The 56,396-nt window shown below is 64.3% G+C and carries 58 protein-coding genes (2 of these 58 running past the window's edge); 24 read left to right on the top strand and 34 right to left on the bottom strand.

The window, feature by feature from the left end; genetic code table 11:
- Positions 1-787, top strand: partial view of a DMT family transporter gene (locus HXX15_RS17940; protein WP_296517728.1) — the 3' portion only. The gene continues 125 nt to the left of window position 1, outside the view; only the last 787 of its 912 coding nucleotides appear in the window; the start codon falls outside the window, past its left edge; the stop codon is at positions 785-787.
- A gap of 143 nt (positions 788-930) precedes the next feature.
- On the opposite strand, the gene HXX15_RS17935 is transcribed toward HXX15_RS17940, so the two are convergent.
- Together HXX15_RS17935 and mbfA are read right to left on the bottom strand one after the other, a co-directional pair.
- Positions 931-2,958 carry a methyl-accepting chemotaxis protein gene (locus HXX15_RS17935; RefSeq protein ID WP_296517903.1) on the bottom strand — a complete coding sequence of 676 codons (2,028 nt, stop codon included), beginning with the start codon at positions 2,956-2,958 and terminating at the stop codon, positions 931-933.
- Between the two features lie 274 nt (positions 2,959-3,232).
- Entirely contained in the window at positions 3,233-4,204 is a 972-nt protein-coding gene (gene mbfA, locus HXX15_RS17930; RefSeq protein ID WP_296517727.1) for an iron exporter MbfA, read from the bottom strand.
- Between the two features lie 177 nt (positions 4,205-4,381).
- Here mbfA and HXX15_RS17925 point away from each other — a divergent pair, with 177 nt between their 5' ends.
- On the top strand, positions 4,382-5,737 hold the full coding sequence (locus tag HXX15_RS17925; RefSeq protein WP_296517726.1) for an esterase-like activity of phytase family protein: 1,356 nt from the start codon (positions 4,382-4,384) through the stop codon (positions 5,735-5,737).
- 91 nt (positions 5,738-5,828) lie between these two features.
- Here HXX15_RS17925 and HXX15_RS17920 read toward each other — a convergent pair whose 3' ends face one another.
- The 15 genes from HXX15_RS17920 to HXX15_RS17850 all read right to left on the bottom strand — a co-directional run bounded on the left by HXX15_RS17920 (position 5,829) and on the right by HXX15_RS17850 (position 20,981).
- Positions 5,829-7,514 (bottom strand): cache domain-containing protein, encoded by a 1,686-nt coding sequence (locus tag HXX15_RS17920; RefSeq protein ID WP_296517725.1) that lies wholly within the window; start codon positions 7,512-7,514, stop codon positions 5,829-5,831.
- A gap of 210 nt (positions 7,515-7,724) precedes the next feature.
- Positions 7,725-9,410 carry a methyl-accepting chemotaxis protein gene (locus HXX15_RS17915; protein ID WP_296517724.1) on the bottom strand — a complete coding sequence of 562 codons (1,686 nt, stop codon included), beginning with the start codon at positions 9,408-9,410 and terminating at the stop codon, positions 7,725-7,727.
- Positions 9,411-9,620: 210 nt separating this feature from the next.
- Positions 9,621-11,210, bottom strand: a complete 1,590-nt coding sequence (gene serA / locus HXX15_RS17910; protein WP_296517723.1) for a phosphoglycerate dehydrogenase — start codon at positions 11,208-11,210, stop codon at positions 9,621-9,623.
- Between the two features lie 119 nt (positions 11,211-11,329).
- Positions 11,330-12,499 (bottom strand): phosphoserine transaminase, encoded by a 1,170-nt coding sequence (locus tag HXX15_RS17905; RefSeq protein WP_296517722.1) that lies wholly within the window; start codon positions 12,497-12,499, stop codon positions 11,330-11,332.
- Positions 12,500-12,577: 78 nt separating this feature from the next.
- Complete coding sequence (locus HXX15_RS17900) at positions 12,578-12,775, bottom strand: hypothetical protein (protein ID WP_296517721.1); 198 nt, start codon at positions 12,773-12,775, stop codon at positions 12,578-12,580.
- A gap of 109 nt (positions 12,776-12,884) precedes the next feature.
- Positions 12,885-13,052 (bottom strand): hypothetical protein, encoded by a 168-nt coding sequence (locus HXX15_RS17895; protein WP_296517720.1) that lies wholly within the window; start codon positions 13,050-13,052, stop codon positions 12,885-12,887.
- Between the two features lie 65 nt (positions 13,053-13,117).
- Complete coding sequence (locus tag HXX15_RS17890; protein WP_296517719.1) at positions 13,118-13,870, bottom strand: cytochrome b/b6 domain-containing protein; 753 nt, start codon at positions 13,868-13,870, stop codon at positions 13,118-13,120.
- Between the two features lie 184 nt (positions 13,871-14,054).
- Entirely contained in the window at positions 14,055-14,306 is a 252-nt protein-coding gene (locus tag HXX15_RS17885) for a hypothetical protein (protein ID WP_296517718.1), read from the bottom strand.
- A 180-nt stretch (positions 14,307-14,486) separates the two neighbouring features.
- Positions 14,487-14,951, bottom strand: coding sequence for a GNAT family N-acetyltransferase (locus HXX15_RS17880; protein WP_296517717.1), 465 nt, complete (start codon positions 14,949-14,951; stop codon positions 14,487-14,489).
- 17 nt (positions 14,952-14,968) lie between these two features.
- A complete protein-coding gene (locus HXX15_RS17875) occupies positions 14,969-15,559 on the bottom strand; it encodes a glutathione S-transferase family protein (RefSeq protein ID WP_296517716.1) in 591 nt (196 codons plus the stop codon).
- 87 nt (positions 15,560-15,646) lie between these two features.
- On the bottom strand, positions 15,647-16,444 hold the full coding sequence (locus tag HXX15_RS17870; protein ID WP_296517715.1) for an outer membrane beta-barrel protein: 798 nt from the start codon (positions 16,442-16,444) through the stop codon (positions 15,647-15,649).
- 194 nt (positions 16,445-16,638) lie between these two features.
- Complete coding sequence (locus HXX15_RS17865; protein WP_296517714.1) at positions 16,639-17,475, bottom strand: outer membrane beta-barrel protein; 837 nt, start codon at positions 17,473-17,475, stop codon at positions 16,639-16,641.
- A 354-nt stretch (positions 17,476-17,829) separates the two neighbouring features.
- Positions 17,830-19,089, bottom strand: a complete 1,260-nt coding sequence (locus HXX15_RS17860) for an MFS transporter (RefSeq protein WP_296517713.1) — start codon at positions 19,087-19,089, stop codon at positions 17,830-17,832.
- A gap of 150 nt (positions 19,090-19,239) precedes the next feature.
- A complete protein-coding gene (gene glmM / locus HXX15_RS17855; protein ID WP_296517712.1) occupies positions 19,240-20,586 on the bottom strand; it encodes a phosphoglucosamine mutase in 1,347 nt (448 codons plus the stop codon).
- A 221-nt stretch (positions 20,587-20,807) separates the two neighbouring features.
- Positions 20,808-20,981: a hypothetical protein gene (locus HXX15_RS17850; RefSeq protein WP_296517711.1), complete on the bottom strand. Its 174-nt coding sequence runs from the start codon at positions 20,979-20,981 to the stop codon at positions 20,808-20,810.
- Positions 20,982-21,145: 164 nt separating this feature from the next.
- On the opposite strand from HXX15_RS17850, the gene HXX15_RS17845 reads away from it, so the two are divergent.
- The gene (locus HXX15_RS17845; protein ID WP_296517710.1) at positions 21,146-22,285 is read left to right on the top strand and encodes an alpha-hydroxy acid oxidase; all 1,140 of its coding nucleotides are present in this window, start codon (positions 21,146-21,148) and stop codon (positions 22,283-22,285) included.
- Between the two features lie 83 nt (positions 22,286-22,368).
- Here HXX15_RS17845 and HXX15_RS17840 read toward each other — a convergent pair whose 3' ends face one another.
- From HXX15_RS17840 to HXX15_RS17805, 8 genes are all read right to left on the bottom strand, one after another.
- The gene (locus tag HXX15_RS17840; RefSeq protein WP_296517709.1) at positions 22,369-22,725 is read right to left on the bottom strand and encodes a hypothetical protein; all 357 of its coding nucleotides are present in this window, start codon (positions 22,723-22,725) and stop codon (positions 22,369-22,371) included.
- A 120-nt stretch (positions 22,726-22,845) separates the two neighbouring features.
- Complete coding sequence (locus tag HXX15_RS17835; protein WP_296517708.1) at positions 22,846-23,472, bottom strand: hypothetical protein; 627 nt, start codon at positions 23,470-23,472, stop codon at positions 22,846-22,848.
- Between the two features lie 55 nt (positions 23,473-23,527).
- On the bottom strand, positions 23,528-24,385 hold the full coding sequence (locus tag HXX15_RS17830; protein WP_296517902.1) for a shikimate dehydrogenase: 858 nt from the start codon (positions 24,383-24,385) through the stop codon (positions 23,528-23,530).
- Between the two features lie 2 nt (positions 24,386-24,387).
- On the bottom strand, positions 24,388-24,654 hold the full coding sequence (locus HXX15_RS17825; RefSeq protein ID WP_296517707.1) for a helix-turn-helix transcriptional regulator: 267 nt from the start codon (positions 24,652-24,654) through the stop codon (positions 24,388-24,390).
- 112 nt (positions 24,655-24,766) lie between these two features.
- Positions 24,767-26,815 carry an elongation factor G gene (locus tag HXX15_RS17820; protein WP_296517706.1) on the bottom strand — a complete coding sequence of 683 codons (2,049 nt, stop codon included), beginning with the start codon at positions 26,813-26,815 and terminating at the stop codon, positions 24,767-24,769.
- A gap of 176 nt (positions 26,816-26,991) precedes the next feature.
- The gene (locus HXX15_RS17815; RefSeq protein WP_296517705.1) at positions 26,992-27,465 is read right to left on the bottom strand and encodes a DUF992 domain-containing protein; all 474 of its coding nucleotides are present in this window, start codon (positions 27,463-27,465) and stop codon (positions 26,992-26,994) included.
- A gap of 188 nt (positions 27,466-27,653) precedes the next feature.
- Complete coding sequence (locus HXX15_RS17810) at positions 27,654-28,172, bottom strand: DUF992 domain-containing protein (RefSeq protein ID WP_296517704.1); 519 nt, start codon at positions 28,170-28,172, stop codon at positions 27,654-27,656.
- A 143-nt stretch (positions 28,173-28,315) separates the two neighbouring features.
- Positions 28,316-29,518, bottom strand: a complete 1,203-nt coding sequence (locus HXX15_RS17805; protein WP_296517703.1) for a pyridoxal phosphate-dependent aminotransferase — start codon at positions 29,516-29,518, stop codon at positions 28,316-28,318.
- Between the two features lie 519 nt (positions 29,519-30,037).
- Here HXX15_RS17805 and HXX15_RS17800 point away from each other — a divergent pair.
- The 3 genes from HXX15_RS17800 to HXX15_RS17790 all read left to right on the top strand — a co-directional run bounded on the left by HXX15_RS17800 (position 30,038) and on the right by HXX15_RS17790 (position 32,258).
- Positions 30,038-30,691 (top strand): glutathione S-transferase family protein, encoded by a 654-nt coding sequence (locus HXX15_RS17800; RefSeq protein ID WP_296517702.1) that lies wholly within the window; start codon positions 30,038-30,040, stop codon positions 30,689-30,691.
- A gap of 144 nt (positions 30,692-30,835) precedes the next feature.
- Entirely contained in the window at positions 30,836-31,015 is a 180-nt protein-coding gene (locus HXX15_RS17795; protein ID WP_296517701.1) for a hypothetical protein, read from the top strand.
- A gap of 91 nt (positions 31,016-31,106) precedes the next feature.
- Complete coding sequence (locus HXX15_RS17790) at positions 31,107-32,258, top strand: PQQ-dependent sugar dehydrogenase (RefSeq protein WP_296517700.1); 1,152 nt, start codon at positions 31,107-31,109, stop codon at positions 32,256-32,258.
- Between the two features lie 177 nt (positions 32,259-32,435).
- On the opposite strand, the gene HXX15_RS17785 is transcribed toward HXX15_RS17790, so the two are convergent.
- Positions 32,436-32,792: a DMT family protein gene (locus HXX15_RS17785; protein WP_296517699.1), complete on the bottom strand. Its 357-nt coding sequence runs from the start codon at positions 32,790-32,792 to the stop codon at positions 32,436-32,438.
- Between the two features lie 255 nt (positions 32,793-33,047).
- Between HXX15_RS17785 and HXX15_RS17780 the strand changes: the two genes are divergently transcribed.
- Positions 33,048-33,884, top strand: a complete 837-nt coding sequence (locus HXX15_RS17780; RefSeq protein WP_296517698.1) for a lysophospholipid acyltransferase family protein — start codon at positions 33,048-33,050, stop codon at positions 33,882-33,884.
- A gap of 102 nt (positions 33,885-33,986) precedes the next feature.
- Positions 33,987-34,928: an aldo/keto reductase gene (locus tag HXX15_RS17775; protein ID WP_296517697.1), complete on the top strand. Its 942-nt coding sequence runs from the start codon at positions 33,987-33,989 to the stop codon at positions 34,926-34,928.
- A gap of 90 nt (positions 34,929-35,018) precedes the next feature.
- On the opposite strand, the gene HXX15_RS17770 is transcribed toward HXX15_RS17775, so the two are convergent.
- Entirely contained in the window at positions 35,019-35,339 is a 321-nt protein-coding gene (locus HXX15_RS17770; RefSeq protein ID WP_296517696.1) for a hypothetical protein, read from the bottom strand.
- A gap of 562 nt (positions 35,340-35,901) precedes the next feature.
- On the opposite strand from HXX15_RS17770, the gene HXX15_RS17765 reads away from it, so the two are divergent.
- The 8 genes from HXX15_RS17765 (at position 35,902) to HXX15_RS17730 (ending at position 40,255) form a co-directional block, all read left to right on the top strand.
- Positions 35,902-36,129: a hypothetical protein gene (locus HXX15_RS17765; RefSeq protein ID WP_296517695.1), complete on the top strand. Its 228-nt coding sequence runs from the start codon at positions 35,902-35,904 to the stop codon at positions 36,127-36,129.
- Positions 36,126-36,413 (top strand): type II toxin-antitoxin system RelE/ParE family toxin, encoded by a 288-nt coding sequence (locus HXX15_RS17760; protein WP_296517694.1) that lies wholly within the window; start codon positions 36,126-36,128, stop codon positions 36,411-36,413. Before HXX15_RS17765 ends, HXX15_RS17760 begins: the two co-directional genes overlap by 4 nt.
- A gap of 302 nt (positions 36,414-36,715) precedes the next feature.
- Complete coding sequence (locus tag HXX15_RS17755) at positions 36,716-36,904, top strand: hypothetical protein (RefSeq protein ID WP_296517693.1); 189 nt, start codon at positions 36,716-36,718, stop codon at positions 36,902-36,904.
- A 205-nt stretch (positions 36,905-37,109) separates the two neighbouring features.
- Positions 37,110-38,414, top strand: coding sequence for a nicotinate phosphoribosyltransferase (gene pncB, locus HXX15_RS17750; protein WP_296517692.1), 1,305 nt, complete (start codon positions 37,110-37,112; stop codon positions 38,412-38,414).
- Between the two features lie 328 nt (positions 38,415-38,742).
- A complete protein-coding gene (pufB, locus tag HXX15_RS17745; protein WP_296517691.1) occupies positions 38,743-38,898 on the top strand; it encodes a light-harvesting antenna LH1, beta subunit in 156 nt (51 codons plus the stop codon).
- Between the two features lie 19 nt (positions 38,899-38,917).
- Positions 38,918-39,097 (top strand): light-harvesting protein, encoded by a 180-nt coding sequence (locus HXX15_RS17740; protein ID WP_296517690.1) that lies wholly within the window; start codon positions 38,918-38,920, stop codon positions 39,095-39,097.
- Positions 39,098-39,371: 274 nt separating this feature from the next.
- Positions 39,372-39,569: a hypothetical protein gene (locus HXX15_RS17735; protein WP_296517689.1), complete on the top strand. Its 198-nt coding sequence runs from the start codon at positions 39,372-39,374 to the stop codon at positions 39,567-39,569.
- A complete protein-coding gene (locus HXX15_RS17730) occupies positions 39,566-40,255 on the top strand; it encodes an HAD family phosphatase (protein WP_296517688.1) in 690 nt (229 codons plus the stop codon). The genes HXX15_RS17735 and HXX15_RS17730 overlap by 4 nt, the downstream gene beginning before the upstream one ends.
- Positions 40,256-40,268: 13 nt before the next feature.
- Here HXX15_RS17730 and HXX15_RS17725 read toward each other — a convergent pair whose 3' ends face one another.
- The 3 genes from HXX15_RS17725 to HXX15_RS17715 all read right to left on the bottom strand — a co-directional run bounded on the left by HXX15_RS17725 (position 40,269) and on the right by HXX15_RS17715 (position 44,091).
- Positions 40,269-40,976, bottom strand: a complete 708-nt coding sequence (locus tag HXX15_RS17725; RefSeq protein WP_296517687.1) for a glutathione S-transferase family protein — start codon at positions 40,974-40,976, stop codon at positions 40,269-40,271.
- A gap of 224 nt (positions 40,977-41,200) precedes the next feature.
- Entirely contained in the window at positions 41,201-41,908 is a 708-nt protein-coding gene (locus HXX15_RS17720) for a glutathione S-transferase N-terminal domain-containing protein (RefSeq protein WP_296517686.1), read from the bottom strand.
- Between the two features lie 194 nt (positions 41,909-42,102).
- Positions 42,103-44,091, bottom strand: a complete 1,989-nt coding sequence (locus tag HXX15_RS17715; RefSeq protein ID WP_296517685.1) for an alkyl sulfatase dimerization domain-containing protein — start codon at positions 44,089-44,091, stop codon at positions 42,103-42,105.
- A 259-nt stretch (positions 44,092-44,350) separates the two neighbouring features.
- Here HXX15_RS17715 and HXX15_RS17710 point away from each other — a divergent pair, with 259 nt between their 5' ends.
- Positions 44,351-45,409 (top strand): hypothetical protein, encoded by a 1,059-nt coding sequence (locus tag HXX15_RS17710; protein ID WP_296517684.1) that lies wholly within the window; start codon positions 44,351-44,353, stop codon positions 45,407-45,409.
- Between the two features lie 34 nt (positions 45,410-45,443).
- On the opposite strand, the gene HXX15_RS17705 is transcribed toward HXX15_RS17710, so the two are convergent.
- Both HXX15_RS17705 and HXX15_RS17700 read right to left on the bottom strand, forming a co-directional pair.
- The gene (locus HXX15_RS17705) at positions 45,444-46,997 is read right to left on the bottom strand and encodes a hypothetical protein (RefSeq protein WP_296517683.1); all 1,554 of its coding nucleotides are present in this window, start codon (positions 46,995-46,997) and stop codon (positions 45,444-45,446) included.
- Positions 46,997-47,431 (bottom strand): hypothetical protein, encoded by a 435-nt coding sequence (locus HXX15_RS17700; protein WP_296517682.1) that lies wholly within the window; start codon positions 47,429-47,431, stop codon positions 46,997-46,999. Before HXX15_RS17700 ends, HXX15_RS17705 begins: the two co-directional genes overlap by 1 nt.
- Before the next feature lie 111 nt (positions 47,432-47,542).
- On the opposite strand from HXX15_RS17700, the gene uvrB reads away from it, so the two are divergent.
- From uvrB to HXX15_RS17675, 5 genes are all read left to right on the top strand, one after another.
- Positions 47,543-50,572 (top strand): excinuclease ABC subunit UvrB, encoded by a 3,030-nt coding sequence (uvrB, locus tag HXX15_RS17695; protein WP_296517681.1) that lies wholly within the window; start codon positions 47,543-47,545, stop codon positions 50,570-50,572.
- A gap of 48 nt (positions 50,573-50,620) precedes the next feature.
- Positions 50,621-50,917 carry a type II toxin-antitoxin system RelE/ParE family toxin gene (locus HXX15_RS17690; RefSeq protein ID WP_296517680.1) on the top strand — a complete coding sequence of 99 codons (297 nt, stop codon included), beginning with the start codon at positions 50,621-50,623 and terminating at the stop codon, positions 50,915-50,917.
- A gap of 2 nt (positions 50,918-50,919) precedes the next feature.
- Positions 50,920-51,207 (top strand): addiction module antidote protein, encoded by a 288-nt coding sequence (locus HXX15_RS17685; protein WP_296517679.1) that lies wholly within the window; start codon positions 50,920-50,922, stop codon positions 51,205-51,207.
- Between the two features lie 76 nt (positions 51,208-51,283).
- Positions 51,284-52,051, top strand: a complete 768-nt coding sequence (locus tag HXX15_RS17680; protein ID WP_296517678.1) for a DpnI domain-containing protein — start codon at positions 51,284-51,286, stop codon at positions 52,049-52,051.
- Positions 52,052-52,169: 118 nt separating this feature from the next.
- Positions 52,170-52,340, top strand: a complete 171-nt coding sequence (locus HXX15_RS17675) for a hypothetical protein (protein ID WP_296517677.1) — start codon at positions 52,170-52,172, stop codon at positions 52,338-52,340.
- An 80-nt stretch (positions 52,341-52,420) separates the two neighbouring features.
- On the opposite strand, the gene HXX15_RS17670 is transcribed toward HXX15_RS17675, so the two are convergent.
- Positions 52,421-53,674 (bottom strand): acetyl-CoA C-acetyltransferase, encoded by a 1,254-nt coding sequence (locus HXX15_RS17670; RefSeq protein WP_296517676.1) that lies wholly within the window; start codon positions 53,672-53,674, stop codon positions 52,421-52,423.
- 264 nt (positions 53,675-53,938) lie between these two features.
- Positions 53,939-55,390, bottom strand: coding sequence for a caspase family protein (locus tag HXX15_RS17665; RefSeq protein ID WP_296517675.1), 1,452 nt, complete (start codon positions 55,388-55,390; stop codon positions 53,939-53,941).
- 442 nt (positions 55,391-55,832) lie between these two features.
- On the opposite strand from HXX15_RS17665, the gene HXX15_RS17660 reads away from it, so the two are divergent.
- Together HXX15_RS17660 and HXX15_RS17655 are read left to right on the top strand one after the other, a co-directional pair.
- Complete coding sequence (locus HXX15_RS17660; protein ID WP_296517674.1) at positions 55,833-56,207, top strand: hypothetical protein; 375 nt, start codon at positions 55,833-55,835, stop codon at positions 56,205-56,207.
- 59 nt (positions 56,208-56,266) lie between these two features.
- On the top strand, positions 56,267-56,396 hold the start of the coding sequence (locus HXX15_RS17655) for a hypothetical protein (RefSeq protein ID WP_296517673.1). It continues 149 nt past the right edge of the window; the window shows 130 of its 279 coding nt (coding positions 1-130); its start codon is at positions 56,267-56,269; its stop codon lies beyond the right edge, outside the window.

The following is a 56,396-nucleotide window of genomic DNA, read 5'->3' as shown; positions in this document are numbered from 1 at the left end:
CGTGCCGCCGGTGACGCTGTCCTGTGTGCGCTGGATCGGGACGATGCTGCTGTTGCTACCGTTCGCCTGGCCGCATCTTGGGCGCGACTGGCCGGTGCTGCGCGCGCATTGGCCGCTGATGCTGGCGCTGTCGGCGACCGGTTTCGCCATCAACAACGCGCTGGCCTACTGGGCGCTGCAATTCACCCAGGCGCTGAACGCGCTGCTGATCCAGTCCTCCGGGCCGCTATTCGTGGCGCTGTGGTCGCTGGCGCTGTTCGGGGTGCGACTGACCTGGATGCAATTTTGCGGCATCACCATCTCGCTGTTCGGTGTGCTCACGATCGTCCTGCACGGCGACTTCGCGGCGCTGGTCGATGTGGCGTTCAACAAAGGCGATCTCATGTTCGCCGGCGCGCTGTGCGCGTTCGGGCTGTATTCCGCGCTGATGCCGCGGCGTCCGGTAAGCCATCCGCTGTCGCTGATCGTGGTCACCACCGGCGGCGGCGCGCTGATGCTGCTGCCGTTCGCCGCCTGGGAATTCGCCGCCGGCGTCAGGCCGAGCCTCGACTGGCTGACCGCGGCGACGCTGGCTTACGCGGTGATCTTCCCTTCGACGCTGGCCTATATCTGCTTCAACCGCGGCATCGCGCTGGTCGGGCCCAACCGCGCTGCGCCGTTCTTCCATCTGGTGCCGGTGTTCGGCTCGGTGATGGCGACCGCCGTTCTGGGCGAAAAGCCCGAGCTGTTTCACCTCGCCGGCTACGCGCTGGTGATCGCCGGGATAGTGATCGCGGCGCGGCGGTGAGGCGTGGCGCACCGTCGCCGACAAGGTCCTCGCGCGCCAATGGCAAGAACGCCCGCATCGAGAAGCACCGCCGGCTGCGGCAAAAGCAAACGGCGGCGCGAAGCAAGGCGCCGCCGCTTTCAATTTGAACCCGTTGGCCGCGGCTATGCGGCGCGCACCGAATTGAGGAACTTGCCGACTTCGAGCTTCAGTCGGTTGCTCTCGCCGGACAGCGACTGCGCAGCCGATAGCACCTGCGACGATGCCAACCCGGCCTCGCCGACGCCGCGCTGCACGTCGGCGATGTTGGTCGATACCTGCATGGTGCCCTGCGCCGCGCGCTGGACGTTGCGGGAGATTTCCTGGGTCGCCGCGCCTTGCTGTTCCACCGCCGACGCAATGGTCGATGCGATCTCGGACATCTGCCCAATGGTGCTGCCGATCTCCTTGATAGCGGCGACCGAATCCTGCGTCGCCGACTGAATGCCGGAAATCTGCTGGCTGATCTCGCCGGTGGCCTTGGCGGTCTGCTCGGCGAGCGCCTTCACTTCGGATGCCACCACCGCAAAGCCACGACCGGCCTCGCCGGCCCGCGCCGCTTCGATAGTGGCGTTCAGCGCCAGCAAATTGGTCTGGCCGGCGATGGTATTGATCAGCTCCACGACGGCGCCGATCCGGCTCGCGGCCTGCGCCAGTTCGCCGACCCGGTCGTTGGTCTTCTGCGCCTGTTGCACGGCTGCGCCGGCAATCCGCGCGGACTCCTGGACCTGACGGCTGATCTCGTTCACCGAGGACGACATTTCTTCGGTCGCCGAGGCGACCGACTGCACGTTGCTGGAGGCCTCCTCCGATGCCGCAGCAACCATGTTGGTCAATTGCTGCGAACGTTCCGCGGTCGCCGTCAGGGTTCCGGCGGAGGCTTCCAACTCCCCCGAGGCCGATGACACGGTCTGCACGATCCGTCCGACCGCGCCTTCGAAATCGTCGGCCAGCTTCGTCATCTCGGACTTGCGCCGGTCCGCTGCAACCAGGTCCTGTTTGGTCTTCGCTTCGACCTCGTTGCGAGCCTTTTGCGCGGCGTTGGCGCCGTTCACCGTGACGGTCCTGGCCATGTCGCCAACCTCGTCGCCGCGCGCGGCGCCGGGAATCGCGACATCGGGCTCGCCTGCCGCGATCGTGGCCATCGCGTTATTCAGCCGGGTCATCGGCCGGGCGACACCCAGGAAGGCGAACAGCACCGAGCCGACGATCGACAACACCACCACGATCGACAGCCAAAGGTTGACGCGATTGGCCTGCAACGTCTCTTGTTCCGCCTGCTCCTTGGCTTCGGTCAGGAATTTCTTCGCCGCACCTAGCGCCGCGGTGACGAATTCAGCGCCCCCGGCCGCGGCGGGCAGTGCCCGAGTCTGGGTCACGGCAGCGGTGGCTTCCTCGTTCTTCACAAGCTCGTTGGTCGTGGCGATGAAGGTCTTGGCGACACCGGCCAGCGCTTCGATGTCGCGACGGATCGTGACGTCGTTCGCCAGCGTGCCGGCTCGCGTGAGCATGTCGGCGACTTTCGCGGCGCTGCCGGCGATCTGGGTCTTCATGGCTGGTTCGCCGGTCGCGGCAAAACGCCAGCTCGCGCCGGCGGCAGCGTTGAGATTCGCATCGGCTTCCTGCAGGTCGCGTTCGACGGCGAGCTGATTCGGGTTTTGCGCCAGCGCCGGTGAGGCCAGCAGGACGTCGAATTTTTCGGTCCAGGCCTTGCTCTGCGCGTTGCTCGTGGCCAGCAGCGCGAATTTCGCGGTGCCCAGCCTGGCCACTTCGTCGACGGCGACGATGTAGTCGGCGGTCAGCGACTTGATCTTCACGAATCTGGCCTTGTTGTCCGGCTGGACGGCGAGACCGGTCGCCATATCGAGCGCGTTTTCGTACATCGTCTTCGATGCCGGAATTTCTGCGAGACTCTTTTCGATTTCCGCCGCGCTCTTCGCGTAACGAATATCCTTGGCCGCGAGTTGAACCCGGCGAAAGCCGATCGCGACCACCAGCGCCTGTTCGGAGATGCTCTGCTGCGCATCCTTGCGCTGATTGACGCTTTCGATCGACGCTTCGCTCAGCCGTTGATTGACAAGCCCTCCAATCGCAAGCGCGACGCCGACCAGACCGACCAGGCCAAGCTTGTTACCAATGCGATTGAGCTTCATCATCTTGAGTATCCGTGTTCGAATTGCAAACCGGAAGTCGGATTGCGGGACAAAGGCGTTCGGATCCCGCCCAGAATTTGCTGCGCCGGGGGTGAAGGCAGCGCACATCGGGCTGCGACGAGCGACGCAGCTTCACGACAGGCCTGTGACGTGTTCCAAATTGCACACGCCCGATAGCAATCAGGTTAATTTCCCGCCTCGTAACGTTACGCGGCCCGCGACCGCGGCCCGTGCAGCCGACTCGGAGATGGCGGGGGAAGAATGCGCTCGGCCGCTACGCGCCGCCGATCAGGATCCCGACCGCGAGCACGATGACGCCGCCGAGTACGATCTGGAACACCGCCTGCAGGAACGGAGTATCCATGTACTTGGCGCGGATATAGGCGATCGCCCACAATTCGAAGAACACCACAATGCCCGCGATCGCGGTCGCGATCCAGAACGCGTTGGCCCAAGAGTCCGGCACCAGATAGGGCAGCGTGTGACCGAGGCCGCCGACGGTGGTCATCAGGCCGCAGATGCCGCCGCGCAGCCATGGCGAGCCGCGGCCGGTCATCGAGCCGTCGTCGGACAGCGCTTCGGCGAAGCCCATGCTGATGCCGGCGCCGATCGAGGCGGCGAGACCGACCAGAAACGTCTGCCAGTTGTGATGGGTGGCGAAGGCGGCGGCGAACAGCGGCGCCAGCGTCGAGACCGAGCCGTCCATCAATCCGGCGAGGCCGGGCTGGACGTATTGCAGGACGAACATCCGTCGCCGGGTGTTGTCCTCCTCGCCGCGCACGCCGGCGGTGAGAATCGTCTCCGACAGCCGCGAGGCCAGATGCTCGTGGCTCTTTTCCATCTCCGCCAGATCGGTGAGCAGCTTGCGGACGCCGACATCGGTGGTCTGCTCGGCTGCCTTAGTGTAGAAGCGCTCGGCCTCGAACTCCATGGTCTCCGCTTCCTTGCGGATGGTGTCGAGCGACAGATTGCGGGTCAGCCAGATCGGCCGGCGTCGGATGAAACCCTTGACGTCCTGGCGGCGGATCGGCGGCAGGTTCGGCCCGAACCGTTGCTCATACATCCGCAGCAGCAGATGCCGGTGGCCCTTCTCCTGGTTCGCCATCTCGGTGAAGACCTTGGCGGAATCCGGATAGCGCTCGGCGAGGTCCTCGGCGAAGCTGAGATAGATCCGGCTGTCCTCCTCCTCCGCGGCAATCGCCACGGCGAGAATTTCGCGCTCGGTGAGATCGGAGAAAGCCTTCATTCGCGGGGATATCCACCAGATTAGAATAATTCTAACTCTTTAGTCCCTGCATCGTGCGCTGTCAAAACGCCTGCGCTGATTTGCGCGGGGGACGTCATCCCCGCTTCATCGAAGCGTCAGCCTGCTGTGACCGAGGCTCTGCACAACAGCCGCCTTGTCGAACACAGGAGGCTTCCCATGCGAAAATCGTTGCTCTGGTCCGTCGCGTCGCTGCTGCTGGCGTCAACCGCCGCCTTTGCCCAATCCGAGGGCGAGTTTCCCGCCACGCTCAAAGGCCACGCCATACTGCCGGCGCAGTCGTTCGTCGATGCGCCCGCCGACGCGCCGGACGATCTGAAGACCTCCGGCAAATACACCACCGGCCGCCGCGTCGAGGCGCTGGGCTCGGTGATGGGAACATCGAACGGCCGCCCGACCGGGGTGTCGCTGCCGTTCAAGGGCCAGCCGCTGCAGGGCCATTCCGGCATCAAGGTGATGCCCGACGGCTCGTTCTGGGTGCTCACCGACAACGGCTTCGGCTCGCGCTACAACTCGGCCGACGCGATGCTGTATCTGAACCGCCACAAGATCGACTGGGCGAGCGGCAAGGTCGAGCGCCAGGAAACCGTGTTCCTGCGCGATCCCGACAAGAAGGTGCCGTTCCGCATCGTCCACGAGGACACCGGCCCGCGCTATCTCACCGGCGCCGATTTCGACACCGAGGGATTCCAGATCATTGGCGAGAATTTCTGGATCGGCGAGGAGTTCGGTCCCTACATCCTGAAGACCGACCTCACCGGAAAGGTGCTGGCGGTGTTCGAAACGCTGGCCGATGGCAAGCCGGTGAAATCGCCCGACCATTGGTCGGTGCAGTCGCCGGGTGCGCCGGGCGCGACCTACACCGGCGTCAATCTGCGCCGCTCCAAGGGTTTCGAGGGCTTCGCAGCGTCGAAGGACGGCAAATTCCTGTACGGCCTGCTCGAGGGCCCGCTGTGGGACGCCGAGAAGAAAGATTGGGAGAGGGTCGACGGCAAGGAAGCCGCGCGGATTCTCGAATTCGACGTCGCGGCGGAGAAATTCACCGGCCGCTACTGGCACTACGTGTTCGAGCAGAACGGCAACGCGATCGGCGATTTCAACATGATCGACGGCACGCACGGGCTGATCATCGAGCGCGACAACGGCGAAGGCACCAAGGACAAGGCCTGCCCAGAAGGCAAGCCCGGCACCGACTGCTTCGCCGACCTGGCGAAGTTCAAGCGCGTGGTCAATATCGAGCTCAGCGACGCCAATGTCGGCAGGCCGGTGCGCAAGGTCGGCTTCATCGACCTGATGAAGATCCGCGATCCCGACCACAAGGCGCGCACGCCGTTGACCGACGGCGCGCTGGCCTTCCCGTTCTTCACCATCGAGAATGTCGACAAGGTCGACGACACCCACATCATCGTCGGCAACGACAACAACCTGCCGTTCTCGTCGAGCCGCGACCCCAACAAGGCCGACGACAACGAATTCGTGCTGCTCGAAGTCGGGGATTTCCTGAAGGCAAAGTAGACGACAGCGAGGCGGCGTGACCTCACCTCTCCCCGCGCGCGGGGAGAGGTGAGGCCGCTCTTGCTCAATGCTCTCGTGCAGCGGTCCGAGCTTACGCCGCCCGGACCTTGCTGAGGAAGTCGTCGACCGCGACGCGGAGATGGCCGGACTGGCTGTCGAGTTCGCGGGCGTTCGACAGCACCTGTGAGGCGGCGTTGCCGGTGGCCTCGGCCGCCGCGGTGACGCCGCCGATGTGATCCGAGATCTCGCTCGATCCGGCCGCGACCGACTGGATGTTGCGCGCGATCTCGCGGGTCGCCGAACCCTGCTGCTCGACCGCGCCGGAAATCGCCAGCGTGATGTCGCTCATCTGGGCGATGGTGGCGGTGATGCCACCGATCGCCTGCACCGCGTTGCTGGTCGAAGCCTGCATCGCCGAAACCTGCGCCGAAATCTCTTCGGTGGCCTTGGCGGTCTGGCTCGCCAGCGCCTTCACTTCGGAGGCCACCACCGCGAAGCCGCGGCCGGACTCGCCGGCGCGAGCGGCTTCGATGGTCGCATTCAGCGCCAGCAGATTGGTCTGCGATGCGATCGAATGAATCAGCTGCACGACCTCGCCGATCTTTTCGGCGCCGGTGGACAGCAATTGCACCGTGGCATTGGTGCGCTCCGCATCGCTGACCGCCTTGCCGGCGATTTCGCGCGACTGGGTGACCTGGCGGGCGATCTCGGTGACCGAGGCCGAAAGCTCTTCGGCCGCCGAGGCCACCGTGCCGACATTGGTCGAGGCGCTTTCCGAGGCCGCGCCGACCATCGCCGCGCGCGACGAGGCGTCGGTCGCGGTCGCGGTCATCGACTGCGCCGTGGCTTGCATGTCCGCGGTAGCGGTAGCGACCGAGCGCACCACACCGTTGACGCTGCGCTCGAAATCGGTAGCGATACTCTCCATCATCGCCCGCCGCTCGGCGGCGGCGCGTTCCTTGGTCGCGGCCTCCTGCGATTCCAACCCGCGAATCCGCGTCGCATTATCCTTGAACACCTGAACCGTCGCGGCCATCTCGCCGATCTCGTCGCCGCGATCGATGCCGGGAATCGGCGCTTCCAGCTGGCCTTCGGCTAGCGATTGCATTCGTGCACCGAGTCGCCCGAGCGGCAGGGTGATGCCGCGCCCGATCAACCAGGCGATCACTCCGGAAATCGCGCCGATCGCCACGGTGGCGCCGACGAGCGACCAGATGATCGGCTTCAGCTTGGCGTCGATATCCTCGAGATAGGCGCCGGTGCCGACGAACATGTTCCAGCCCGGGATGGCGACCGCGTAAGAGATCTTGCGGGTGAGTTCTTCCGAACCCGGCTTCTTGAACTCGTAATACAGCGTCACGTCACCCTTGGCGGCGACGCCATCGCGCAGCTCGCGGGACAGCATCCGGCCATTGGTCTGGACATCGAGACGATTGGTGCCGATCGCTTTGGGGTCGGGCGACGAAATGGTGACGCCGTCCATCGTGTAGGCAAACAGGTAGCCCGCGCCGTTGTCGTAGGTCATGGTCCGCGCGCGGTCGCTGAATTCGGCGATCGCCGCGTCCTTGCTGAGCTTGCCGGCATCGACCTGCTTCTGCAGCCCGAGCGCCATGTTGCGGGCGGTCTCGACGATCGATTTGGTCTGCTCAAGCCGAGCATCGAGCATCTCACGCTGCAACAGCGTCGCCGACAGCGCCCCAACCGCGCACAATCCGAGCAGGGTCACCCCGACCAGAACGGCGATTTTTGGCGTAATACGAAGATTGCTGAATTTCACCGTCCATCTCCAAAGGTGATCGCAGCACCAAATGGTGAGGCGAATTGCGGCGACGGTATCGAAATATACTTTTCAGTTCCTTACTGGCCGGCGACACGACGAATGAATCGCTGTCGCAATCCGGCCGAGCTACGGATCGATGGCAAGAACAGAAATCCGTCGCGGCGAGGCGAGGGATTTCCAAACGTCGGAACAAGGTCGTCGCAGCGATCAGGCCGCCCTCACCTTGGTGAGGAAGTCGTCGACCGCGCTGCGCAGCATGCCGGACTGGGTGTCGAGTTCGCGGGCGTTCGACAACACCTGCGAGGCCGCGGCGCCGGTGGCTTCGGACGCGGCGCTGACGCCGCCAATGTGATCGCTGACCTCGCTCGAACCCGCCGCCACCGACTGAATGCTGCTGGCGATTTCCCGAGTGGCCGTTCCCTGCTCTTCGACTGCGCTGGAGATGCTGGTGGTGATCTGGCTCATCTGCGCAATCGTGCCGGTGATGGCGCTGATCGACTGCACCGCCTCGCTGGTGGATGCCTGCATGGCGGAGACCTGGGCAGAGATTTCCTCGGTGGCCCTGGCGGTCTGGCTTGCCAGCGCCTTCACTTCGGACGCCACCACCGCGAAGCCGCGGCCGGATTCGCCGGCGCGAGCCGCTTCGATGGTGGCGTTGAGGGCGAGAAGATTGGTCTGGGCGGCGATCGAGTGGATCAGTTGCACCACCTCGCCGATCTTTTCCGCTCCGCTGGAGAGCAGTTGCACGGTGGCATTGGTGCGCTCGGCGTCACCCACCGCCTTGTTGGCGATTTCGCTCGACTGCGACACCTGGCGCAGCACCTCGGACACCGAGGCGGACAGCTGTTCGGCAGCTGAGGCCACGGTGCCGACATTGGTCGACGACCGCTCGGACGCGGCGCCGACGGTCGCAGCACGCGAGCTGGCGTCGCTCGCCGTTTCCGTCATCGATTGCGCCGTGGTCTGCATCCCGGCGGCTGCCGTCGCGACCGAACGAACGATGCCGTTGACGCTGCGTTCGAAATCGTCGGCGATGCTCTCCATCGCCGCGCGACGCTCGGCCGCGGCGCGCTCATGTCTCGCGGCTTCGGCCCTGTCGAGTTCACGAATGCGCAGCGCATTGTCCTTGAACACCTGAACGGTGGCGGCCATCGCGCCGATCTCATCGCCGCGGCCGAGGCCGGGGATGTCCTGATCGAGCCGACCGTCGGCCAGCGCCTGCATCCGCCCGCCGAGCTGACCGAGCGGGCGGGTGATGCTGCGGCCGATCAGCCAGGCGATCGCGCCGGAGATCGCGGCGATCGCCAGCGTGGCTGCCAACAGCGCCCACACGATCGGCATCAGCTTGACGTCAAGATCGTCGAGATAGGCGCCGGTGCCGACGAACATGTTCCATCCCGGAATCGCGACGGCATAGGACAATTTCCGGATCAATTCTTCCGAGCCGGGCTTCATGTATTCATAACGCAGTATGACGTCGCCCTTGGCGGCGATGCCGTCACGCAACTCGCGGACTAGCGCGCGATCATTGGTCTTGATGTCGAGTCGGTTCGACCCGATCAATTTCGCATCGGGCATCACGTAAGTCATGCCGTCCATGCCATAGGCAAACACGTAGCCCGCGCCATTATCGTAGGTCATCGTCAACGCACGGCGACCGAACTCGGCAACCGCGGCTTCCTTGCTGAGCTGGCCGGCATCGACCTGCTTCTGCAGCCCGATCGCCATGTTGCGCGCCACTTCGACAACTGCCTTGGTCTGATCAATCCGCGCGCTCAGCATTTCCCGCTTGACGAGATATCCGGCCAGGACCCCCGCGGCGCAAAGTCCGAACAACGTCACCCCCACCAGGATCGCCAGTTTCGGGGTGATCTTCAGGTTGTTCAGCTTCACGATGAATCTCCAGATGATGGCGGGCCACGCGACACAGCCGTGGCGCCACCATGCGAGGAGAACCTTTTTTGTTCCTTACGAATCGCCCGCGTAGAAACACCAGCGCAGCGAGGGAGCGAAGGCTGGAGCGGCCGCCGTCACGAAAAATCCCTCCCCGCATGCGTGCGGGGAGGGATTTGCAACCGAGCGAGAGCTGCGAAATGCGACGGCTCAGAACACCAGCGCCTTGGCCTGCTTGACCTGCGGCAGCGCCTGCACCTTGGCCAGCACCTCCGCCGGCACCGCGCCATCGACCTCGACCAGCGCGATGGCGTCGCCGCCCTGGGCATGGCGACCGAGGTTGAAGGTGGCGATATTGATCTTGGCGTCGCCGAGCAGGCTGGCGAACTTGCCGATGAAGCCCGGCTTGTCCTCGTTGGTGACGTAGATCATCGACTTGCCGAATTCGGCATCGACCCGGATGCCCTTGATGTCGACCAGCCGCGGATGGCCGTCGGCGAACACGGTACCGGACACCGCGCGCTCGATCTTGTCGGTGGTGACGGTCACGGTAATCAGGCTCTCGTAATCGCTTTCGGCGGCGCGGACGATCTCATCGACCACCATGCCGCGCTCCTTGGCGACCACCGGGGCGGAAACTACGTTGACGTCGCCGAGCATCGGGCGCAGCAGCCCGCTCAACGCCGCCGAGGTCAGCGCCTTGATCTTCATTTCGGCGACCTTGCCCTCATAGGTGATGGTCACCTTGGTGATGCCGGTCTCGGTGAGCTGGCCAGCGAACGAGCCGAGCTTTTCGGCGAGCTCGATGAACGGCTTCAGCTTCGGCGCCTCTTCGGCGGTGATCGAGGGGAAGTTCACCGCATTGGAGATCGCGCCGGTCAACAGATAGTCCGACATCTGTTCGGCGACCTGCAACGCGACGTTCTCCTGCGCCTCGGTGGTGGAAGCGCCGAGATGCGGGGTGCAGATCACGTTGGGATGGCCGAACAGCACGTTGGTGGTGGCGGGCTCCTCGACGAACACGTCGAAGGCGGCGCCGGCGACCTGCTTGGAATTCAGCGCGTCGACCAGCGCCTGCTCGTCGACCAGGCCGCCGCGGGCGCAGTTGATGATGCGGACGCCCTTTTTCATCTTCGCCAACGAGGCGGCGTCGATGATGTTCTTGGTCTTGTCGGTCAGCGGGGTGTGCAGGGTGATGAAATCGGCGCGCTTGAACAGATCTTCCAGTTCAACCTTCTCGACGCCGAGATCCTTGGCGCGCTCCGGCGACAGGAACGGATCGAACGCGATCACCTTCATCCTCAGACCGAGCGCGCGGTCGGCGACGATCGAGCCGATGTTGCCGCAGCCGATCACGCCCAGCGTCTTGCCGGTGATCTCGACGCCCATGAAGCGGTTCTTCTCCCACTTGCCGGCCTGGGTCGAGGCGTCAGCCTGCGGAATCTCGCGGGCCAGCGCCAGCATCAGGGTGATGGCATGCTCGGCAGTGGTGATCGAATTGCCGAACGGCGTGTTCATCACGATGATGCCCTTCGCCGTCGCTGCCGGAATCTCGACATTGTCGACGCCGATGCCGGCACGGCCGATCACCTTCAGCCGCGTGGCCTTTTCCAGGATCTTCGCGGTGGCCTTGGTGGCCGAGCGGATGGCGAGGCCATCGTAATTGCCGATGATCTCGGCGAGCTTGTCCTTGTCCTTGCCGAGATTGGGCTGGAAGTCGACGTCGATGCCGCGATCCTTGAAGATCTGCACGGCGGCGGGGGACAGAGCGTCTGAGATGAGGACTTTGGGGGCGGTCATGAGGATGGTCCCTTGATGGACGAAATTTGCTGACGTCACCCGCGGGCTTGACCCGCGGGTCCATCTGTTTCGATGGATGGCCGGGTCAAGCCCGGCCATGACAATGAAAGCGAAACGAACTACGCCGCCTTGGCGAGCGAGTCCTTGGTGGTGGCGAAGGCCCAGTCGAGCCACTGCGTCAGAACCGCGACGTCAGCGGCCTCCACCGTGGCGCCGCACCAGATCCGCAGACCCGCGGGGGCGTCGCGATAGGCGCCGATGTCGTAACCGGCGCCTTCCTTCTCCACAGCTGCCACCAGCTTCTTGGCGAAATCAGCTTGCGCCTCGGCCGACAGCGAGGTGATCGCTGGATCGACCACAGTCATGCACACCGAGGTGTTGGAGCGGATCGCCGGGTCCTTGGCGAGGAAGCCGACCCACGGCGTCTTCGCCTGCCAGTCGGCTAGTACTTTGGCGTTGGCGTCGGCGCGGGCGATCATCGCCTTGAGGCCGCCGACCGACTTCGCCCAGTTCAGCGCGTCGAGATAGTCTTCGACGCACAGCATCGACGGGGTGTTGATGGTCTCGCCTTCGAAGATGCCGGCGTTGAGCTTGCCGCCCTTGGTGAGGCGGAAGATCTTCGGCAGCGGCCACGGCGGATTGTAGCTCTCAAGACGGGCAACGGCGCGGGGCGACAGCACCAGCATGCCATGCGCGGCTTCGCCGCCGAGCGCCTTCTGCCAGGAGAACGTCACCACATCGAGCTTGGCCCAATCCAGCGGCTGCGCGAACGCCGCCGAGGTGGCATCGCAAATGGTGAGGCCTTCGCGGGTGGCGCTGATCCAGTCGGCGTTCGGCACGCGGACGCCGGAGGTCGTGCCGTTCCAGGTGAAGATGATGTCGGAAGCCGGATCGGCCTTGGCAAGATCCGGGATCTCGCCATAGCCGGCATGCAGCTTGGTGACATCCTTCAACTTCAATTCCTTGACGACGTCGGAGACCCAACCTTCGCCGAACGATTCCCAGGCGATGGTGGTGACGGGTCGCGGGCCGAGCAGCGACCACAGCGCCATTTCGACCGCGCCGGTGTCCGACGCCGGCACGATGCCGATCTTGTAATCGGCCGGGACTTCAAGCACCTCGCGCGTCAGATCGATCGCGAGCTTGAGCTTGGCCTTGCCGATTTTCGCGCGATGCGAGCGGCCGAGCGGGGCGTCTTTGAGATTTTCGGGGGTCCATCCGGGGCGCTTGGCGCAGGGGCCGGAGGAAAAATTCGGAGTCGTGGGCCGCGCAGCGGGCTTTGTCGTCATGTTCTATCCTTCCAGATAGCTAGCCTCCCGTTGGGGGGAGGTGTCCCGCCGCCGTCAATAGTCCAACCCGACCCAAAGTCAAGCCGCATCCTGCGGAACGCGCGCGGCGAGCGGTTCGACTTTCGTCTCCTCGAGCCGCGATGGCGCGCTCAGCAATTGCGACGCCTGCATGACCAGCCGCTCGGCCATGCGCCGGTTCGCGATCTTCAACAGATTTTGGCTGTCGACGCGGACCACATAGGCGTTGCCGATTTTGACGATCGAATAGCAGCTCATGACCAACCCCACCGTGCCCCGGGCAGCTTGATACAGCGAAGATGCAGGCGCGGTTGGAGCAAAATATTCGCGGTTCCGTCGCTGGTTTAATCGGCGTTAACAGCGCTCGCTAGCGATCGGGAATTTGCAGCGACGGCAATGCGCTGCGGATTCGGCGTGTGGCTCTCTGCGGCGAGCCGAACATTCGCCGGAAACCGCGGATGTCGTAGCCGGCGGCGAGCCAGGCGAAAAACAACACGCCAACGCCACCAACTGCCGCGGCGACGGCGAACAGCATCGGCAATCGATTGGTCTCGAAAGCGAAGCCTCGACCGAAAATGGTGCCGCTGCGCGCCGCGTGAATCAATCCGGTTCCTGGTCTTGCGGCGGCCGGCTAAGGACCTTGCGGCCGGTGAACATCGCCGAGGTAATGCTACCGCCCTCGCGAATTTCGGTCACGACCACCGCGCCGACGTGCAGCAGGATGACGCAGGCGAGCCCATAGAACCCATAAAGGTGGGTGAACACGACGGGGCTTCGGAACGCACGCATCGCCTTGTAGGCCACGGGATCGATCGTGGTCGCGACCAGAGGCGAGACCATCGCCGGATCCACCCCGCTCGCCGCGACACGGCCGGCGAACAATCCGCCGAATGGGGGCCAGAACAGATCGGTGCCGGCCAGGATCAGCCCGGTCGCCGCCTGCACCAGCAACAGAACCAGCAGAATCGCGATGCCGAGGCGCCCGGCCGGGTTGTGACCAACGTATTGTCGCGGCTCGCCGCTGAGGAAGGCGTGGCCGTAGCCTTGCAGATCGTTCCAGTAACCGGGCCCCTGCGGCAGCATCGCGCTCCATTTCGCGTAGCGGTTGCCGCGAAACGCCCAGACGAAGCGCCACAGCAGATTCGCCGCCATCAGATAGCCGAGCGTCACGTGAATCTGCTTGAGCAGGAATTTGGCGGCGGGCGAAATTCCGAGCGCGTCGTCGTTGAGCAGCATCACCCCGATGCCGATCAGGCCAAGCACCGCCAGCGCGTTGATCCAGTGAAACCAGCGCGTCGGCGCATCCCACACATCATAGGCCCGGTATGTCCCGGAAGGCGTGGTGATATCCATGACCGATTGTCCTTGCCTGCGAGGCTGTCGCTGCTCACCTGTAGCGGCAGATCTCGTCGCCATTGTCTTGTTCGACGCAGATCTTCACGCGGACACGCCACCGGCTTCAGCCAGGCCCTTGAACAGAGGCGTGGCGATCGTCCGGGCGCGAACTTGCCGGTTTCGCCGGATAAGCGCGACGGCGTCAGCCAGCTTCTTCCTCGTCCAGCAGCTGGAGCAGGGTTCGGCGGCCGGCGACCGCGGCGCCATCGCCTTGCACAATTCCTGCGATCCACCCGCGCAAGGTCGCGGAATTCAACGGGTCGTCCGTCACTTGTAACGGTCCGCCGCGGCGCTCGCACGCGGCGCATCGGCCCGAGAAGATGTCCGCGCATTCCCTGCAATCCAGCGATCCCGGTCCCTTGGCGGATGTGGATCCAGATTCGATGCGGCCCATGGGGGCTCCCGTTGGATGAGTCAGCGCCCAAGAAATATCGCAACAATGCGCATTACCCGCACTGACGGCACAATCTGCAACCGCGGTTCCCGGCAAGTCTGGTCAAATCGATACACAAATCAAAACAAGTCAAAATTGCCGCACTGCGAGAGCCGGACCGACCTGCCAGCAGACCGCGGCTCAGAACCGCATCGTCATCCCGACATGGCTCGGTGAAAATCCGAGCCGGGCGTAGAACCGCTGCGCATCGACGCGGGTTTGATGGGTGAACAACTCGAGCAGCTTGCAGCCGTTGCCTTGCGCCTCGTCGATCGCCCAGCGCACCATCTGCTCGCCGATGCCGCGGCTGCGGCAATGGCTGGCGACGCGGACGTCCTCGATCACGCCGCGCGAGGCGCCCTGCGAACTGAGCCCCGGCAGAATGCACAATTGCAGGCAACCCAGCACGACGCCGCCTTGATCCTCCGCGACGATCATCTGGATATGCGAGGCGCCGTCGATCGCCTCGAACGCCGCGTAGTAGGATAGCGGCAGCGGGTCCTCGACCCACTCGCGGCCGCGGCCGAGGTGATCGTCGGCGAGCATCGCCACGATCGCGGCGACATCGTCGCGCCGGGCGCGCCGGAGGGTAACGGCATCGGTCATGTGTCGCTCCGGGATGATCAGTTTGTCGCCGGCAGGCCCAGCTGGTGCTCGGCCGCGGCGATCCAGCGCCGCACCGCGGCGTAGCCGTCGAGATGAAAGCCGCCCTGATGAGCGACGCGGGTATAGGCCAGCAGCGCCACATCCGCGAGCGACAGCCGGTCGCCGACGAAGAAAGCCGTCGCGGCGAGCTGCTGCTCCATCCGCGCCAGCGCGACATAGCCGCGCTTGATCCTGTCGGGATCGAGGTCGGACGCCGGCTTGCCGAGATAGACCATCTGAAAGCGGCACACCGCGATATAGGGCTCGTGGCTGTATTGCTCCCAGAACAGCCACTCGTCCATCTTCGCGGCGTCGAAGGCGTCGGCGGGAATGAGATCGCTGCCGCGGGCGAGATAGCGGATGATGGCGTTGGATTGCGCCAACGAGCGGCCGTCGTCGAACGCGACCACCGGCACCTGGCCGGCGCCGTTCAGCTTCAGAAACGCCGCGGTGCGGGTCTCGCCCGCCATGGTGTCGACTGCGATCCAGTCATAGGGCAATCCGAGCAGGTCGCAGACCCACTTCACCTTCAGGCAGTTTCCGGAATTGAGATCGCCGTAAATCTTCATCGTCGCCGCCTCGCCATCGCGATACTGCAACAGCCGATGGCGGTCCTGTCAACCGAGTCCGCGCCGGGGTGGCGCGCTGACGGCGCGTCAGAACTTGTAGCCGAGGCCGGCGCGCGCGGTGCTGACGCTGGTGTTGATCGGCGCGGCGAATTTCAGATATTCCCATTCGGCGCGGACGAACAGGCCACCTACCAGCATCATGTCGATGCCAAGACCACCGCCATAGCCGTACAGGAAATGGTTGTTCTGAATCTCGCTTGAGCTGAGGGGCCTGAAGGCAACACCATTCTGTGTGCCGGAAATGGTGGCGGTCCGAACGATGTCGGCCTGGCCCAGCGAGACCGCCCCGAACATGTAAGGCATGAAGCTGTTCCAGACGTAGCCGGCGCGCAAGCGCGAGGAGCCGATATCCTTGACCTTGATCGACCCGTCGGCCTGATAGGTAATGTCGTTGACGACGTTATCGGAGGTCGTGAATATGCGCCTCATGGCGTCGCTGTCGGAGCCGCCGAAGGTGCCGTGCATGTAGTTCGCTTCGATGCCGAGCACGACGTCTTCCCATTGCGAATTGTAGCCGACGAAGCCGCCATAGCCGTGGCCGTGAACCGATTGCCGGCCGAGCAACGGCCAGGTCGAGACCGCCTCCTGACTTTCGATTGTGGTATTGGCCAGCAGCTTCGCGACCGCGCCTTGCGTCGAGTTGGTGAAGTTCATGTCAGAGACGCCGTAGCCGGCCTGACCGCCGACATAGAAGCCCTGCCAGTTCGGCCGCGCCGCCGGTGCATCCGACATCGAGCCGCGCAGGAACGGAAGGTCCGGCATATCGGCCGCCTGGGCGCCATGCGCGACCGCCACCAACGCCGCCGCCAACAGAAGTCTACGCATCGCAACGCTCCTCAACACCATCGGTTACGGTGCGATCATCGCCTGTTAACCTTAATCAATCGTTGTCGCGCGTCGTTGTTCGACGACATCTGTTCGGAAATGCGCAATTCGCCCGGCGCGACGATGGCTTCACGCAAAGCAAAACGGCGCGGGATGATCCCGCGCCGTTAACGATTGTAAATGTGGAGCGTCGATCAGCCCTTGCGGATCAACGGCGGTGGCGCCGCAGCCGGCAATTCGCAGCAGGTCCAGCGCACGCCGATCTTGAGGTCGTGCGAGGTCAGGTCCTTGAACTGGAACGAAGACATGCCGGCGTTGGTGCCGTCATAAGACCGGCCGAAGCCCTGGCCGGCGCTGCCCATGTCGAGGTAACGATACGCCAGTTCCACCGTGAAGTTGTTGCTGACCTTGTAGGCCAGACCGGCATGCGCCGCCCAGGCGAAGTTGGTCTTCGACGCACCTTCCGCGAAGTAGGAGCCGTAATTGCCGTTGGCGACGCCGTTGTCGGTGAAGCCGGCGGTCTGGATGTGGGCGCCACCGGCGCCGACGCCGACGAACGGCGTGATGCACCACCAGGTGCCGAGATCGGCGTAGAGGTTCACCAGGCCGACCCAGCTCTTGTAGCCGCCATGGTAGGTGTCGCCGAGGACGCCGCCGGGCGTGAAAGTCAGGTAGTCGCTGCCGTGGAAGCTGACCTGGGAGCGATACTCGCCGGTCACGTCGGCACGGAACCAGCTGTTGAATTGATAACCGGCACCGAGGCCGTAGGACGTTCCGCCGTCGAAGCCGTGGCCGAGATGAGCCAGCGTCGTGTTGGGCGGAAGCCTGTCGTACAGATTGTTGTGCAGCTTGGCGTCGCTGTTGGTCAGTCCGATATCGCCGCGCAGATACCAGCCGCCAAAATCGTCGACCGGCGCCGGGGCGTAATACTGCGGCGGGGGCGCGGCGATCGACGGCATATCGGCGGCGAACGCCACCGACGACAGCAGGGAAGCCGCTCCGGCGGCCACAAGGAATTTAACGCTACGCATTGGCTTCGTCCTTTTGTCCAAGAGGCAACTACGGAGGCCCCACACTCGAAAACCTATGGACGAACGATGCCAGCAATTTCTTAAGCGGCACTTAACCCTAATTTTTAAGGTTGATATTTGGTGATGAATTTTTTGCATCGACGCAACGACGCCCAAAGCGGCCCGCTTCGCCACAAGTACTAACGATCAGTTAGCGAGAGGCCTAGGCTGCCAACGCCGTCATTCCGGGGCGCGAGGCCGCAGGCCGAGCGAACCCGGAATCGCGCGCCGAGGTGCAACGCCGCCGCAATCTGCAAGATTCCGGGTTCACTCGCAGCTGGCGCTGCTCGCGCCCCGGAATGACCGAAAGCAGCGTCAGTGCGCGTGGCGCGGCATTTTCGGCAGGAACACTGCCAGCAATCCGATCGCCGGCAGGAAGGCACAGATCTGATAGACGAAATCGATCCCCGCATGGTCCGCGACCCGGCCGAGCACCGCGGCGCCGAGCCCGCCGATGCCGAAGGCGAAACCGAAGAACACCCCCGAGATCATGCCGAAGCGATGCGGCATCAGTTCCTGGGCGAACACGATGATCGCCGGCGTCGCCGACGCCAGAATGAAGCCGATGAACACCGTCAGCACCGCGCTGGCGGTGAGCCCTACATAGGGCAACGCCAATGTGAACGGCAGCGTGCCGAGGATCGAGAACCAGATCACATAGCGGCGGCCGAAACGGTCGCCGAGCGGCCCGCCGAAGAACACGCCGGCGGCGGTGGCGCCGAGGAAGACGAACAGGAACAGCTGCGCGGTCTGGGTCGAGACCCCGAACTTGCCGATCAGGTAAAAGGTGTAATAGCTCGACAGGCTCGACATATAGAGCTGCTTGGAGAACAGCAGCGCCACCAGCACCACCAGCGCGGTCATCACCCGGCGCGAACTCGGCGCGTCGGGATGCCGCGGCGCCGGCGCGGGCTTCTTGCGGGCGATCTGTGGCCGGTACCAAATTCCGATCCGCCACAGGACCACGATGGCGACGAAGGCGATCGAGGAAAACCAGGCGATGCTCGGCTGACCGAACGGCACCACGATCAGCGCGGCCAGCACCGGCCCCATCGCGGTGCCGAAATTGCCGCCGACCTGAAACACCGATTGCGCCATGCCATGGCGGCCGCCAGACGCCAGCCGGGCGATCCGCGCCGATTCCGGATGAAACACCGCCGAGCCGAGGCCAACCAGCGCCGCCGCGATCAGAATGACGCTGTAGTGATGCGCGACGCTGAGCAGCAGCAGGCCGAAGAAGGTGAAGCCCATGCCGAGCGCCAGCGAGAATGGCTGCGCCTTCTTGTCAGTGAAGTGCCCAACAACCGGCTGCAGCAGCGAGGCGGTGAACTGGAACGCCAGCGTGATCAGCCCGATCTGGGTGAAGTCGAGCGCGTAGTTCGCCTTCAGGATCGGATACACCGAGGGAATCAACGACTGCATGGTGTCGTTGAGGAAATGCGAGAAGCTGATGCCGCCGAGCACGATGTAGGCCGGTCCGGCCACGGCGGCGGCCTTGGCGGCGCGCGGGTCCACGTCGTCCACCACCACAGGGGCGACCTGGGCTTCCGCGCTGACGATAACCGGCTTGTTCACGGCGTTTCCTGGGGTTCAGGCTGCTTGCAAAGGTTTCCTTGGCAACTGAATAGTGTGCCGCCGTGCCAAGAGGTAGCTACAAATCACCATGGCTGCGTTGCGACGACTTCACCTTTACCCGCTTGCGGGCGAGAAAGTGCGCGGTGCTCGCTATGCCGCGGCGGCGTGGCCGAGCGCGGAGACGATGGTGTCGACGACTTCCTCGACCATGATGCGGTCGTCGCCCTCGCCCATCACCCGGATCACCGGCTCGGTACCGGACGAGCGCACCAGCAGCCGGCCGTGGCCGTTGAGGCGTTTTTCGGCGGCGTGGATCGCCGATTTGACCTCGGCGTCATCGAGCGGCTTGCCGCTGCGGTAGCGCACATTCTTCAGGATCTGCGGCAGCGGATCGAAGCGGTGGCAGACCTCGGAGACCGGGCGGCGCAGCTTCTGCACCACCGCCAGCACCTGCAGCGCCGCGACGAAGCCGTCGCCGGTGGTGGCGTAATCGGACAGGATGATGTGCCCCGACGGCTCGCCGCCGAGATTGTAGCCCTGCTTCAGCATCTGCTCGAGCACGTAGCGGTCGCCGACCGGGGTGCGCACCATCTCGATGCCCTCGGCTTCGAGAAAGCGTTGCAGCCCGAGATTGGACATCACGGTGGCGACGATGCCGGGCTTCGCCAGCCGGCCGTCTTCCTTCCAGCTGTGCGCGATCACCGCCAGCAGCTGGTCGCCATCGACCACATGGCCGCGTTCATCGACCAGGATGACGCGGTCGGCGTCGCCATCGAGCGCGATGCCAATGTCGGCGCGCATCTCGCGGACCTTGCGGGACAGCGCTTCCGGCGCGGTCGAGCCGCATTCCTTGTTGATGTTGAAGCCGTCGGGCTCCACGCCGATCGCGATCACGTCGGCGCCGAGTTCCCACAGCGCCTCCGGCACCACCTTGTAGGCGGCGCCATGGGCGCAATCGACCACCACGCGCAGGCCGTCGAGGCTGAGGTCGCGCGGCAAGGTGCGCTTGGCGAATTCGATGTAGCGGTCATGGACGCCGTCGATGCGGCGGGCGCGGCCGAGGCTGGCGCTCTCGGCGAGCCGCTTTTCCAGCGATTCGTCGAGCAATTGCTCGATCTGCTTCTCGACGTCGTCGGACAATTTGAAGCCGAGCGGGCCGAACAGCTTGATGCCATTGTCCTCGAACAGATTGTGCGAGGCCGAAATCATCACTCCGAGATCGGCGCGCATCGACTTGGTCAGCATCGCCACCGCGGGCGTCGGCATCGGGCCGAGCAGCAACACATCCATGCCGACCGAGGTGAAGCCAGCGACCAGCGCGTTCTCGATCATATAACCGGACAGCCTGGTGTCCTTGCCGATCACCACACGGTGGCGATGGTCGCCGCGCTGAAACACCAGCCCGGCCGCCTGCCCGACTTTCAGCGCCAGTTCCGGCGTGATCAGGCCATTGGCGCGGCCTCGAATCCCGTCCGTCCCGAAATATTTGCGGCTCATAACGTCTCCCCAACCCCGGGCCACGGTCTTGAAGCGGTCGGCCAGAATCTCCGACCCCGCTCCGCCACGGCGAAACTGCCTTATACGGCCTTTTCGGTTGAGGTGGGTTCAAGAAATATGATGAATCATTACCTATCGTCCGCGGCCATCTTGACTTAACTATCTGAAATCAAAGGTCAAAATATCCGACACCAAGGCCCGAAGCCGCCCGGCGGCGTCCGTTAGTCCCGCCGCTTGCTGTCGCCGTCCGGCTCCGACGGCGCCGGCTGGGTGATGCTGAGCGGGTCGGAGCCCGGAAACGACTCCTCCAGCGCCTCGTTAAGCTCGTTATCCAGCTTCTTCTTCTCGTCCTTGGAGGGTTTCACGGGGGTATCGGCGATGTTGGAATCGGCCATGCGATTGCTCCTTTGCGGTTATCAAGAGCAAACGCTCCGCGACGAATGCTGTTCCCGCCGCCCCGATCATGCCGCAGCGCAACCGCCAGGATGATTTTGCAGACCGCAGCGGCGTGCTAGAGGACGCCGGGCGCTGCGAAAACCAACAAGGGGCGGAAACGTTCATGAAACATGTCACCTGCATCGAAGATCTGCGCGTGCTGCACCAGCGCCGGGTGCCGAAGATGTTCTTCGACTATGTCGATCGCGGCTCCTACGCCGAGGAAACCCTGCGCGCCAACCGCGCCGATTTCGAGCAGCTGAAATTTCGCCAGCGCATCCTGGTCGATATTTCCTCCCGCGACCTCTCCACCAAAATCATCGGCGAGACATCGGCGCTGCCGCTGATTCTCGCCCCGGTCGGCTCCACCGGGATGCAGTATGGCGACGGCGAGATCCACGCCTGCCGCGCCGCGCAGGCCGCCGGCATTCCCTACACGCTGTCGACAATGTCGATCTGCTCGATCGAGGACGTCGCCGCCAACGTGGAAAAACCGTTCTGGTTCCAGCTCTACGTCATGCGCGACCGCGGCTTCGTCAAGGCGCTGATCGAGCGCGCGATCGCGGCGAAATGCAGCGCGCTGGTTCTAACCGTCGATCTGCAGGTGATCGGCCAGCGGCATCAGGACATCAAGAACGGGATGTCGGTGCCGCCGGAGATCTTCCGGCCGAAGAACCTGCTCGACATGATCACCAAGCCGAACTGGGTGAAGGGCATTCTGGGCGGCAAGCAACGCAATTTCGGCAACATCGCCGGCCACCTGCCCGGCTCCAAGGATCTCGGCTCGGTGTCGTCCTGGGTGGCGTCGCAATTCGATCCGTCACTGAACTGGAAGGACATCGACTGGATCCGATCGATCTGGCCGGGCAAGCTGATCATCAAGGGCATCCTCGACGTCGAGGACGCCCGCGAGGCGGTGAAGATCGGCGCCGAGGCGCTGGTGGTGTCGAACCATGGCGGCCGCCAGCTCGACGGCGCGCCGTCCTCGATCGAGGCGCTGCCGGACATCGTCCACACCGTCGGCTCGCATATCGAGGTGCTGTTCGACGGCGGCATCCGCTCCGGCCAGGACGTGATGCGGGCGCTGGCGCTCGGCGCGCGCTCCTGCATGATCGGCCGCGCCTATATCTACGGCCTCGGCGCCTTCGGCGGACCGGGCGTCAGCAAGGCGATCGACATCATCAAGAACGAGCTCTCGACCACGATGGCGCTGTGCGGCGTCAATTCGATCGCCGAGATCGACGAGAAGGTGCTGGCGGTGTGAGGCCGCATCTTCGGCAAGAAAAGGCCCGCCGGAATCACCGGCGGGCCAGGCAAGAGATCGCAACGGTGTGATCGGAGGCTGCGCTAGTTGCCGAACTTGTCGCAGCGCTCCAGCATCTTGCTGGTGATGGTCCACTCCTTGCTCTCGTCAAAAGCGGCGTCTTCGATGGTGCATTCGGTGCCATCCTCATCCACGACCTTCAAGTCGTAGGTGCCGTCACTGAGGTTGTGGAGGGTGAATTTCTTCCCGGCTGCGACGGTGTCCTTGCGAAGCTGATCCGGTCCCCATTCCGACGACTTGCTTTTGGACACGTAGAGCTCGTGGAGATCGTATTTCGACGTGTTGTTGATGATGAGATCGTTCGCCATGGCGGGAGCGATTGCGCCAGCGATCGCGACAAATCCCAGACCCAAGACCTTCAGTAGCGGCAGTGCTTTCATTCTTATTGTCCCGTTTGACCGCGATTATCCGCGGCGCGAATCACTATGCATCATTCACGCCACGGACGTGTGATCTAGCGCACGCAAGGAGCCGAATCGTGATGAATTGGAGGTTCCCGCTCACATCGGCGGCGTGATGCCGTCGCGGCCGACGCTGATGCGGCTGGTTTCGAAACTGCCGTCAGGCAGCTTCTTGGCGAAGGCGATGATCTTGGCGCCGGGCTTGAGGTCGGATTTTTCCGCCGGTACGTAGGTTACCAGCACGGTCTGCGGCGTCACCGTGACGGTCTTCTCGCCGCCCTTGTACTTCACCAGAAGGCGGTAGCCGTCATTGCTGACGACCGACTGGTCGACGGTGGCATTGGTCATAGTGCTGTTCGGGCGCAGATCGTAGGGCCGTGAACCCTCGCCGGTACCGCGCATCGATTCCGGAAACACATGGACCTCGATAGCGTCGTGGCTGCCATCGGGACCCGGCACCGTAGTGACGCCGATGAAGGAGCCGGCCTTGATCTCGGACAGCGGGATCGCGGCGATCCCCGCCACGCGCAAGTCCGACGCCATCCGCAGCCGAACCTCATCGCCGCTTCGCGCCTTCACCGCCAGGATGTCGCCATCGACCGCCTCGATGGTGCCGCGAACCCGGCTCGACGGCGGCGACTGCGCCAGGGCGCAGTTAAACGACAAGGCCAGCAGCGCGAGCGCGGCCAGCGGGGGTGACAGCGAATGATAACGGGAATGCATCATCGTCTCCGGCAAAAGGCCTCTTGATGCAAATGCCGTCGCCGCGCGAATATTCCAGTCAACTATGCGCGAGATCGGCCTCGACCAGCGCGCGCAATTCGGGCGTCACATGCGGCCGCGCGCCGAACCAGAGTTCGAAGCCGCGCACCGCCTGGTGCAGCAGCATGCCCAGCCCATCGGCGCGGCGCAGGCCGCGTTCGCGGGCGGCGGCCAGCAGCGGCGTTTGCAGCGGCACATAGACGAGATCCGCCACCACGGCATCGGCCGGCAGCAGGCCGAGATCGATGCTGAGTTCGGGCTGCCCCTTCATGCCGAGCGAGGTGGTGTTGACCAAAAGCCCGGCGCCGGGCAGCGCGGCGTCGATCTGGTCCCAGCCGATCGGAACGACGCGGTCGCCGAACTGGGCGGCCAGCGCCTGCGCCCGCTCGATGCTGCGGTTGGCCAGCGCGATCCGGCCAACGCCGCGCTCCAGCAGCCCGAACACCACCGCGCGCGACGAGCCGCCGGCGCCCAGCACCAGCGCGTGCGCGGTCGCGTCCCAGCCCGGCGCGCAGGCGTCGAGATTGTTCAGAAAGCCCTCGATGTCTGTATTGGTCGAGCGCAGCAGCTCGCCGTCGTAGTACAGCGTGTTGGCTGCGCCGACCGCGCGAGCGCGGGCGTCCGGTGCGGTGAGTTGCAGCGCGCGCTCCTTGTGCGGGATGGTGACGTTGGCGCCGCGATAGCCGTGCTGCGCCAGGTTGAGCACAAATTCGGCAAAACCTTCCGGCGGCACCGCCTCGATCGAATAGCCACCCGCGATGCCGAGCGTGCGCAGCCAGTAATGATGGATCAGCGGCGAGCGCGAATGCGCTGCCGGCCAGCCGATCAGGCAGGCCGCCACGGGTCTTGTCGGTTTCGATCCCTGCGGCAAATCCATCCTCACGAAACTTGCGGCGGCCCCGGCTGCCGCAGCCGCACGCCGCGGCCGCCCTCGTCGCTGCGGGCATGCTCGCCGATCAATTCCACACCGGCCCGGTTCAGCGCGTCGACCACCTTGGTCAGCGAATCGACGATGCCGCGGACGTTGCCGTCGCTGGCCTCCATGCGCTGGATCGTCGGCACCGACACGCCCGACAACTTCGCCAAGGTGCGCTGGTCGATCCCCAGCAGCGCCCGCGCCGCGCGCATCTGAAACGATGTAATCAAGCTGGCACCCCGGTTTCGCACAGGGCTATCGCAAATACAAAACGGCTTCAACGATGTTTCATACATCATTGAAGCCGCTTGTTGAGAAAGCCCGCGTCGACCCGCCCGAACGCTACGCCGCAGTCTTGCGCGCGGCGATGATCTGGTCGGCGGCGCGCCCGGTGACTTCGGCCATGCGGTCGAAGGTCCGGGTGAAGCTGCCGGCGCCGGCGGTGGCCGAGCGCAATTCGACGATCAGATCGCCGATTTCCGCTTCCGGCATCATCGCCCGCACCAGGTCCCATCCATGCCAGCCGTCGCGGGTGTCGAAGCCGAGGATCTGGCCGCGCCGCCCGGACAGGATGGCGTTGACCTTGGCGGTGGCGTCGGTCGGACAAACGATCTCGACCACATGGATCGGCTCCAGCAGCACCGGCTGGCACTGCGGCAGCGCTTCGGTGACACCGATCCGCGCCGCGGTCCGGAAAGCCTGATCGGAAGAATCGACGCTGTGGTAGGAGCCGTCGGTCAGGGTGACATGGACGTCGACCACCGGGAAGCCGAGCGGCCCCGAGCGCAAGCCATCGACCGCACCCTCCTCGACCGCGCCGATGTAGTTGCGCGGCACCGCGCCGCCGACCACGGTCTCGGCGAAGGCGAAGCCCTCGCCGCGCGGCAGCGGCCGCACTTCGAGCACCACGTCGCCGAACTGGCCGTGACCGCCGGACTGTTTCTTGTGCCGTCCGCGCTGGACGATCGATTTGCGAATGGTCTCGCGATAACCGATCGCCGGCGGCTGCGACTTCACCGAGACGCCGAAGCGGTCGTGCAGCCGCTCCAGCGCAACGCGCAGATGCATCTCGCCCTGGCCCCAGATCACCATGTCGTGGGTCTGGGAATCGTGGATCACGGTGAGCGAGGGATCTTCCTCACTCAACCGCTGCAGCGCCTGACCGAGCTTGACGTCGTCCTTGCGATCGGTCGCCGACAGCGCCAGGGCCAGCACCGGTGCGGCCGGCACGATCTCCACCAACGCAGCCGGCGCGGTCTTGCCGGTCGAGAACGTATCGCCGGTCTTGATCGTGTCGAGCTTGCCGAGCGCCACCACGTCGCCGGGGCCAGCCGACGACCGCTTGGTGTCGTGGCCGTTGCCGACGACGTGAATGCCGGACACCCGGGCGGACTCGCCGCTGGAGGCGTGCACAGTGTCGCCGTCGGCGAGCGTGCCGCTGAGCACGCGGGTCAGCGACAGTTTGCCGCCGTGCTGCAGATGCGTGGTCTTGAGCACGTAGGCCAGCGCGTCCTTGCCCGCCGTCACGCCGAGCCGCGAGGCGGTCTCGGTGACATCGGGCGCTTCGTGACGCAGCGCTTTCATCAGCCGCATCACGCCGTTCTCGCGCAGCGCCGAGCCGAGCAGCACCGGACAGATCAAGCCTTCGCGCAATTCGCGGGCGAGATCGTCGAACACCGCGTCGCGCGGCGGGGCGACGTCCTCGAGCAATTGCTCCATCAGCGCGTCGTCGTGGTCGGCGAGCTTCTCCAGCATGGTGAACCGCGCCTGCTTCTCGCGGTCGAGGTCACCGCCTTCCAGCGCGATCACTTCGGAGGCCTTGTGCTCGCGATAGATGAAGGCGCGCTCCAGCGCCAGATCGACATAGCCGGCGATCAGATCGCCGTTCCAGATCGGAATCTGCCGCAGCACCAGCGGGATTCGTGATGCCGGCTGCAGCGTGTCGAGCACTTCGCTGATCCGCTTGCTGGCGCGATCGATCTTGTTGAGGAACAGGAACCGGGGAATTCCGAGGTCTTCGAGTTCGCGCAGGATCAACTGCAACTGCGGCAGCTTGCGCTCGTCGGCTTCGCAGACCACCACGGCGGCATCGACCGCCGGCAGCGCCGCGCGCATGTCGTGCGCGAATTCGACCGAGCCGGGGCAATCGATGAAGGTGTAACTATCACCCATGAAACTGGTGGTAGCGGCGGTGAGGCTTAGTCCCATCTTGTGATGGCGGGATTCGGGGCTGGAATCGCCGTACGACGTTCCGGCATCGACCGAACCGACTCGGGGAACGGCGCCGGTCCGCGCCAATATGGCTTCGAGAAGAGTGGTTTTTCCGCTTTGGAAAGGGCCCACCAGTGCGATGCACCGGGGACCGCGGGGACTTATGACATTGTGTCCCATCGCCGCCTCCTTGGTTGGAGCTCGGCCCTTGATTGGGTCGGCGACGCAATGCTTTCAGCCGCATAGCGCCTTGGCAAGCAGGAAATAATTCGCGCCGCGGCGCTTACCTTGAGGCGGATCAAGGACAAATCAATCCGGCGGCGCGGTGCCGCCGGATTGCGTTGCAGTGCGTTAACTTATCGGCCCGGACGCAGTTCGAGATCTTCCAGGCCCAGGGCGACATTGAGGCCGGTCTGGCCCTGCAGGCTGAGCGGCTGCAGCGCGATCGAATTCTGCGAGCCGCCGACCAGCACGTTGGCGCCGAGCCCGACGCCGACCGAGGCCGAGCCCTGGGCGCCAGCGTAGTTGCCGGCGAGATCGCCGGGGCCGAAGCGTTCGACCGGCGCGAACACCGCCCAGGCCAGCGCGGTCTCCTGGGTAATGCCGAGGTCGAGCCCGACCTTGCGGATGGTCGCGACATAGGGCGCGTCGGGGCGACCGTCGGAGCGCAGCACGCAACCGAGATTGGTCACCGATCCGACGATGAAGCCGACGCTGGCTCCGCCGCGGCATTCCAGCACGCCGAGCTGAACGCGGGATTGCTGCGCCTGGGCGGCGCCCGCAATCAACGCAGCGGCAGCGAACCCAAGCAGGAGCGAAGAACGGCGCATGGCAAAATCTCCGATGGAATGATCTGAAGGTGAAATCGCAGGCCCAACCGGGCCGCGCGCGCAACCGATGGTGCGGCGACATCTAGTCACAGCAACGGCGAATCTTCAATGACAAGTCGGTGCGCCGTCCCCAGACGAAGGGCCCGCGAAACGCGAGCCCTTCGCATCTTTGCGGTGGTAACGCTTGGTTAACGATGGCGGCGATGGTGACGGTGATGGCGACGCGGCCCCCGCAGATCGGCCGGACGCAGTTGCAGATTGGCGATGCCGGCGGTGACGTTCAGGCCGGTCTGGCCCTGCAGGCTGAGCGGCTGCAGCGAGTAGGAATTTTCCGAGCCGCCGACCAAGAGATTGCCGCCGAAGCCGACGCCGACCGAGGCGTTGGCGCCGACGCCGCCATAGCTGCCGCCAAGATCGCCGCGGCCGATCCACTTGGTCGGCGCGTACACCGCCCAGGCGAGACCGGTGTTCTCGGTAAATCCGAGATCGAGGCCGACGCGCTGAACGGTGGCGATATAGGGATCAGCGCGGCGGCCCTCGCTGCGGAACACGCATTGCAGCTCGGTCACCGAACCGACCACGAAACCGACATTGCGCCCGCCGGTGCATTCGAGCACGCCGACTTGCAGGCGCGCCTGCGCATGGGCGCTGGCAAACGACGCAATGAGCGTGGCGGCGGCGATGCCGAACAGTCTTGAGATTTGCATGAAGTTGAACTCCGCTTTTCTTGGATTTTGAATCCTGGATTTGGATTGCGGAGGCGACAGAAGAAAAACGCCTTGTCCAAAACAAGGCGTTGCCGTGATCGGCCGGCGAAAGCCGGCCAACCTTGCGAAATGGTAATGTGACGCTAGCGCAGATTGCCGCAGAAGCGCTGGATGCGTTTGCAGGCTTCTTCGAGATCGGAATTCTTGGTGGCGTAGGAAATCCGGAACGCCGGGCCAAGGCCGAACGCCGAGCCCTGCACCACCGCGACGCCTTCGGTCTCCAGCAGTTCGGTGACGAAGTCTTCGTCGTTAGCGATCACCTTGCCGGACGGCGCGGTCTTGCCGATGGTGCCGGCGCAGGACGGATAGACGTAGAACGCGCCCTCCGGCCGCGGGCAATCGATGCCCTTGGCCTGGTTCAGCATCGAGACCACGAGGTCGCGTCGCTCCTTGAACGCCTTGTTGTGCACCGGGATGAAATCCTGCGGTCCGTTCAAGGCTTCCACCGCCGCCCATTGCGAGATCGACGACGGGTTCGAGGTCGACTGCGACTGGATCGTCGCCATCGCCTTGATCAGCTGCGCCGGCCCACCCGCATAGCCGATGCGCCAGCCGGTCATGCAATAGGCCTTGGAGACGCCGTTCACCGTCAGCGTGCGGTCGAACAGTTGCGGTTCGATCTGCGCCGGGGTGGTGAACACGAAGTCGTCATAGACCAGATGTTCGTACATATCGTCGGTCATCACCCAGACCTGCGGATGCTTCACCAGCACGTCGGTCAGCGCCTTCAATTCGGCGCGCGAATAGGCCGCGCCGGTCGGGTTCGACGGCGAGCACAGGATGATCCATTTGGTCTTCGGCGTGATCGCCGCTTCCAGCGCCGCGGGCTGCAGCTTGAAGCCGAACTCAGCGGTGCAGACCACCGGCACCGGCTCGCCGCCGGCCAGCGCCACCATCTCCGGATAGCTCACCCAATACGGCGCCGGGATGATTACCTCGTCGCCCGGATTGATGGTCGCCATCAGCGCGTTGTACAGCACCTGCTTGCCGCCGGTGCCGACGATGATCTGGTTCGGCGTGTAGGTCAGGCCGTTCTCGCGCTGGAACTTGGCGATGATCGCCGCCTTCAGCTCGGGAATGCCATCGACCGCGGTGTACTTGGTCTTGCCGGCCTCGATGGCGTGGATCGCCGCCAGCTTGATGTTGGCCGGGGTGTCGAAATCCGGCTCGCCGGAACCGAGCCCGATGACGTTGCGGCCGGCCGCTTTCAACTCACGTGCTTTATCCGTGACCGCGATGGTCGCGGACGGCTTCACACGATCGAGCGCAGCGGACAGAAACGGCATCGTCATCTCCTTGCAACCGTCGTAAGCCGGCGAATACACGACTTTTTCTGACGGGATCGGCACACAGTAAGCGGCGTTACGCTGCATCGCAAGAAGGTTGCACATCGCCGCGGACAGTTTGGCGGACATCGGACGACGGCGCCGCCGGACGCGACATCCGGAAATCCTGGCGGCGAAATGGCGCATTTCGGGCAACCGTCGATCCGGCAGACCAGCCCCGCAACCGTCGCTGTTGCCAATCATCCGCGCCACCGGCATTTGTCACGGTTGCGCTCTCACGTCGCGGCATCGCGACGCACAAATGCGCCAGCACCAGGCATGTTATGCGCACATTCGCGCGAGCTCGAGCCCGGCATTGGCATGAAATGCCGTGCGGTTGCATTGCGGCAAACGTTTTCGACTTTTTCCAGATCATGGGGCTTGCGACGCATCGCCGTCGGCATCATTGTTTAGCCGCGTTGAGCGGGGAGAATGACGTTCGCCGCGCCAAGGCGGGGCAATCGGGGCAGGCGAAAGAGAATGTACAAACTCTATTCGATGCAGCGATCGGGAAACAGCTACAAGGTTCGCCTTGCGCTGGCGTTTCTCGAGGCGCCCTATCGCGCGGTCGAGGTCGATATTCTGCGCGGCGAAAGCCGGACGCCGGAATTTCTCGCCAAGAATCCCAGCGGCCAAGTGCCGCTGCTGGAAGTCGCTCAAGGCCGCTACCTCGCCGAATCCAATGCTATCCTGTGGTATCTCGCCGTCGGCACCTCGCTGGCGCCGGACACGCGGATGGATCGCGCCGAGGCGCTGCAGTGGATGTTCTTCGAACAGCACGCGCTGGAACCGAATATCGGCGCGGCGTATTTCTGGCTGTGCCTGGTCAAGGGCGGCCGCGATCTGCAGACCCACGCGCTGGAAGACTGGATGGAGCGCGGTTACGCGGCGCTGCAGGTGATGGAAAATCATCTCAAGACCAACGATTATTTCGCCGCCAAGCAACTCACGATCGCCGACATCGCGCTGTACGGCTACACCCATGTTGCCGAGCAATGCGATTTCGACCTTGCCGCGTTCCCGTCGATCAATGCGTGGCTACGCCGCGTCGAGCAGACACCGGGCTTCGTCACCATGGATTGGACCCCGGACGCCGCGCCAAGCGATCACCTCGGTTTTGCCGCCGAGGCCTGAGCAAACCTGCAAATTGCGGGCATAACCGGGCATCTTGCCGTCATTCCGACACTTTTGCGCCGATTGCCGCCCAAATACCGCCTGCGATGGCTGGGAAATTGGCGTTGCGCGGTGATTCGCCCGCGCGATGAAGGAATTCCGGCCATGATACGGTCGTCTGACGCGGAGACTGGTTTCGTCCAGCGCTTCGCGCTTTCCGCCTCAACGAAATTGACCCACGCCGTCGTAGTGTCGCTCGCGCTCGGCTCGGTGTCGCTGTGCCTGATCCTCGCACTCACCGTGCTGTCGACCCGGATCAGCATGGCGATGCCGTTTCAAGGCTGATCCACGCGCTTTGCGTCTATCGAACCCGATGTTCCGATGGCGGCGCGGCCTGGCCCGCAAGCAAACCTCGCCTTTCAAGGGAGACGTTGCGTTGAAAGCACCTTTGGTCTGGGTCGCCGGAACGTTGACCGTGGCGATCATCCTGATTGCCTCGCTGCTGATCGCCAACGCCAGCAGCGACGAGAACGCCTCGGCCGCCGGCCCGCTCAACGTGCAGATCTTCGCCAGCGGCCTGGTGCATCCATGGGCGCTGGCGTTTCTGCCAGGCGACCGCGTGCTGGTGACCGAGCGTCCCGGCCGGATGCGCGTGGTGTCGGCGCAAGGTCTGTTGTCGAAACCGCTGCAAGGCGTGCCGGAGGTCTGGGCCGTCGGCCAGGGCGGACTGCTCGACGTCGTCACCGACACATCCTTCGCGCAGAACAACACGATCTATTTCTGCTTCGCCGAACGCGTCGGCAATGGCGGCCGCACCGCGGTGGCTCGCGCGAAATTCATCGACGGCGACGCGCCGCGGCTCGACGAAGTCGCGGTGATCTTCCGCCAGGACGGACCGCTGTCGAGCGGCAATCACTTTGGTTGCCGGATCGCGCAAGCCCGCGACGGCAACCTGTTCGTCACGCTCGGCGAACATTTCATCCATCGCGACGAGGCGCAGAATCTCGCCAATCATCTCGGCAAGCTGATCCGGATCGCGCCCGACGGCAGCGTACCGAGCGACAATCCGTTTGTCGGCCGCAACGACGCCAAGCCCGAAATCTGGAGTTTTGGTCATCGCAACCCACAGGGGCTGGCCTTCAATCCGAGGTCGGGTGAATTGTGGGAGATCGAGCACGGCCCGCGCGGCGGCGATGAGATCAACATCATCGCCAAGGCCAGTAACTACGGCTGGCCGGTGATCGGCTTTGGCATCGACTACAACGGCGCCAAGATCCACGAGGCGACGTCGAAGCCCGGCATGGAGCAGCCGATCAAATATTGGGTGCCGTCGATCGCGCCCTCCGGCATGGCATTCTACACCGCAAAGCTGTTTCCGAATTGGGACGGCAGCCTGTTCGCCGGCGCGCTGGCGGGCCAGATGCTGGTGCGGCTGTCGCTCGACGGCGACAAGGTGACCGGCGAGGAGCGGCTGCTGCAGGCTTTGCATGAGCGGATCCGCGACGTCCGCCAGGGTCCCGACGGCGCGCTGTGGCTGCTCACCGACAACACCGCGGGCCGGATACTGAGGGTGACGCCGGCGAAGTAGCGAGCTGTTGCTTAAGCAACATGCGTTGCTGTCGCCACCCGCGAAAGCGGGTGGCCCAGTATTCCAGCGCATTGGCAATGGGATCGAAGCGATGCGGATTACTGGGTCCCCCGCTTTCGCGGGAGATGACGTTAGGTCGTGTATCAACCTTCCTGGCCCACCCATCGCGCCATCGCCTCAGGTCCATTTGTGAAAAATGAAGAACGCTCCCGCCGCCACGAAGGCGAAGCCGACCGCGTGATTCCAGCCCAGCGGCTCCTTCAGATACAGCACCGAGAAGGCGGCAAACACGATCAGCGTGATCACCTCCTGAATGGTTTTCAGCTGCGCCGCCGAATACACTTCGCTGCCCCAGCGATTGGCCGGCACCGCCAGCCAGTATTCGAACAGCGCGATGCCCCAGCTCGCCATGATCACCAGCGGCAGCGCGACGCTCTTGTATTTCAGATGGCCGTACCAAGCGAAGGTCATGAACACGTTGGAGCCGAACAGCAGCACGATCGGCAGCAGATAGGGCGAGAAAACGAGCGGCATCAGGGTCCTTTCAAACGACGAGCTAACGCGCGGCGACGCAGCGCAGTTCCCGCGTAACGGTTGATGATTCTTTAATACGTCATGGCTGTGTAACAATGTACCGCTAGGTTTCGCCTGCGATTGATCGAGGCCCCCCGTCGCCGATCAGCCGCTCCAAAAGCGGTCCCCGTCAGTCGCCGCGTCTGACCGGGGCCGCACTTTTTTACGCGCCAACCCGATCGCGCCGGCCGCACGCGCGACAGCGAGGGGTCCACCATGATCCGTCTCACCCTCCTCATCGCCGCGCTGCTGATCCTCACGCTGGTGCTGCTGCCGCTTCAACTGATCTGCATGGCGTTCGACCTGCGCCTGCAGCGGACCATCCCGCATCTGTATCACCGCGCGCTGTGCCTGCTGATCGGCGTCCGGATCCGCCAGGTCGGCGAACGCCGCGGCAACGGCCCGGTGCTGATCCTGTCCAATCACGTCTCCTGGCTCGACATCTGCGTGATCTCGGCGCTGACGCCGGTGGTGTTCATCGCCAAGAGCGAGGTCGCGCGCTGGCCGGTGTTCGGCTGGCTCTCCAAACTGCAGCGCACCATCTTCATCGACCGCCAGGCGCGGCACCGCACCGGCGCCGCGACCAAGGAAATCGGCGACCGGCTGCTCGACGGCGATGCCGTGGTGCTGTTTGCCGAAGGCACTTCCAGCGACGGCACCCGCGTGCTGCCGTTCCGCTCGGCGCTGATCGGCGCGGTGCATCACGCACTCGGCGCCTCGACCCAACACACCGCGATCGCGGTGCAGCCGATGTCGGTGGCCTATACGGGCTATCGCGGGCTGCCGATCGGGCGCGAATTTCGCGAGCGCGTGGCGTGGTATGGCGACGCCGACCTGATGCCGCATCTGCTCGGCATCCTGTCGGCCGGCGCGATCGACGTCACCATCAGCTGGGGCGACGCGGTCGCTACCGAGATGAGCGCCGATCGCAAGCAGATTGCCCGCGACGCGGAAACCGCGGTGCGAAAGATGACCGCGGCGGCGCGGCGTGGCGCGGCCGTCCCTGGACCGATCGACCAACCCTCGGCGCAACCGCTGCCGGAACCGGCCTAACGCGCGCTGCCGGCATAACGCCGGCCGCCTTGCGGCATCGCGGAGCGCACGCCACAATGGCGTTGTCCCGCAGATCGCTGCGCACGTCACACTGGATGGTTCATGCAAATTCGCAATCTCGGCGGCTCCGGCCTGCGCGTCTCCGCGGTCGGCATCGGCTGCAATAATTTCGGCCAGCGCACCGATCTCGAAACCTCGCGCAAGGTGATCCACAAGGCGATCGATCTCGGCGTCACGCTGTTCGACACCGCCGACATCTATGCCGGGATGGGCGGCTCCGAGACCGTGCTCGGCACCGTGCTGGGCACGCGGCGCAAGGACATCGTGCTGGCGACCAAATTCTCCAAGCCGATGGCAACCGACGGCACCAAGCAGGGCGCGTCGCGGCGCTACATCATGGCGGCGGTCGAGGCCAGCCTGACCCGACTGAAGACCGACTGGATCGATCTGTATCAGCAGCACGACTACGATCCCTTGACGCCGATCGACGAGACGCTGCGCGCGCTCGACGATCTGATCCGCCAAGGCAAGGTGCGCTACATCGGCAACTCGAATTTCCCGGCGTGGCGGATCGCCGAGGCCGAATTCACGGCGCGCGAACTCGGCGCCAATCGCTTCGTATCGTGCCAGGACGAATACAGCCTGGTAGTGCGCGACATCGAGAAGGAGCTGCTGCCGGCCGCGCAACAATACAATCTCGGCCTGTTGCCGTTCTTTCCCTTGGCCAGCGGCTTGCTCACCGGCAAGTACCAGCGCGGCGCCGCGGCGCCCGCCGACACCCGCTTCGCTAAGGCGCCGGCGCTGCGCGACCGCTACCAGACCCCGCGCAACGAGGACATCGTCGAGCGGCTCACCGCATTCTGCGTCGCGCGCGGTCACTCGATGCTGGAATTGTCGTTCTCCTGGCTGGCGTCGCGGCCGCAGGTCTCCAGCGTGATCGCCGGCGCCACCCGCGTCGAGCAGGTCGAGCAGAACGTCGCCGCGATCGGCTGGACGCTGAGCGCCGAGGAGCTGGCGGAGATCGACAAAATCACGCTGGGGTAAGCTCTGCCCGGGATGATGCGGGGCGCAGTTGCGCGCGTCTCGAACCATGCGGCAGCGATGCATCCCGGATGATGGAAGCGGAATCGGCAATCATCCCTCCTCCGCCGCCGCGCGGCGATTTTGCTGCAGTTCGGCATAGACCTCCTCGATCAGTTGCTGCGCGACCTGCGGCGACAGCGACAGTTGCAACTGCGCGAGGCAGGCTTCGGCGTCGCCCGCGCAGCGTCTGGCGCGACGGCATTTCGCGGCGGGACAATTTGCAAAGCCGCGCGCCACGTCGGCGGTCTGGCGCATCACCTCGTCAACCGCCGCCTCCCAGTCGGCGTCGGAGCATTGCGCCAGCGCCTGCGATCGTTCGTCGTCTTCGCGCTGCGTGAGAAACGCCTCGTCCCATTGCGCGACATCTGCCATGGCGGTGATCTCCTGTAGGTGATGGCGGCGATCCGCCAGCGCGCAGAGTCCAGGCGCGCGACAACGGTGCCCGCGAATGCTCGCGTGAGCGGGACGGCTCATGGGCCTCCCACCAATGAGGGAGGCGGAGCGCCGAAAGGCGCGCCTTGTTGAGTGGCCGCAGCGTGCGCGCCGGATCGCCGGAACGCAGAGGCCGCGGAAACGCCTTTCGACGCTCCACCGTGGCTTTTTTCGGTCTCCGGGCCGTTCTTCCGGGCGCCCGATCCGCGGGATTTCTCCGCGTTCGTTTGCGCCACGTCCAGCCGGCACACAGCGGCAGCCGCTCATAGTAGCGGCGGACGGCAATCCGGAGCCCCCGAGTGCGCCGGGAGACGTCCTCCCCGCGCCGCAGGCGCCACCTCCCACCCCGCACCTCCAAGCGTCCCAGGAAACGCCCCTCAGTGGGATGAGGTAATTAGGAATATAATCCAGTCTGGGAGCGGAAGTCAATCCGGATTTTTGCGAACGCGAGAACAAATATGATGGGTGGCACGAACCGCCCCGACGCTGCTATCTTTTCGGCATGACCACTCTACTCGAACAAGCCTTTGAATCCGTGCGCGACCTGCCAGCCGAGCAGCAGGATGCGCTGGCACGGCTGTTGCTGCAATTTGCCGGGGTCGATCAACCGGCGATCGAACTAACCGCCGAGGAAGCCGCCTCGTTCGACGAGTCGCTTGCCCAGGCCGAGCGGGATGAATTCGCCACCAACGAGCAGGTGCGCGCGATCTGGGCGAAGCATGGGCTGTGAAGCTACGCTTCACCATCCGCGCCGCCACCGAACTGGACGAGGTCCTGACCTCGATCGACCGACATTCGCCGCAGGGCGCCCGGCACGTCAAACAACGACTGTTCACCGTGATTGATCTGCTGCTGGAATATCCTCAGGCCGGTCGGCTGACGAACAAGGGCCGGCTGCGACGCGTGGTCGCCTATCCCTACCCCTATCTGATCTTCTATCGCGCGACTGAGGCCGAAATCGTCATTCATGGCGTGCGCCACAGCGCGCGCCATCCCGCCTCAATGCCGGAATAGCCAACACGCTCCGACGAGCGCCGCGATCTATGGGCTCTCGCACCCTCCGCTCCCCGCATATCGCTACCAACATCCGGATTTCACGCAGCGTCGAAAATCAGGCAATGAGGCCAACACTTCATAGCTGAGCGAGTCTTGACAGCTACTCACAGCCATCGCTCCTACGTAGTAATACGCTAAGCGTTAATACACGACTCAATCTGCGCATTAACCTCACTTGTTAGCAAGACGTGAACGGAAAGGCGCAACCTTGAGTCAGAATGGAATTACTTCCATCGGAATGACATCGATGGGTTGTTAGCATGACGACCATTGGCATCGCATTCCCGGCGCAGATCTTCGTGGCCCAGGCGGAAGTCCGGCTGGTGGCGCATCAGACCGCAAAGGCGGAGCCCGCGATCATCAAGGCCGATGAAGTCGCGCTGGCTGACGCCCAGCATTCCGCGACCGAGCAGACCGCCCCACCGCCACAGGTCGATATCGTGACGTAGCAGGGCCGGACTGCCGGCGGCGTGGTGTGCGCGGCGACGTTCGGGTATCTTTGCGCCGGTCGGCCCGGCCGCTCCGCAGGATGCGGCTTGCAAACGCCGCGCAACAGCTTGGCTGCTCGGGACGAGTGGGCACGCATGCCCCCCCGCGCGCGATTCCCGTCCGCCCCCCCTAGCTGCACGGCGCTCGGCAGCATAGAGTTCCGTCATGGCAGTCACCGACATCGCGAGCAGGACCTATAATCACGGCTGGCGGCTCGATCCGATCGTCCGCAGCCTGCTCGACACCGATTTCTACAAACTATTGATGCTGCAGATGATCCGGGAATTCTATCCGGACCAGCGGGTGACCTTTTCGGTGATCAATCGCAGCCGCCACATCCGCCTTGCCGAGATCATCGACGAGGCCGAGCTGCGCGCGCAGCTCGACCATGCCCGCACCCTGCGGTTCGCCAAGAAAGAGCTGATCTGGCTGGCCGGTAACACCTTCTACGGCAAGACCCAGATGTTCTCGCCGGACTTCATCGCCTGGCTGGCGACCTTCCGGCTGCCCGATTACGAACTGACCAAGGTCGACGGCCAGTACGAACTGCGGTTCGACGGGCCATGGACCCACACCACGATGTGGGAGATCCCGGCGCTGACCATTCTCAACGAGCTGCGCTCGCGCCAGGCGATGAAGGGTCAGGGCCGCTTCGCGCTCGACGTGCTCTACGCCCGCGCCAAGGCGAAGCTGTGGAGCAAGGTCGAGCGGCTGCGCCGGCTCGACGGGCTGCGGCTGTCCGATTTCGGCACCCGGCGACGGCATGGCTTCCTGTGGCAGCGCTGGTGCGTCGAGGCGGTGAAGGAAGGGCTCGGCCGCTCCTTCACCGGCACCTCCAACGTGCTGCTGGCGATGGACAACGACCTCGAGGCGATCGGTACCAATGCCCATGAACTGCCGATGGTGGCGGCGGCGCTGGCGACCGACGACGACGAGCTGCGCTGGGCGCCCTATCTGATCCTCGACCAGTGGCGCCAGACCTATGGCGGCAATCTGCTGATCGCGCTGCCCGATGCCTTCGGCACCCGCGCCTTCCTGCGCGATGCCCCGGAATGGGTGGCGGACTGGACCGGGTTTCGGCCCGACAGCGCGCCGCCGATCGCGGCCGGCGAGGAGATCATCGCCTGGTGGAAGTCCAAGGGCCGCGATCCCAGGGAAAAGCTGCTGGTGTTTTCCGACGCGATGGATGTCGGCTCGATCGAGGAGACCTACCGGCACTTCGCCGGCCGCGTCAGGATCAGCTTCGGCTGGGGCACCAACCTGACCAATGATTTCGTCGGATGCGCCCCGGACGGTTCGACCAATCTCGACCCGATCTCGATCGTCTGCAAGGTGACGGCGGTCGACGGCCGGCCCGCGGTCAAGCTGTCCGACAATCTGGAAAAAGCGACCGGCGATGCGGCGGAGATCGAGCGCTACCTGCGGGTGTTCGGTAACGCCGGCCGCGTGCGCAGCGCGGTGCATGTCTGACGATCGACGTCGCGGGCAGGCTTCGCCCGGCTCTGTTGGCCACCGCCGCAAATCGGGCTGTCAGGTCGCGCGTGTCCGGATCGCATCCGAAGCGCCGGACAGCGTCTTGTCAGAATTTCCCGTACACAAGTATCAGGGCACCGACAAACGCCGCAATATACTACTCTGATACCTGATTTTGCCTCGAAAACCGGGTGAGCGATCACGGAAAATTGTTCCTGCGCAATGTCCCTGACGGCGAAGCCTGTCACAACGCACGCACCGACGGCGGCAATCCTCTGCGGCCCGAGGATCGAGACGAACGTAATTCTCTTATGAGGTTCCTGAAATGGCTGAAGATATGAACAAGGTCGGGCCGAGCGGCCTGACGATCGCGGAGTCTGAAGAGCTCCACAAGCATGTGATCGACGGCACCCGCGTCTTCGGCGCGATCGCGATCGTCGCCCACTTCCTGGCGTATGTCTATTCGCCCTGGCTGCACTAAGCACTAAGGAGTATCCAACATGAATCAAGCTCGTATCTGGACTGTGGTCAAGCCGACCGTTGGTCTCCCGCTGCTGCTCGGCAGCGTCACCGTGATCGCGATTCTCGTTCACCTGGCGCTGATCTCGCACACCACCTGGTTCGCGAAGTACTGGAACGGCAAGACCGCTGCGATCGAAAGCTCGGTCAACGTCGGTTAATTGCAGCTCCTTTCGCTGTGATGCCAGAACCGGGACCCGATGGGTCCCGGTTCTTTCTTTTTGGGCCCGTGCCAACAAAAATGGCCCCGAAACGCCGCATGCGCTCCGGGGCCAGACTTTCGGGAGGTATTCGAAAGTGTAAATCTCGAATCGCACCATGAAATCCCAATCAATTCGATTTTGATTTGACCCTGGACAACTCCGCCGCGGCGGATGACGGCGGCGAATGCTATAAGGTGGCAATGATCAGCATCTCCGCAGCGCGATTCGATCGATGACCGAGCAGCCCGCCACGCCCCTGCCGCGCCGGCTCGCCTGTTCCAGCTGCGGCACGGAGTTTTCCTGCGGCCTGTCGAACGACTGCTGGTGCGCCGCGGAGACCGCGCGGCTGCCGATGCCGTCGGCCAATGCCGATTGCCTTTGCCCGGACTGCTTGCGCAAGGCGGCGGCCGCCGCGGAGCCGGCGCGGTGAGCGGGCGCTGGCAGGTCGACGCCGTGCTGCTCGACATGGATGGAACGCTGATCGACACCGAGCGGATCTACATCTCCAGCCTGACAACCGTGCTGACTGGATTCGGCTTTGCCGACGCTGCCACCGTATGCCACGCCATGGTCGGCCTCGCTGGTCCCGACTGCCAGAAATTGCTGCTCGACCGTTATGGCGCGGACTTCCCGCTCGGCGCGGTCAATAAGGCGTTCGTGGCGCGACGCGACGAAATTTTTCGCGACGGGCTGCCGCTGAAGGCCGGCGCGCGCGAACTGCTGGACGCGCTGCGCGATTCCAATTGTCCGATGGCGCTGGTCACCTCGGCGTCGCGGCGCACCGCAGAACAACACCTTACACTGGCCGGGATTCGCGCACGGTTCGACACCCTGCTGACCCGCGACGACGTCGAGCACGGCAAGCCCGATCCGGCGCTCTATCTGCTCGCGGCGAAGACGATTCGAACGCCGCCGCAGCATTGCGTCGCGGTCGAGGATTCCAGCGTCGGCGTCGCCGCCGCCCATGGCGCCGGCGTCATCACCCTGATGGTTCCGGATCTCGAGCAGCCGGGCACCGAGACCCGCCAGCGCTGCGCCGCGGTGCTGCCGGACCTGCACGCCGTGCTGGCGACGCTGCGCCTGCGCGGGGGGCTCGGCACCGCGGTGTCGTTGTAAAGGCGCGGCGCGACTATACCGTATAGCCGACCGACTTCCGCGCCATGCCGTCGAACGCTTCGAGCAGCCGCTCGCGCCAGGCATAGACCGCGTCCTCCGGCTTCAGCAGCGCGAACGGCGAAACCGCACGCGCCCACTGGAATGGGCCGAACACGATATAGTCGGCATAATTCGGCGCATCGCCGCCGATGAACGGCTGCGTCTTCAAGGTCAGGCGCAGCGGGTCGAGGCCGCGGCGGAAGCCCTCGACGGCCTGGTCGCGGCCGGCGACCACCTCCTCCAGCGTCTTGCCGAACCGCGCCTCGCGCGTCTTGCGAAAATACGTCTCGTCCTCCGGCCGCAGATGGGTGGCGATATCGGCGACGATCAACGGAAACATCCCGCCGATCACCGCGATGTCGCCCCACCAGTTCAGCATCCGCGCCATCGCCCGGCCACCCTCGCCGCCAAACAATGACGGCCGATCCGGGTATTTATCCTCGAGATAGTTGGCGATCGCCCAGGAATCGCAGACCGAAGTGTCGCCGTCGAGCAGCACCGGCACTTTGTCGGAGTTGTACGGGCTGATCGCGGATTTCTCGGTGAAGCGCCACGGGATCGTTTCGGCCGTTAGACCCTTGTGCGCCAGCGCCATCCGCGTCCGCCAGCAGAACGGGCTGAACGGCCGGGCTTCGTCGACGCCGACCAGTTCGAACAGTTTGAGAGTCGGTGTGATGGTCATGATGTTCCCTCCTTGTCCCGTGGTCGAGGCCGCGCTGCCACGCGGAATGCCCCTCATCCTGAGGAGGCCCGAAGGGCCGTCTCGAAGGATGAGGATGGTTGCGCTCATCCTTCGAGACGCCGCGCAAAGATGCGCGGCTCCTCAGGATGAGGTCAGTGCGCGGGTCAAGCCCGCGCATGACGCATCATTGTTTGATCAGGCCGGCCGCAGCGGACGCGACGTTGCTACTTCACCACCGCGGCGGTCTGGCCGAACAGCAGCGCGCGTTCGGCGTCGGTGCGGATTGCAGGCTGGCCGAAATTCGGATTGACCTCCTTGGCCTTGGCATAGGCGCGTTCGGTGGCGGGGCGCTTGCCGATGGTTTCCAGCCAGCGCTTGAGGTGCGGGAAGTCGTCGATGTTCTGGCTCTGGTTCTTGTACGGCACGATCCAGGGATAGCTCGCCATGTCGGCGATCGAATAATCACCGGCGATGAATTCGCGATCGGCGAGCCGCTTGTTCAGCACGCCATAGAGCCGGTTGGTCTCGTTGACGTAGCGATTGATCGCGTAGGGAATTTTCTCCGGCGCGTAGTTGTTGAAGTGATGGTTCTGTCCGGCCATCGGCCCGAGCCCGCCCATCTGCCAGAACAGCCATTGCAGCGCGTCGTTGCGGCCATAGAGATCGGCGGGCAGGAATTTGCCGGTCTTGTCGGTGAGATAAAGCAGGATCGCGCCGGATTCGAAAATCGACAGTGGCTTGCCGCCGCCGGCCGGCGCGTGGTCGACGATCGCCGGAATCCGGTTGTTCGGCGCGATCGCCAGAAATTCCGGCGTGAACTGTTCGCCCTTGCCGATGTTGATCGGGATGATGGTGTAGGGCAGCCCGGCCTCTTCGAGGAACATCGTGATCTTGTGGCCGTTCGGCGTGGTCCAGTAATACAGATCGATCATCGGCGCGGTCCTGTTGTTGCTTTTCGCGGCGGGTCATCCGAACTGGATGCGCGATTTGGATGCGATTGCATGGACTTTGACCGATTGCGAGACGAAGTCAATGGGGCCGCTTCGCCATACGCAAATGTGAGGTGCGCTGAATTCGCGACGGCTGCATCGAGGATGCGAGCCGTCATCGCGAGCGGACTGGCATCCTACTCCACACTCGCCTTCTTCGGCTCCACCACCTCGAAGTCCGGCGTGAATTCGTCGAACAGGCCGAACAGTTCGCGCAGCCGCAGCGGATTGCCGGTGAGCCAGAGGTCGCCGGTGGCGATCGCGCCCAGAAAGGTGCGCTGCTTCAGCGAGATCGCGTCGAAGGTGGCGCGTGACAGCGTGACGCTGACGTCGGCGTCGTCGGAGAGTTTGCCGGCGCTGTGGGTGAGCGCCGAATTCTCCAGGTTCATCACATAGGTCTGCTTCAGGTCGGAGAACGTCCAGTTCACCACGATGTGCTTGCCCTCGGCCTTGGCGGCGTTGAGCCGGACGCCGAGAAAATCGAACGCCAGATCGATCGAAACGCCCTTCAGCAGATCGGCGTTGGCGGTCGACGCAGTGGCTTTCGGCGCGCCGTTGCGGAGCTCCTGGGCGCCGAGCAGATAGGCGTTGCGCCAGGTCGCGGCCTCGCTCTGGTAGCCGAGCTGCTCGAGCGCGTCGGCGCCCAGCGCGCGGGCCTCCTTGTTGGTCGGATCGGCGAACACCAGCTGGCTCATGACGCTGGCGACCCAGCGATACTGCCCGGCCTTGTAATCGTCGCGCGCCCGCTGCAGCACCGCCGCGGCGCCGCCCATATATTCGACCTGCTTCTTGGCGGATTCCGCGCGCGGCAGCGGATTGAGATCGGCGGGGTTGGCGTCGTACCAGCCGAGATAGAATTGATACACCGCCTTGGCGTTGTGGCTCAGCGTGCCATAGTAACCGCGCGACGCCCAGTCGCCGGCGAGCGACGGCGGCAGCTTCAACTGCTCGGCGATTTCGGTCGAGGTCAGGCCTTGGTTGAGCAGCCGCACGGTCTGGTCGTGGATGAATTTGTAGAGGTCGCGCTGCTTTTTCAGAAAGCCGACGATCCGCGCATTGCCCCAGATCGGCCAGTGATGCTGCGCGATCACGATCTCGGTGTTGTCGCCGTAGCGCTCGATCGCCTCGGCGATATATTTCGACCACAGCCTTCCGTCGCGGATCTCGGCGCCGCGGATGGTGTAGAGATTGTGCATGTTGTGGGTGGCGTCTTCCGCCATGTTCAGCAATTTGAACTGCGGAAAATACATGATCATCTCGCTGGGCGCCTCGGAGCCCGGCACCAGATGGAATTCGATCGCGACACCGTCGATGTTGCGGGTCTCGTAAGGCTGCCTGATCAAATCGTTCGGCGCGATCAGCGAGATCGTGCCGTTGGCCAGCGCCTTGCCGAGCCCGGTATCGACCTGGGCGCGGTCATTGATCGGCAGCGGCGTGCCGAACTGGAACTGGGCGCGGCGGCTCATCGCGTTGCCGGCGATGACGTTCTCCGCCACCGCGTGTTCCATGAAACCGTCGGGTGCGATCACCTTGACCTTGCCGGAGGCGGCGTCGGCTTCGCTGATCAGCCCGCGCGCGCCGCCGAAATGATCGGCGTGGCTGTGGCTGTAGATCAGGGCGACGATCGGCTTGCGCGGCCGGTGCTGATAGTACAGATCGAGCGCCGCCTTCGCGGTCTGCACCGACAACGTGGTATCGGTGACGATCAGGCCGGTGTCGCCCTCGACGATGGTGAGGTTAGCGACGTCGAAGCCGCGGATCTGGTAGACCCGCTCGGCGACCTGGAACAGACCGTTGGCGAGATTGAGCTGCGCCTGCCGCCACAGGCTGGGATTGACCGTGGCGGACGGCTGATCGGCGTTGAGGAATTCGTACGGCTTCAGATTCCACACCGGCGGGGCGCTGCCCTCGCCGGCGATCAGCCCGTCCGGCAGCGTGGCGATGAAGCCGCGCCTGGCGTCGTCGAAATCGGCGCGGTCGGCCAGCGGCAGCGCCTTGGCGAAGGCCTCGTTGGCGGCGCGGGTCGCGGGTGTGGCGTCGCCGGATTGCGCCAGTGCCGCGGCGTTGGTGAAAGCCAGCGCCGCGCAGGCGGCAACGAACATGGATGTGATGCTTGGTCTCGACATGGTGGGCCTCCCTGGGCGCGATCATGGCGATTTCCTCCGCGATGGCCATCGCGAATGCCGCCGCCGCCGGGAAAATTCCTGGCGCGGCCGACCCGAACGGCAGCAGGATTTGCCGCGTTGCGGCATAATGCATCGTGCGATTGAACATCCGGGCCAGCTGCGACGACAGACCGACGCATCCACGCCGCAGCCGCGGCAGCGATCCGATCACCACGAACATCCGGGACCGGCGTCGGCGATGACCTTGGCGGAGACCGACATGCTGCATTCGAACGAGGATCTGCGCGCGGCGGCGGAGGCCGGGGTGATCTCGTCGGATCAGCTGCAGGCCCTGCAGTCGTTCCTGGCGACGCGGCAACGACCGGATCAGCCGGCCGGCTCGGCGTTCGATATCGTGCACCTGTTGTGGTACGCCGGCGCGCTGGTAGTAATCAGCGCGATGGGGCTGTTCTCGACGCTGGCGTTTTCGGCGATGGGCGGCGGCGCGCTGACCGCCACCGCGGTGATCTACGCCGTGCTGTTCGGCTGGGCCGGCCACTATCTGTGGCACGCGAAAAAACTGCGTACGCCGGGCGGGCTGCTGATCGCGATCGCGGTTTCGATGGCGCCGCTCGCGGTCTATGGCATCCAGGATGCGTTCGGGCTGTGGAGCCAGTTCGGCAAGCCCGGCACGGTTCACGACTTCTATGTCTGGATCAAGGGCAGCTGGATCTTCATGGAGTTCGCGACCATCGCGGCGGCTCTTGTCGCGCTGCGGTTCTATCGCTTTCCGTTCATCGTGCTGCTGATGGCGGTGTCGCTGTGGTTCATGTCGATGGACATCGTGCCCTGGATCACCGGCACGAAATTGGGAGACTGGGAAACCTCGCGGCGGGTCTCGGTGTGGTTCGGGCTCGGCATCCTGGTCGCCGCCGTGGTCGTCAATTTTGGCCAGCGCCGCGGCGATTTCGCGTTCTGGCTGTATCTGTTCGGCGTGCTGACCTTCTGGGGCGGCATCACCGCCTCCTCCAACGGCACTGCGTTCGACAAAGCGCTGTATTGCGCGATGAATGTCGGCTTCCTGCTGCTGTCGGTGGCGCTGGGGCGGCGGGTGTTCGCGGTGTTCGGAACCATCGGCATCGCGATCTATCTCGGAGACCTCGCCGCAAAGCTGTTCAAGGATTCGCTGCTGTTCCCGTTCGCGCTGTCGCTGATCGGCGTCGGCATCATCGCGCTCGGGCTGTACGTCCACCGCCACCAGCGCGCCATCGAGGCGTGGGTCGAATCGTGGCTGCCGGCGCCGCTTAAACGGCTGCGGTCCGGCAACGCGGCGGCGTAGCCCCGCAACCGCCGCGGCGCCGGCCTTGAGCCGATCATCCGCCGCCGGCGACGCCTCTCACGAAGGCCGCGGCGCGCCCGGAGATCGCGGTCGCCAACGCCCGTTCCGACAGGCCGCAGAACATCCCGATCAGGACGGCGACGGTCCCTGCGGCCTTGAAAGAGTCGGGGCCGGTTTTCAGATTGCCGATCTCGATATTGATCGCGCCGGTCCAGAACAGCAGACAGGCGGTGAGGGTCAGGGCGACGACGAACAGAATCCGAAACGGCGGGTCGAGCGAGGATTCCTCCTGCATCGCGAGATCCTCGAACGGCAGGTCGAGACGCCGCACGGAAAACGACACCCAGGTGCCGATCGAGGCGCCGACCGCCGCCAGCAGGAAGGTCTTGTGATCGAGCCACCAGGGACTGTCGAACCACGACGTCCACTTGCACACATTCGCGACGTTGCCGCCGTGGCCGGCGCAATCGCCCAACCGAATGCGAATGTAGACGGCGAGGAACGCCAGCGCGAAGCCGCCGGACCACCACGCCAGCCGGCGCACATAGGCGTTCTTGATGCGGCCGGCCTCGCGCGCCACGAACTCGCCCTTCAGGCTCGCCAGCCCCTTCTGCGCCAGTCCGACCTGCGAGCCTTCCAGGCCCACCGTGCCGATGCCGGCGAGCTTCCTGACATACTCGTCGAGCAATTTATCGGCGCGTTCCTTGGCGTCCTCGCTAGTGCCACGCTCGAACCAGCGCGGTTTCTGTTCGCTCAGTTTCTGACAGACCGCGCGAATCACCGTGCAGGCATTGCTGATCTGGACGTACAGATCCTGCTTTTCGGGCGACGCGACGTCGTTCGGCGGCGGCAACCCTTCCTCGACCAGAAGGTCGATATCGACCGCGAGCTCTCGGGTATTGTCCCCTTCCTTGAGCTGAAGCTTGTTGGTGGTGACGCTGACGACGAACAGGGTGTTGTTGAGCCGGTCGCGCAGCCCGAGATAGCGCCCCTTCAGCACCAGCAGGTTGTCGACGCTGTTGGTCTTGCCTTCGCGGAAGGACGCGAAATCCTTTCGCAATTGGTCGGCGGTGCCCTGCTTGTAGGCTTTCAGCGTCGTCTGCACCGTCAATGCGCGATAGCGATCGGCGCCTTCGGAGACCTGCCGCAGCGACCTGAGGATCCGGTTCAGATTGTCGAGATAGACCTGCTCGTCGGCGGTCGGCTCGAACGACACAAGGACGACCTCGAAGTCGCCGTCGAATTTCGCCTTGTCGCTGTCGAGGACATGGATTGAAATATCCGGCTCGGAGGTGACGTCGATGTCTCCGATCGCCTTGAGGGCATCGCCGATATCGAGCGCGCCGCCGGCGAAATCCTTGACCACGTGACCGAGGCCGGCTGCCTTGTCGGACCACCATTTCCTTCGCGCCGCGACCAGCGAGGGGCGCAGCTCCTCGCTCTTCTTCAGGCCGGACTCGATCGCCTTCTGCGTCGTCTCGACCCTGCCCAGCAGGGCGACTTCCGGAGGCTCCAGATTCCCCGAGGTCGCGATTTCGAAATCGCCCTCGTAGCGCGGCGTCTGCCGCTCCTTGAATGCGATCGGCATCAGTCGGCCTCGTTCGCAGGAGGCTTCGGGTCGGGATAGGTCCCCCCACCGCCGATTTTGGTTTCCGCGCCGTGCCTCGGATCGGGATATTTGCCGCCGCCCGCGATCGCGGTCGAGATGCCGCCGATGTCCAATATATCCGGCAGCGGCCAGCCACCGCCGCCTTCGATCGATTTCGCGAGGCCTCGCTTGCCCGGCTCCAGCGCGCCCGCGACCTTCCACTGGGCGAGCGCCTGTTCGACATCGGATTGCGACAGCTGCAGCGTGACCGGGCCGAGCTTGTCGTCGAGATGCAGCTCCAGCACCTTGGCGAATTCCGGCGCCATCCGGTCGAGCCGGGCGAGTTCGTCGTGCAATTGCTGTTCGACGGGGGTGAGCTTCTCTTTCCGCTGATCGAGATCGGCGAGAAACTGCGAGAGCGCGGGTCCAAGCATGGTAGAACTCCTTCGCAATCTCCCGTCATGATAGCAGGAACCGGTTCCCGTTCAATCGTGAATTGGAGCCGTGCGCTTCCCCCGAGGCCCCAACCGACCCATATTACCGCCATGGCCAAATCTCCCGACGCTCCGAAGAAATCCGTCAAGACGCCGAAATCGAAGGCGCATCGGCCCGACGTGCAGCCGATCGGGCCGGCGCTGGCCGAATTGCTGAATCCCGCGATCAATCGCGGCGACGCCGGCATGGGGTCGGGCACCGGGCTGCAGCCGCCGCCGGACAATTCCAAGGACCGGCGTAGCGGCGGCGAGGCCGCGATCCATCGCGCCCGCGCCTCGACGCCGAAGCGGTTCGAGGGCGATGCGGGTCCGCAGCCCGCGGTGCAGCCCTATGCCCCGCGGCTGAGCCAACAGGGATTCCAGGAGGCGCCGCAGGCGGTGTACGGCACCGCCGCCACCATCCCGCCGCTCGATCCGGAGCTGGCCAAGCAGCTCGGCTTCACCACCGAGGAGGAAGACGCCGAGGCGCTGGCGCGGCCGCCGCGCAACAAGATGGAGGCGCTCGGCGTGCAGGCCACCGCCGACGCGCTGGAAAGCCTGATCCGCGACGGCCGGCCGGAATTCAAGGGCGACGACGGCCAGGTCCGGATCTGGGCGCCGCATCGGCCGCCGCGGCCGGAGAAATCCGAAGGCGGCGTCCGCTTCGTGATCAAGTCGGAATACGAGCCGAAGGGCGATCAACCGACCGCCATCAAGGAGTTGGTCGAAGGCATCGCGCGCAACGACAGGACGCAAGTGCTGCTCGGCGTCACCGGCTCCGGCAAGACCTACACCATGGCCAAAGTGATCGAGGCGACGCAGCGCCCCGCGATCATTCTGGCGCCGAACAAGACGCTGGCGGCGCAGCTCTATGGCGAGTTCAAGAGTTTTTTTCCCGACAACGCCGTCGAGTATTTTGTCAGCTATTACGACTACTACCAGCCAGAAGCCTACGTCCCCCGCACCGACACCTATATCGAGAAGGATTCCTCGATCAACGAGCAGATCGACCGGATGCGGCACTCCGCGACGCGGGCGCTGCTGGAGCGCGACGACGTCATCATCGTCGCCTCGGTGAGCTGCATCTATGGTATCGGCTCGGTCGAGACCTATACGGCGATGACCTTCGCGCTGAAGAAGGGCGAGCGGATCGACCAGCGCCAGCTGATCGCCGATCTGGTGGCGCTGCAATACAAGCGGACGCAAGCCGATTTCACCCGCGGCACTTTTCGCGTGCGCGGGGATGTGATCGACATTTTCCCGGCGCATTACGAGGACCGGGCCTGGCGCATCAATCTGTTCGGCGACACCGTCGAATCCATCGAGGAGTTCGACCCGCTCACCGGCCACAAGCAGGACGAGCTGGAATTCTGTAAGATCTACGCGAATTCGCATTATGTGACGCCGCGGCCGACGCTGATCCAGGCGATCAAATCGATCAAATCAGAACTGAAATGGCGGCTCGATCAGCTGCACGCGCAAGGCCGGCTGCTGGAAGCGCAACGGCTGGAGCAGCGCACCACCTTCGATATCGAGATGATGGAGGCCACCGGCTCCTGCGCCGGAATCGAAAACTACTCGCGCTATCTCACCGGCCGCCGCCCCGGCGAGCCGCCGCCGACTTTGTTCGAATACGTCCCCGACAACGCGCTGGTGTTCGCCGACGAAAGCCATGTCACCGTGCCGCAGATCGGCGGCATGTTCAAAGGCGACTTCCGGCGCAAGGCGACGCTGGCCGAATACGGTTTCCGCTTGCCGAGCTGCATGGACAACCGGCCGCTGCGGTTTGAAGAGTGGGACATGATGCGCCCGCAATCGGTCGCGGTGTCGGCGACGCCGGCGGCGTGGGAGCTGAACGAGAGCGGCGGCGTGTTCGTCGAGCAGGTGATCCGCCCCACCGGGCTGATCGATCCGCCGGTCGACATCCGCCCGGCCCGCACCCAGGTCGATGATCTCGTCGGCGAAGTCCGCGCCACCGCCAATGCCGGCTATCGCTCGCTGATCACCGTGCTGACCAAGCGGATGGCCGAAGACCTCACCGAATATCTGCACGAACAGGGCATTCGCGTGCGCTACATGCACAGCGACATCGACACCATCGAGCGGATCGAGATCATCCGCGACCTGCGGCTCGGCGCGTTCGACGCGCTGGTCGGCATCAATCTGCTGCGCGAAGGCCTCGACATTCCGGAATGCGCGCTGGTGGCGATCCTCGACGCCGACAAGGAAGGATTTCTGCGCAGCGAGACCTCGCTGATCCAGACCATCGGCCGTGCCGCGCGAAACGTCGACGGCCGCGTCATTCTCTATGCCGACCAGATCACCGGCTCGATGACCCGCGCCATCGCCGAGACCGACCGCCGCCGCGAAAAGCAGGTCGAGTACAATATCGAGCACAACATCACGCCGGAGAGCATCAAGAAGTCGATCGGCGACATCATGAACTCGGTCTACGAGCGCGACCACGTGCTGGTCGAGATCGGCGGCAAAAGCGCGTCGTGGTCCGACGACGTCTCCAGCATCGGGCATAATTTCGAAGCGGTGCTGGGCGATCTCGAAACCAGGATGCGCGAGGCCGCGGCCGATTTGAACTTCGAGGAAGCCGCTCGGCTGCGCGACGAAGTCAAACGCCTGCGCGCCACTGAGTTGGCCGTGGTCGACGACCCCACCGCGAAACAGCGCACCGTGCAAGGCAAGGCCGGCGCCTACAAGGGCGCCAAACAGTTCGGGGCCTCGGCCAATCTGCCGAAGCAATCCGACAAGCGCGGCGGCAACAACACGCCGCGTTCCGGCAAGGGCGCCTCTGCTCCCTCCCCCCTTGCGGGGGAGGGTCGGGGTGGGGGGTCGACGGCGGGAGCCTCACGAGTCCACAAACCCGACCTCGACGAAATGGGTATCGCCACCTGGCACGAGGTCAAACCCGACCGCGGCAAGAAGGTCGCCCGCCCGCGCAAGCCGACGCTGGACGAGATGGGCCCGGGGACGGAGAGCAAGATCTTTCAGCCGACGTCGAGCCGGGAAGCCGGCCCGGAGTTCGGGCCGTTGCCGCGTTCCAGCGGCGGCGCGCCAGGGCATCGCGGCGGGTGGAAGAAGAGGTCGTAGGCGGACCATCGCGTTGACAAAAACGCATCTGTAGCGTAAGCGCTACAGATGCCGACGATCCAGAGAACCGACGAATTCTCTCATTGGCTCACGCATCTTCGCGACCTCCGCGCCCGGGCAAGAATTCTGGCGCGGATCGATCGGCTGGAATTGGGCAATCCTGGCGACGTCGCGCCGGTCGGCGACGGCGTCAGTGAGCTGCGTCTTCACTATGGTCCAGGTTATCGCATCTATTTCGTTCGACGCGGTGCCGAGCTAATCGTTCTGCTCGGCGGCGGCGACAAGAGCACACAGAGCGCCGATATCGCGGCCGCAAAAAAACTGGCAAGCGAGTTGGAGGATTGACGGTGGCAAGAGCCAAGGCATTCGACGCGGCCGACTATCTCGACAGTCCGGAGATGATTGCCGCCTATCTCAACGAGGCTCTCGAATCCGAAGACCCGGCGCTGATCGCCAAGGCGATCGGCGCTGTGGCGCGCGCACAGGGCATGACCGATGTCGCGGAAAAGGCCGGCCTGTCCCGCGAAAATCTCTATCGCGCGCTCGGCGGCGACGCCAAGCCGGAATTCGCCACCGTGCTCAAGGTGCTGCACGCGCTCGGCATCGATCTGGTGGCACAGACCAGGGTGGCGTAGGCCGGCGTCTGTGTCAGACCATCGTTGAAGGTGCCTGCCAATTTGCGGAACTGAGAGTTCCGGCTAAGCTAGAGAAATGAAACTCGGCTTTGAAGAATCGCAAGCACCTTATTCCAGCGGATCGCAGAACGCGCGTGCGTGGACTGAGGCGTGGGTAAGCGCCTGGGCATACTGCCCTCACTGCGGCAATGCAAAGATTTCATCATTTCCTAACAACAGTCCGCTTGCTGATTTCTTTTGCCCTGCTTGCAACGAAGAGTTCGAACTCAAAAGTCAGAAAGGAAAATTCGGCAAGAGTGTTGCCGACGGTGCTTTCAAGACGAAATGTGAACGGCTGGCCGCAAGCAACAATCCCAATCTGTTGCTGATGAACTACGATCTCAAATCGCTCGCCGTCATCAACCTGTTCATCGTGCCAAAGCACTTCTTTGTCCGCGAGATCATCGAAGAACGAAAGCCGCTTGCACCTACCGCGCGACGCGCGGGCTGGATCGGATCGAATATCCTGCTCGGACGGGTACCCGACTCCGGCAAAATCCACATCGTTCAAGCTGGGATTATTCGGCCCAAAGAACTGGTCTTGTCGGAATGGCAGAAGACGCTGTTTCTCAGAAATGAATCGCCGGAAACGCGCGGCTGGCTGCTCGACGTGATGAAGTGCGTTGAATCGCTTGGCAAACGCGACTTCACGCTGGACGAGGTTTACGCATTCGATCGCCAGCTTGGCGAACTTTACCCCGGCAACCAGAACGTCCGGCCAAAAATACGTCAGCAATTGCAGTACTTGCGCGATCGTGGATTTGTTGATTTCATATCACGTGGAAATTATCGTTTGCGATCTTGAGGCAGTTCGCATGGCCTGGTTTCTCAATCACTACAAATGCGATCGATGTGGCCGTCGATGGACCGACGAATGGTCATGCATGTGTGACGACGAATGTCCACGTTGCGGCGCAAGAGACATGACGCCTTATGACAGTGACAACCTCACCACGGTCATTGAACAGGAAGGCGTTGAATTTGTGGTGCTGTTGTCGCCCGAAACGGCCGAGCATGATCCGGAATACAGAGAGGTCGGCCGCTTTCCGACGCGAAAGCAAGCGCTCAGATTTTCGGCATCGGCGAAGGATTGATTTGCGGCCATGACGGCAACAAAAAGGGCGGCGCGATGCGCCACCCTTGTCAGTCGAATGTCTGCGCGTGCGTTATCCCCTCACACCCGCTCGATGATGATCGCAGGCGCCATGCCGCCGGCGGCGCACATCGTGACCAGGCCGCGCTTCAGGCCGCGGCGTTCCAACTCGTCGAGCACGGTGCCGATCAGGATGGCGCCGGTGGCGCCGATCGGGTGGCCGAGCGCGATGGCGCCGCCGTTGACGTTGACCTTGGCGCGATCGAGCTTGAGGTCGCGGATGAATTTTTCCGCCACCACCGCGAAGGCCTCGTTGATCTCCCACAGGTCGATGTCGTCGACGGTGAGGCCGGCCTTGGCCAGCACCTTGCGGGCGGCGGGCACCGGCGCGTTCAGCATCAGGGTCGGATCGTCGCCGATATTGGCCATCGCCACGATGCGGGCGCGCGGCTTGAGGCCGTGGGCATCGGCGTAGGATTTCGAGGTCAGCAGCACGGCGGCGGCGCCGTCGACCACGCCGGAGGAATTGCCGGCGTGGTGGACGTGCTCGATCTTGAGGTCGGGATATTTCTGGTTGATCTGCTTGCGATAGGTCGAGCCGCTGGCGTCGAGCGGATAGTCGGCCATCGCGGTGAAGGCCGGCTTCAGCGCCGCGAGGCCTTCCGCCGTGGTGCCGGGGCGCGGGAATTCATCCTTGGCCAGCACGACATTGCCGGCGTCGTCCTTGACCGGCACCAGGCTCTTGTCGAAGCGGCCTTCGGCGATCGCGACGGCGGCGCGGCGCTGGCTCTCCAGCCCGAGCGCGTCCAGCGCTTCCCGCGAAATGCCTTCCATCGACGCGATGGCGTCGCCGCAGATGCCCTGATGCGACTGCGGATGCACCGCGTTCAGCCGCGCGTTGCCGCTTCCCATGCCGAGCGGCGGCTTGCCGGCCGCCATGTCCTCGGCCGCCATCGCGGCGGTCAGCGACATCATTTCGGTGCCGCCGGCGATCACTACGTCTTCCATGCCGGACATGATCTGCGCCGCGGCGAAATTCACCGCGGTGATGCCGCCGCCGCAGAAGCGGTCCAGCGTGGTGCCGGAGGCCTTGATGTCGTAGCCGGCGTCGAGCGCCGCCATGCGGCCGAGATCGCCGCCCTGCTTGCCGCGCTGGGTTGAGGTCGACCAGATGATGTCGTCGACGTCGGCGGTGTCGAGATGATTGCGCTCGGCGATCGCCTTCAGCACGGTGGCGGCGAGATGCTGCGGATGGTGCTCGGCGAGCGCGCCCTTGCCGACCTTGCCGATGCCGCGCGGGGTGCGGACTGCGTCGATGATATAGGCGTCGGCCATGGTGGTCTCCCGGGGTTTTTGAAAGGTATTCTTGACCGGGAGATTGTCCGGGACGGCCGCGAAGTCAAGCCGGGACGGCGCAGCCTTGCCATGCCGCGGCGTCGCAACCGGGCGAGGTCACGCAACGGATGCGCGAGGTCGCGTCACCCGCAAGCATGACGATTGCAGCAGCTGGGCAACAACTCGATTGACTTTCGCAAGCCCCTGCCAATCGAGCCGACGGCCGCACAGGAGCGCGGCCGACTCCTTGCGACAAGTGGACGGTCAGTGCCGATGGCCCTCGCTATGAGGCACCGGTCCGCCGCCTCCGCCGCCGCCATGACTGAGACCGCCGGCAATACCAATGCCGAGTCCAATCCCCTGCATGATAACTTCAGGGGGAATCCCAGAACCAGCCGGATGCGGTCGTTCGACGACTTCCTTTTCAACCGGTGGCTTGCGCACCCGCGGCGCCTCGACGCGCTTGGGCCGCGCCGGCTCCTCGACCTTGCGCTTCAGCGGCTGAACCGGGCACGGACACATCGGCCCCAGCGCGACATTGGTCGGCTGCACTGCGGGAGTGCCGAACGAACGATTGCGGACGCGTTCCTGCATCTTGCGCGCGGTCGCTGCCAGATCGCTGTCCGGATAGCTGGCAAGGAACGTCTGGAACGAAGCCGCGGTATTGATCGCCACCGCCGTGCTCCATGCCTCCATCACCTTGCGGCGATCGAGTAGCGAACGGACCCGCGTGTTGAAGGGAGGCTGGGCAAACAACGCCACGAAGGCTTCATAGGCCGTGACCGAGTCGTCGGCGATCACGAGCTCGTAGGCAACCTGTGGGTCCTTGCCCTTCAGTTCCTTGCGCCAGTCATCCAGGCTTCGCGCCGCGGACGGTGGCTTGCGCGGCTCCGCCTTCTCGCCTTGCCCCGACGGGCCTTGCCCGGACCCTTGACCGCCGGAGAAGAACTTGAATTCGGTTGTCAGCGACGAGCTTTCCCACGGAATCTGTCGGCCGTCCGTGGCCTGGTTCACCGCGATGCGGACGCGCTTGAATGCCTCTTCGATCGGCAGGTTCGGCTCCTTCGCAACGTTCAGCAGCGCCGTGGTGTAGGGACTGTTCGTACCGTTGCCGTCCTCCGCCACCGCTCCCGGCGACGTCGAATAGGAAATGAACGAGCCGGCGGCCCCAGCCTTGGTGTCGACGATTGCCAGTCCATGCCCCGCGGTCATGTTGATGTCGGGGAACGGATTGTTGCGGCAGGCATCGAGCATGACGATCCGCATCCGCGTCGGCACCGCTCCCAATGTATTCATCAGATCGTTGAGCCGGACCGCCTGCAGCGGGATATCGGCTTCGCGTTTCGGATCGACATCGACCGGCAACAGGTAGTTCTCGCCATCAATCTGCAATCCGTGGCCGGCATAGAACACCAGCGCCACGGTGTCTGGCCCGCTCGCGGCGACCTTGGCGGCGAAATTGCTCACGGCCTGACGCATGTCATTTTGCGACAGATCGGGGGCTTCGGTCACTTCGAAGCCCGCGTTGCCGAGTAACTCGGTCATTTTCTTGGCGTCGTTCGCGGGATTCGGCAGGGCCACCACCGCGCGATAGGCCGACTGACCGATCACCAGCGCGACGCGGCTCTCCGCGAACACAGCGTCAGAGGCCGCCACCTGGAACGACAGCAGAAATCCGGCGGCAGATAACAGATTGCGAGGGATCGGGCGGAACATGACGTCACCTCCATGCAAACACAGCATCCACCAAAGCTGAAAGACTTCGTCCAGCTTCGGAAACGCCCGCTGTTGGATTCCTATACGTGTCGGGTTTCGCTAAACTTTGATCTGCATCAACGCGATCAGCCCTCACTCGACAAGTTCAGATGGCGGGCGAAAGGCGACATTCACCGTCAGCGGCTCCGCCTACCGGCTAATAGGTACGATGAAACTCGGGTCCGACGAATCGCAAACACGAGAAGGCGTCAAGATTTCTGTCCGGCGATCGGTCGTTCTCCAGTCATTCCGGAAGCCACGACGTGACAGCTTTATCGCAGAGCGGCGATCCGGAAAAGGACGGGTGGGGAAGTTTACTCAAACCCTCGAATTGCCAAGTCGACCCGGCAACCGCATAGTTGAGCGCAGAGAATCTTCTCGAAAGAACTCAAGGGACTGAGCAATGGCGGACGCCGATCTGGATGTCATCATCCGGCAGCTTGCGAAGCAGCAGACCAAGACTTTGATGACGGCCGCCAAGGCGAGGCGCGAGCGCCAGCTCGGCTTCGCCGCCAAAGCCAAGGACGCCGCCGCCAAGCAGCGCTTCAAGCAGATCGCCGCCGCCACCATGGAGCAGGGCTCGATCGCCGCCAAGCGGCTGCAGATCTCCGCCGACAACGCCGCCGACAGTTACGCCCGCGCGCTGCGCAAGGCGGCGGAGGCACCGGTGGCGACCAAGCCGGCGCCGGCCAAGCCAGCGCCAGCCAACAAGGCCCCGCCCGCGAAGAAGCCGGTGAAGAAATCGGCCAGCAAGGCCGCGAAGACATCGAAGGCCTGATTGAACGCCGGCTGCCGCGCCGGCGTTGAATTTGTCGCCGGCGACGATAGACTTTGCGGATGGCCTGGTTTCTCAACCACTACGAATGCCTGCGCTGCAAATCCAAATGGACCGACCAGTGGTCGTGCCTGTGCGACGATGATTGCCCGCATTGCGGCGCGCGGCAGATGTCGCCGCATCTGGCCGAGG

The sequence above is a fragment of the Rhodopseudomonas sp. genome, assembly GCF_013377015.1.
GTDB lineage: Bacteria > Pseudomonadota > Alphaproteobacteria > Rhizobiales > Xanthobacteraceae > JARJEH01.
Note: the sequence above shows the minus strand (reverse complement) of the source record. Positions and strands in the feature narration are given on the sequence as shown.

Bases quoted from the DNA above. Each gene is read 5' to 3' on its own strand.
- HXX15_RS17935 (WP_296517903.1), bottom strand. From the start codon at position 2,958: ATGAAGCTCAATCGCATTGGTAACAAGCTTGGCCTGGTCGGTCTGGTC.
- mbfA (WP_296517727.1), bottom strand. From the start codon at position 4,204: ATGAAGGCTTTCTCCGATCTCACCGAGCGCGAAATTCTCGCCGTGGCG.
- HXX15_RS17925 (WP_296517726.1), top strand. From the start codon at position 4,382: ATGCGAAAATCGTTGCTCTGGTCCGTCGCGTCGCTGCTGCTGGCGTCA.
- serA (WP_296517723.1), bottom strand. From the start codon at position 11,210: ATGACCGCCCCCAAAGTCCTCATCTCAGACGCTCTGTCCCCCGCCGCC.
- HXX15_RS17905 (WP_296517722.1), bottom strand. From the start codon at position 12,499: ATGACGACAAAGCCCGCTGCGCGGCCCACGACTCCGAATTTTTCCTCC.
- HXX15_RS17900 (WP_296517721.1), bottom strand. From the start codon at position 12,775: ATGAGCTGCTATTCGATCGTCAAAATCGGCAACGCCTATGTGGTCCGC.
- HXX15_RS17895 (WP_296517720.1), bottom strand. From the start codon at position 13,052: ATGCTGTTCGCCGTCGCCGCGGCAGTTGGTGGCGTTGGCGTGTTGTTT.
- HXX15_RS17890 (WP_296517719.1), bottom strand. From the start codon at position 13,870: ATGGATATCACCACGCCTTCCGGGACATACCGGGCCTATGATGTGTGG.
- HXX15_RS17885 (WP_296517718.1), bottom strand. From the start codon at position 14,306: ATGGGCCGCATCGAATCTGGATCCACATCCGCCAAGGGACCGGGATCG.
- HXX15_RS17880 (WP_296517717.1), bottom strand. From the start codon at position 14,951: ATGACCGATGCCGTTACCCTCCGGCGCGCCCGGCGCGACGATGTCGCC.
- HXX15_RS17875 (WP_296517716.1), bottom strand. From the start codon at position 15,559: ATGAAGATTTACGGCGATCTCAATTCCGGAAACTGCCTGAAGGTGAAG.
- HXX15_RS17870 (WP_296517715.1), bottom strand. From the start codon at position 16,444: ATGCGTAGACTTCTGTTGGCGGCGGCGTTGGTGGCGGTCGCGCATGGC.
- HXX15_RS17865 (WP_296517714.1), bottom strand. From the start codon at position 17,475: ATGCGTAGCGTTAAATTCCTTGTGGCCGCCGGAGCGGCTTCCCTGCTG.
- glmM (WP_296517712.1), bottom strand. From the start codon at position 20,586: ATGAGCCGCAAATATTTCGGGACGGACGGGATTCGAGGCCGCGCCAAT.
- HXX15_RS17850 (WP_296517711.1), bottom strand. From the start codon at position 20,981: ATGGCCGATTCCAACATCGCCGATACCCCCGTGAAACCCTCCAAGGAC.
- HXX15_RS17845 (WP_296517710.1), top strand. From the start codon at position 21,146: ATGAAACATGTCACCTGCATCGAAGATCTGCGCGTGCTGCACCAGCGC.
- HXX15_RS17840 (WP_296517709.1), bottom strand. From the start codon at position 22,725: ATGAAAGCACTGCCGCTACTGAAGGTCTTGGGTCTGGGATTTGTCGCG.
- HXX15_RS17835 (WP_296517708.1), bottom strand. From the start codon at position 23,472: ATGATGCATTCCCGTTATCATTCGCTGTCACCCCCGCTGGCCGCGCTC.
- HXX15_RS17830 (WP_296517902.1), bottom strand. From the start codon at position 24,385: ATGGATTTGCCGCAGGGATCGAAACCGACAAGACCCGTGGCGGCCTGC.
- HXX15_RS17820 (WP_296517706.1), bottom strand. From the start codon at position 26,815: ATGGGACACAATGTCATAAGTCCCCGCGGTCCCCGGTGCATCGCACTG.
- HXX15_RS17815 (WP_296517705.1), bottom strand. From the start codon at position 27,465: ATGCGCCGTTCTTCGCTCCTGCTTGGGTTCGCTGCCGCTGCGTTGATT.
- HXX15_RS17810 (WP_296517704.1), bottom strand. From the start codon at position 28,172: ATGCAAATCTCAAGACTGTTCGGCATCGCCGCCGCCACGCTCATTGCG.
- HXX15_RS17805 (WP_296517703.1), bottom strand. From the start codon at position 29,518: ATGCCGTTTCTGTCCGCTGCGCTCGATCGTGTGAAGCCGTCCGCGACC.
- HXX15_RS17800 (WP_296517702.1), top strand. From the start codon at position 30,038: ATGTACAAACTCTATTCGATGCAGCGATCGGGAAACAGCTACAAGGTT.
- HXX15_RS17795 (WP_296517701.1), top strand. From the start codon at position 30,836: ATGATACGGTCGTCTGACGCGGAGACTGGTTTCGTCCAGCGCTTCGCG.
- HXX15_RS17785 (WP_296517699.1), bottom strand. From the start codon at position 32,792: ATGCCGCTCGTTTTCTCGCCCTATCTGCTGCCGATCGTGCTGCTGTTC.
- HXX15_RS17780 (WP_296517698.1), top strand. From the start codon at position 33,048: ATGATCCGTCTCACCCTCCTCATCGCCGCGCTGCTGATCCTCACGCTG.
- HXX15_RS17775 (WP_296517697.1), top strand. From the start codon at position 33,987: ATGCAAATTCGCAATCTCGGCGGCTCCGGCCTGCGCGTCTCCGCGGTC.
- HXX15_RS17770 (WP_296517696.1), bottom strand. From the start codon at position 35,339: ATGGCAGATGTCGCGCAATGGGACGAGGCGTTTCTCACGCAGCGCGAA.
- HXX15_RS17765 (WP_296517695.1), top strand. From the start codon at position 35,902: ATGACCACTCTACTCGAACAAGCCTTTGAATCCGTGCGCGACCTGCCA.
- HXX15_RS17755 (WP_296517693.1), top strand. From the start codon at position 36,716: ATGACGACCATTGGCATCGCATTCCCGGCGCAGATCTTCGTGGCCCAG.
- pncB (WP_296517692.1), top strand. From the start codon at position 37,110: ATGGCAGTCACCGACATCGCGAGCAGGACCTATAATCACGGCTGGCGG.
- pufB (WP_296517691.1), top strand. From the start codon at position 38,743: ATGGCTGAAGATATGAACAAGGTCGGGCCGAGCGGCCTGACGATCGCG.
- HXX15_RS17740 (WP_296517690.1), top strand. From the start codon at position 38,918: ATGAATCAAGCTCGTATCTGGACTGTGGTCAAGCCGACCGTTGGTCTC.
- HXX15_RS17735 (WP_296517689.1), top strand. From the start codon at position 39,372: ATGACCGAGCAGCCCGCCACGCCCCTGCCGCGCCGGCTCGCCTGTTCC.
- HXX15_RS17725 (WP_296517687.1), bottom strand. From the start codon at position 40,976: ATGACCATCACACCGACTCTCAAACTGTTCGAACTGGTCGGCGTCGAC.
- HXX15_RS17720 (WP_296517686.1), bottom strand. From the start codon at position 41,908: ATGATCGATCTGTATTACTGGACCACGCCGAACGGCCACAAGATCACG.
- HXX15_RS17715 (WP_296517685.1), bottom strand. From the start codon at position 44,091: ATGTCGAGACCAAGCATCACATCCATGTTCGTTGCCGCCTGCGCGGCG.
- HXX15_RS17710 (WP_296517684.1), top strand. From the start codon at position 44,351: ATGCTGCATTCGAACGAGGATCTGCGCGCGGCGGCGGAGGCCGGGGTG.
- HXX15_RS17705 (WP_296517683.1), bottom strand. From the start codon at position 46,997: ATGCCGATCGCATTCAAGGAGCGGCAGACGCCGCGCTACGAGGGCGAT.
- HXX15_RS17700 (WP_296517682.1), bottom strand. From the start codon at position 47,431: ATGCTTGGACCCGCGCTCTCGCAGTTTCTCGCCGATCTCGATCAGCGG.
- uvrB (WP_296517681.1), top strand. From the start codon at position 47,543: ATGGCCAAATCTCCCGACGCTCCGAAGAAATCCGTCAAGACGCCGAAA.
- HXX15_RS17690 (WP_296517680.1), top strand. From the start codon at position 50,621: ATGCCGACGATCCAGAGAACCGACGAATTCTCTCATTGGCTCACGCAT.
- HXX15_RS17680 (WP_296517678.1), top strand. From the start codon at position 51,284: ATGAAACTCGGCTTTGAAGAATCGCAAGCACCTTATTCCAGCGGATCG.
- HXX15_RS17675 (WP_296517677.1), top strand. From the start codon at position 52,170: ATGACGCCTTATGACAGTGACAACCTCACCACGGTCATTGAACAGGAA.
- HXX15_RS17670 (WP_296517676.1), bottom strand. From the start codon at position 53,674: ATGGCCGACGCCTATATCATCGACGCAGTCCGCACCCCGCGCGGCATC.
- HXX15_RS17665 (WP_296517675.1), bottom strand. From the start codon at position 55,390: ATGTTCCGCCCGATCCCTCGCAATCTGTTATCTGCCGCCGGATTTCTG.
- HXX15_RS17660 (WP_296517674.1), top strand. From the start codon at position 55,833: ATGGCGGACGCCGATCTGGATGTCATCATCCGGCAGCTTGCGAAGCAG.